At 33.4% G+C, this 57671-nt stretch carries 49 protein-coding genes, 2 tRNA genes, 3 pseudogenes, 1 riboswitch and 1 other annotated feature (1 of these 56 running past the window's edge); of the genes and pseudogenes, 50 read left to right on the forward strand and 4 right to left on the reverse strand.

All coding sequences use genetic code 11. The annotated features are described in order from the left end of the window. The 7 genes and pseudogenes from dnaA to MUA21_RS00035 all read left to right on the forward strand — a co-directional run. A complete protein-coding gene (dnaA, locus tag MUA21_RS00005; protein WP_046207172.1) occupies nucleotides 1–1368 on the forward strand; it encodes a chromosomal replication initiator protein DnaA in 1368 nt (455 codons plus the stop codon). A 240-nt stretch (nucleotides 1369–1608) separates the two neighbouring features. Then, complete coding sequence (gene dnaN, locus MUA21_RS00010; RefSeq protein WP_046207173.1) at nucleotides 1609–2739, forward strand: DNA polymerase III subunit beta; 1131 nt, start codon at nucleotides 1609–1611, stop codon at nucleotides 2737–2739. 612 nt (nucleotides 2740–3351) lie between these two features. After that, nucleotides 3352–3585, forward strand: a complete 234-nt coding sequence (gene yaaA / locus MUA21_RS00015; protein ID WP_174894798.1) for a S4 domain-containing protein YaaA — start codon at nucleotides 3352–3354, stop codon at nucleotides 3583–3585. Beyond that, nucleotides 3582–4697, forward strand: coding sequence for a DNA replication/repair protein RecF (gene recF / locus MUA21_RS00020; protein ID WP_258085630.1), 1116 nt, complete (start codon nucleotides 3582–3584; stop codon nucleotides 4695–4697). Before yaaA ends, recF begins: the two co-directional genes overlap by 4 nt. A 12-nt stretch (nucleotides 4698–4709) precedes the next feature. Further along, nucleotides 4710–6650, forward strand: a complete 1941-nt coding sequence (gene gyrB / locus MUA21_RS00025; RefSeq protein WP_258085629.1) for a DNA topoisomerase (ATP-hydrolyzing) subunit B — start codon at nucleotides 4710–4712, stop codon at nucleotides 6648–6650. A 35-nt stretch (nucleotides 6651–6685) separates the two neighbouring features. Next, on the forward strand, nucleotides 6686–9373 hold the full coding sequence (gyrA, locus tag MUA21_RS00030) for a DNA gyrase subunit A (RefSeq protein WP_262561511.1): 2688 nt from the start codon (nucleotides 6686–6688) through the stop codon (nucleotides 9371–9373). Between the two features lie 317 nt (nucleotides 9374–9690). After that, nucleotides 9691–9854: pseudogene (locus tag MUA21_RS00035) on the forward strand (IS5/IS1182 family transposase); the annotation flags it as partial. Nucleotides 9855–9973: 119 nt separating this feature from the next. On the opposite strand, the pseudogene MUA21_RS00040 reads toward MUA21_RS00035, so the two are convergent. Beyond that, nucleotides 9974–10786: pseudogene (locus MUA21_RS00040) on the reverse strand (NAD(P)H-hydrate dehydratase). A gap of 377 nt (nucleotides 10787–11163) precedes the next feature. Between MUA21_RS00040 and hutH the strand changes: the two are divergent. The 10 genes from hutH to MUA21_RS00090 all read left to right on the forward strand — a co-directional run bounded on the left by hutH (nucleotide 11164) and on the right by MUA21_RS00090 (nucleotide 23678). Then, a complete protein-coding gene (gene hutH / locus MUA21_RS00045) occupies nucleotides 11164–12666 on the forward strand; it encodes a histidine ammonia-lyase (RefSeq protein WP_262561513.1) in 1503 nt (500 codons plus the stop codon). 96 nt (nucleotides 12667–12762) lie between these two features. Then, nucleotides 12763–12953: a binding site (T-box leader), on the forward strand. Between the two features lie 65 nt (nucleotides 12954–13018). After that, entirely contained in the window at nucleotides 13019–14308 is a 1290-nt protein-coding gene (gene serS, locus MUA21_RS00050) for a serine--tRNA ligase (RefSeq protein ID WP_262561515.1), read from the forward strand. Nucleotides 14309–14758: 450 nt separating this feature from the next. Continuing rightward, entirely contained in the window at nucleotides 14759–15454 is a 696-nt protein-coding gene (locus MUA21_RS00055) for an AzlC family ABC transporter permease (protein WP_262561516.1), read from the forward strand. Then, nucleotides 15451–15780, forward strand: a complete 330-nt coding sequence (locus MUA21_RS00060) for an AzlD domain-containing protein (protein WP_105873889.1) — start codon at nucleotides 15451–15453, stop codon at nucleotides 15778–15780. Before MUA21_RS00055 ends, MUA21_RS00060 begins: the two co-directional genes overlap by 4 nt. A gap of 127 nt (nucleotides 15781–15907) precedes the next feature. Beyond that, nucleotides 15908–16008, forward strand: a riboswitch (SAM riboswitch). A gap of 61 nt (nucleotides 16009–16069) precedes the next feature. Continuing rightward, nucleotides 16070–17038: a homoserine O-acetyltransferase MetX gene (metX, locus tag MUA21_RS00065; protein ID WP_262561517.1), complete on the forward strand. Its 969-nt coding sequence runs from the start codon at nucleotides 16070–16072 to the stop codon at nucleotides 17036–17038. Nucleotides 17039–17317: 279 nt separating this feature from the next. Continuing rightward, on the forward strand, nucleotides 17318–18244 hold the full coding sequence (locus MUA21_RS00070) for a DUF2232 domain-containing protein (RefSeq protein WP_178137696.1): 927 nt from the start codon (nucleotides 17318–17320) through the stop codon (nucleotides 18242–18244). Between the two features lie 14 nt (nucleotides 18245–18258). Further along, nucleotides 18259–20226 (forward strand): DHH family phosphoesterase, encoded by a 1968-nt coding sequence (locus MUA21_RS00075; protein WP_262561518.1) that lies wholly within the window; start codon nucleotides 18259–18261, stop codon nucleotides 20224–20226. Next, the gene (rplI, locus tag MUA21_RS00080) at nucleotides 20223–20669 is read left to right on the forward strand and encodes a 50S ribosomal protein L9 (protein ID WP_046207185.1); all 447 of its coding nucleotides are present in this window, start codon (nucleotides 20223–20225) and stop codon (nucleotides 20667–20669) included. The genes MUA21_RS00075 and rplI overlap by 4 nt, the downstream gene beginning before the upstream one ends. 30 nt (nucleotides 20670–20699) lie before the next feature. Then, nucleotides 20700–22103: a replicative DNA helicase gene (gene dnaB / locus MUA21_RS00085; RefSeq protein WP_262561519.1), complete on the forward strand. Its 1404-nt coding sequence runs from the start codon at nucleotides 20700–20702 to the stop codon at nucleotides 22101–22103. Nucleotides 22104–22394: 291 nt separating this feature from the next. Next, complete coding sequence (locus MUA21_RS00090; RefSeq protein WP_262561520.1) at nucleotides 22395–23678, forward strand: adenylosuccinate synthase; 1284 nt, start codon at nucleotides 22395–22397, stop codon at nucleotides 23676–23678. Nucleotides 23679–23806: 128 nt separating this feature from the next. On the opposite strand, the gene MUA21_RS00095 is transcribed toward MUA21_RS00090, so the two are convergent. Next, a complete protein-coding gene (locus MUA21_RS00095) occupies nucleotides 23807–25009 on the reverse strand; it encodes a macrolide family glycosyltransferase (RefSeq protein WP_262561521.1) in 1203 nt (400 codons plus the stop codon). 301 nt (nucleotides 25010–25310) lie between these two features. On the opposite strand from MUA21_RS00095, the gene MUA21_RS00100 reads away from it, so the two are divergent. The 25 genes from MUA21_RS00100 to MUA21_RS00220 all read left to right on the forward strand — a co-directional run bounded on the left by MUA21_RS00100 (nucleotide 25311) and on the right by MUA21_RS00220 (nucleotide 47563). Further along, nucleotides 25311–25385: transfer RNA gene (locus MUA21_RS00100), tRNA-Glu, on the forward strand. 6 nt (nucleotides 25386–25391) lie between these two features. Further along, nucleotides 25392–25464, forward strand: a tRNA-Asp gene (locus tag MUA21_RS00105). 561 nt (nucleotides 25465–26025) lie between these two features. After that, nucleotides 26026–26727 carry a response regulator YycF gene (gene yycF, locus MUA21_RS00110; RefSeq protein WP_019468531.1) on the forward strand — a complete coding sequence of 234 codons (702 nt, stop codon included), beginning with the start codon at nucleotides 26026–26028 and terminating at the stop codon, nucleotides 26725–26727. A 13-nt stretch (nucleotides 26728–26740) separates the two neighbouring features. Then, complete coding sequence (gene walK / locus MUA21_RS00115; RefSeq protein ID WP_262561522.1) at nucleotides 26741–28573, forward strand: cell wall metabolism sensor histidine kinase WalK; 1833 nt, start codon at nucleotides 26741–26743, stop codon at nucleotides 28571–28573. After that, the gene (locus MUA21_RS00120; protein WP_105873893.1) at nucleotides 28563–29903 is read left to right on the forward strand and encodes a YycH family regulatory protein; all 1341 of its coding nucleotides are present in this window, start codon (nucleotides 28563–28565) and stop codon (nucleotides 29901–29903) included. The genes walK and MUA21_RS00120 overlap by 11 nt, the downstream gene beginning before the upstream one ends. Beyond that, complete coding sequence (locus tag MUA21_RS00125) at nucleotides 29904–30686, forward strand: two-component system regulatory protein YycI (protein WP_105873894.1); 783 nt, start codon at nucleotides 29904–29906, stop codon at nucleotides 30684–30686. It begins immediately after the preceding gene. 424 nt (nucleotides 30687–31110) lie between these two features. After that, nucleotides 31111–31911, forward strand: a complete 801-nt coding sequence (locus MUA21_RS00130) for an MBL fold metallo-hydrolase (RefSeq protein ID WP_128088366.1) — start codon at nucleotides 31111–31113, stop codon at nucleotides 31909–31911. 741 nt (nucleotides 31912–32652) lie between these two features. Continuing rightward, nucleotides 32653–33132 (forward strand): 23S rRNA (pseudouridine(1915)-N(3))-methyltransferase RlmH, encoded by a 480-nt coding sequence (gene rlmH / locus MUA21_RS00135; protein WP_046207193.1) that lies wholly within the window; start codon nucleotides 32653–32655, stop codon nucleotides 33130–33132. A 374-nt stretch (nucleotides 33133–33506) separates the two neighbouring features. Then, nucleotides 33507–34982, forward strand: a complete 1476-nt coding sequence (locus MUA21_RS00140; RefSeq protein WP_262561523.1) for a DUF6038 family protein — start codon at nucleotides 33507–33509, stop codon at nucleotides 34980–34982. Between the two features lie 227 nt (nucleotides 34983–35209). Then, nucleotides 35210–36310, forward strand: coding sequence for a DNA polymerase (locus tag MUA21_RS00145; RefSeq protein WP_262561524.1), 1101 nt, complete (start codon nucleotides 35210–35212; stop codon nucleotides 36308–36310). Further along, entirely contained in the window at nucleotides 36303–36671 is a 369-nt protein-coding gene (locus MUA21_RS00150; RefSeq protein ID WP_002494603.1) for a hypothetical protein, read from the forward strand. Before MUA21_RS00145 ends, MUA21_RS00150 begins: the two co-directional genes overlap by 8 nt. Beyond that, the gene (locus MUA21_RS00155) at nucleotides 36671–38314 is read left to right on the forward strand and encodes a DUF5906 domain-containing protein (protein WP_262561525.1); all 1644 of its coding nucleotides are present in this window, start codon (nucleotides 36671–36673) and stop codon (nucleotides 38312–38314) included. Before MUA21_RS00150 ends, MUA21_RS00155 begins: the two co-directional genes overlap by 1 nt. A gap of 225 nt (nucleotides 38315–38539) precedes the next feature. Continuing rightward, complete coding sequence (gene ccrC / locus MUA21_RS00160; protein ID WP_262561527.1) at nucleotides 38540–40216, forward strand: cassette chromosome recombinase CcrC; 1677 nt, start codon at nucleotides 38540–38542, stop codon at nucleotides 40214–40216. A 105-nt stretch (nucleotides 40217–40321) separates the two neighbouring features. Then, nucleotides 40322–40660 carry an SAUGI family uracil-DNA glycosylase inhibitor gene (locus tag MUA21_RS00165; protein ID WP_262561529.1) on the forward strand — a complete coding sequence of 113 codons (339 nt, stop codon included), beginning with the start codon at nucleotides 40322–40324 and terminating at the stop codon, nucleotides 40658–40660. Nucleotides 40661–40755: 95 nt separating this feature from the next. Further along, the gene (locus MUA21_RS00170) at nucleotides 40756–41067 is read left to right on the forward strand and encodes a DUF960 family protein (RefSeq protein WP_262561531.1); all 312 of its coding nucleotides are present in this window, start codon (nucleotides 40756–40758) and stop codon (nucleotides 41065–41067) included. 15 nt (nucleotides 41068–41082) lie between these two features. Next, a complete protein-coding gene (locus MUA21_RS00175) occupies nucleotides 41083–41589 on the forward strand; it encodes a DUF1643 domain-containing protein (RefSeq protein WP_262561532.1) in 507 nt (168 codons plus the stop codon). A gap of 27 nt (nucleotides 41590–41616) precedes the next feature. After that, nucleotides 41617–42063, forward strand: coding sequence for a JAB domain-containing protein (locus MUA21_RS00180; protein ID WP_262561533.1), 447 nt, complete (start codon nucleotides 41617–41619; stop codon nucleotides 42061–42063). Nucleotides 42064–42232: 169 nt separating this feature from the next. Continuing rightward, nucleotides 42233–43105 carry a WYL domain-containing transcriptional regulator gene (locus MUA21_RS00185; RefSeq protein ID WP_262561534.1) on the forward strand — a complete coding sequence of 291 codons (873 nt, stop codon included), beginning with the start codon at nucleotides 42233–42235 and terminating at the stop codon, nucleotides 43103–43105. Nucleotides 43106–43156: 51 nt separating this feature from the next. Next, complete coding sequence (locus MUA21_RS00190; protein ID WP_107386472.1) at nucleotides 43157–43447, forward strand: hypothetical protein; 291 nt, start codon at nucleotides 43157–43159, stop codon at nucleotides 43445–43447. A 15-nt stretch (nucleotides 43448–43462) separates the two neighbouring features. Continuing rightward, complete coding sequence (locus MUA21_RS00195) at nucleotides 43463–43954, forward strand: hypothetical protein (protein WP_107386471.1); 492 nt, start codon at nucleotides 43463–43465, stop codon at nucleotides 43952–43954. Nucleotides 43955–44093: 139 nt separating this feature from the next. Then, complete coding sequence (locus MUA21_RS00200) at nucleotides 44094–44693, forward strand: hypothetical protein (protein WP_107517905.1); 600 nt, start codon at nucleotides 44094–44096, stop codon at nucleotides 44691–44693. A gap of 19 nt (nucleotides 44694–44712) precedes the next feature. Then, the gene (locus tag MUA21_RS00205; protein ID WP_262561535.1) at nucleotides 44713–44856 is read left to right on the forward strand and encodes a hypothetical protein; all 144 of its coding nucleotides are present in this window, start codon (nucleotides 44713–44715) and stop codon (nucleotides 44854–44856) included. 615 nt (nucleotides 44857–45471) lie between these two features. Beyond that, entirely contained in the window at nucleotides 45472–45660 is a 189-nt protein-coding gene (locus MUA21_RS00210) for a hypothetical protein (RefSeq protein WP_262561536.1), read from the forward strand. A gap of 167 nt (nucleotides 45661–45827) precedes the next feature. Continuing rightward, nucleotides 45828–46877, forward strand: coding sequence for an ABC transporter permease (locus tag MUA21_RS00215; RefSeq protein ID WP_107386643.1), 1050 nt, complete (start codon nucleotides 45828–45830; stop codon nucleotides 46875–46877). 17 nt (nucleotides 46878–46894) lie between these two features. Next, nucleotides 46895–47563 (forward strand): ABC transporter ATP-binding protein, encoded by a 669-nt coding sequence (locus MUA21_RS00220; protein ID WP_262561538.1) that lies wholly within the window; start codon nucleotides 46895–46897, stop codon nucleotides 47561–47563. A 140-nt stretch (nucleotides 47564–47703) separates the two neighbouring features. Here the strand turns inward: MUA21_RS00220 and MUA21_RS00225 are convergent, their stop codons facing one another. Together MUA21_RS00225 and MUA21_RS00230 are read right to left on the reverse strand one after the other, a co-directional pair. Next, complete coding sequence (locus MUA21_RS00225) at nucleotides 47704–48384, reverse strand: flavin reductase family protein (protein WP_262561539.1); 681 nt, start codon at nucleotides 48382–48384, stop codon at nucleotides 47704–47706. A 120-nt stretch (nucleotides 48385–48504) separates the two neighbouring features. Further along, the gene (locus MUA21_RS00230; protein ID WP_262561540.1) at nucleotides 48505–49683 is read right to left on the reverse strand and encodes an MFS transporter; all 1179 of its coding nucleotides are present in this window, start codon (nucleotides 49681–49683) and stop codon (nucleotides 48505–48507) included. 173 nt (nucleotides 49684–49856) lie between these two features. Between MUA21_RS00230 and MUA21_RS00235 the strand changes: the two are divergent. The 8 genes and pseudogenes from MUA21_RS00235 to MUA21_RS00270 all read left to right on the forward strand — a co-directional run. Beyond that, nucleotides 49857–50047: pseudogene (locus MUA21_RS00235) on the forward strand (hypothetical protein). Between the two features lie 195 nt (nucleotides 50048–50242). Then, nucleotides 50243–51742 (forward strand): NAD-dependent epimerase/dehydratase family protein, encoded by a 1500-nt coding sequence (locus MUA21_RS00240; protein WP_262561542.1) that lies wholly within the window; start codon nucleotides 50243–50245, stop codon nucleotides 51740–51742. Between the two features lie 49 nt (nucleotides 51743–51791). Then, nucleotides 51792–52292 (forward strand): TspO/MBR family protein, encoded by a 501-nt coding sequence (locus MUA21_RS00245; RefSeq protein ID WP_071561841.1) that lies wholly within the window; start codon nucleotides 51792–51794, stop codon nucleotides 52290–52292. Nucleotides 52293–52296: 4 nt separating this feature from the next. Then, complete coding sequence (locus MUA21_RS00250; RefSeq protein ID WP_071561842.1) at nucleotides 52297–52770, forward strand: glycosyl-4,4'-diaponeurosporenoate acyltransferase CrtO family protein; 474 nt, start codon at nucleotides 52297–52299, stop codon at nucleotides 52768–52770. Continuing rightward, the gene (locus MUA21_RS00255) at nucleotides 52771–54261 is read left to right on the forward strand and encodes a phytoene desaturase family protein (protein ID WP_071561843.1); all 1491 of its coding nucleotides are present in this window, start codon (nucleotides 52771–52773) and stop codon (nucleotides 54259–54261) included. Between the two features lie 66 nt (nucleotides 54262–54327). Then, on the forward strand, nucleotides 54328–55371 hold the full coding sequence (locus MUA21_RS00260; RefSeq protein ID WP_142020077.1) for a glycosyltransferase family 2 protein: 1044 nt from the start codon (nucleotides 54328–54330) through the stop codon (nucleotides 55369–55371). 55 nt (nucleotides 55372–55426) lie between these two features. After that, nucleotides 55427–56308, forward strand: coding sequence for a phytoene/squalene synthase family protein (locus MUA21_RS00265; RefSeq protein ID WP_262561546.1), 882 nt, complete (start codon nucleotides 55427–55429; stop codon nucleotides 56306–56308). Further along, nucleotides 56305–57671 carry the 5' portion of a phytoene desaturase family protein gene (locus MUA21_RS00270; protein ID WP_262561547.1) on the forward strand. The gene runs 139 nt beyond the window's last position, so 1367 of the gene's 1506 nt are visible here — the first part of the coding sequence; it begins with the start codon at nucleotides 56305–56307; its stop codon lies beyond the right edge, outside the window. The genes MUA21_RS00265 and MUA21_RS00270 overlap by 4 nt, the downstream gene beginning before the upstream one ends.

Here is a 57671-nt window from a genome sequence, read left to right on the forward strand (position 1 = left end):
ATGTCAGAACAAGAAATTTGGGAAAACGTTTTAACTTTAGCTCAAGAAAAAGTCAGCTATCCTAGCTATCAAACTTTTTTGAAAGATACAAAACTTTATTCGTTGCAAAATGATGAAGCTATTGTAGTCATTGACGATCCCTTTGTAGCTAATTGGTTAAAGACACATTATGTTGAAATCGTACAATCTGCATTATATGAAGCTATTGGTCATGAAATTACGCCAGTATTTTACTCTGAAGATGAATTAGAAAGTTTAAAATCTGAAAAAAAGCAAGATGCTAATCAGAGTACTGATGAAAAAGAGATAGATCTTGATACAGTAGATGTAGCAAAAATGGGTGATGAACAATTCAATATCAATAATACATTTGAAACATTCGTCATCGGCCCCGGAAACAGATTCCCACATGCTGCAAGTTTAGCTGTAGCTGAAGCACCAGCCCAAGCATATAACCCATTATTTATATATGGTGGTGTGGGATTAGGTAAAACCCATCTAATGCATGCTATTGGCCATTATGTATTAGATAATAATCCAGATGCCAAAGTAATCTATACATCTAGTGAAAAATTTACTAATGAATTCATTAAATCTATCCGAGACAATAAAACTGAACGTTTTAGAGAAAAATATCGTAATATCGATGTGCTCTTAATAGATGATATACAATTTATTCAAAACAAAGAGCAAACTCAAGAAGAATTTTTCCATACATTTAATGATTTACATCAAGCGAATAAGCAAATTGTTATTTCTAGTGATAGACCACCTAAAGAAATTGCTAAATTAGAAGACAGATTACGTTCTCGCTTTGAATGGGGATTAATAGTAGACATTACTCCACCGGATTACGAAACAAGAATGGCAATTTTACAGAAAAAAATTGGTGAAGAAAATATAAATATTCCTACTGAAGCCCTGACGTATATCGCTAATCAAATACAATCTAATATACGTGAACTTGAAGGTGCACTTAATCGCGTATTAGCCTTTTCAAAATTACAAGGACAACCGATCACAACTGAATTAACAGCAGCTGCGCTAAAAGATATCATCCAAGCACCTAAATCTAAAAAAATTACTATACAAGATATCCAAAAAGTTGTTGGAGAATACTATAGTGTGAGAATAGAAGACTTTAGTGCCAAAAAACGTACAAAATCAATTGCATATCCACGTCAAATTGCAATGTATTTATCACGTGAATTAACCGACTTCTCACTACCTAAAATCGGGGAAGAGTTTGGTGGACGTGATCATACTACTGTTATTCATGCACATGAAAAAATTGTGAAGGATATCAATAATGATCCGACATTTAAACAAGAAGTCGAAAATCTTGAAAAAGAAATTAGAAACCAATAAAACAATCTGTACTATAACAGATTAATAAATCAATTTAGAGGTATAACAAAATAACTTATTTTTTAACTTTGTGGACAATGTGCAAAAGTAGTACACACTGTGCACAAGTTATCCACAGTCGTCAAACAATGACATGATTGTATTAATTTGAGTTATCCCCTAATCCACAAGCCCTACTACTATTACTACGGGTTTAAAACCTATATAATTATTATATAAACGACTGGAAGGAGTTTAAAAATGGAATTTACAATTAGAAGAGATTATTTTATAAATCAATTAAATGACACATTAAAAGCAATCTCCCCAAGAACTACATTACCGATACTAACGGGTATAAAAATTGAAGTTAAAAACAATGAAGTCATACTTACTGGTTCAGATTCAGAAATCTCAATAGAAATTACAATTCCTAAACAAGTAGATGGAGAAGATATTATTGAAGTTGCAGAAACTGGTTCAGTTGTACTCCCTGGTCGTTTCTTTGTAGATATTATTAAAAAACTACCAGGAAAAGAAGTTAAATTATCAACAAATGAACAATTCCAAACTTTAATAACTTCTGGCCATTCAGAATTTAATTTAAGTGGTTTAGATCCAGATCAATATCCTTTATTACCACAAGTTTCACGTGATGATGCGATTCAATTATCTGTAAAAGTCCTTAAAAACGTGATAGCACAAACAAATTTCGCAGTGTCCACCTCAGAAACACGCCCAGTACTCACTGGTGTTAACTGGCTTATACAGGATAATGAATTAATATGCACAGCGACTGACTCACACCGCTTAGCTGTGCGAAAAGTAGCTTTAGAAGATGAATCTGAAAATAAAAATGTCATTATTCCAGGTAAAGCTTTAGCAGAATTAAATAAAATTATGTCAGATAGTGAAGAAGATATCGATATTTTCTTTGCTTCAAACCAAGTGCTATTTAAAGTCGGAAATATAAACTTTATATCACGTCTCTTAGAAGGTCACTATCCAGATACTTCACGTTTATTCCCAGAAAACTATGAAATTAAAATAGGCATCGATAACGGAGATTTCTATCATGCTATTGATCGTGCCTCTCTATTAGCACGTGAAGGTGGAAACAATGTTATTAAATTAAGTACAGGTAATGAATTAGTTGAATTATCCTCTACATCACCAGAAATCGGTACTGTAAAAGAAGAAGTAAAAGCGGATAACGTTGATGGTGGCAATTTAAAAATTTCATTCAACTCTAAGTATATGATGGATGCACTAAAAGCAATCGATAACGATGAAGTGGAAGTTGAGTTCTTTGGTACGATGAAGCCATTTATTTTAAAACCAAAAGATGATGATTCAGTTACACAATTAATTTTACCAATCAGAACATATTAAACTTTTGTTTAAAGAGATAGAACCTGAGACAAATTGATGTCTCGGGTTTTTATAATATGGATATTTAAAGCATAGTGAGACAACTTAAGTAGAAAAGGTCAGAATTTTATCTTGTCTTAAACTCTGTCACATTTAAATCATTGTCTCACTCTTTTTTTAGAAGTAATTTTATAAAATGAAACGTGTATATTGATAAAGATATATTAATAATAAATATTCAAAGATACGTACAAGCTACTTAGAGCTTAAATATAAGCAACTTAAACTTTTTTAGACTTATGATACCTAAAATTAATAATTAAGCTGAGAAAGTCTTTAAAATTCAAAATCACAATATTAGCCATTCGCTTTATATAAAAATACTTTTATGAAGTATTGCGTAGTTAAAAACATTAATAAATAATTATTTAGTTAGAATATTTTTAAAAGAAATAGAATAATACGAATAAAAGTTTGTTATAATATATGAGTATTACATTGTTAAAAGTACCTTTGTAAATAATTTTCAAAAATAGTAAAAATCATACATAAGAAAACGCTTTCCATCTGCATTTTGCATGAAATTTTTCTCGAAAAAAGGTATAATATATAGATGAGTTTAAAAGGAATGGAGTGATTGATTTGGTTGAAGAAGTAATTGTTGATGGAGACATTACTTTAGGGCAATTTCTAAAGACAGAAGGTATTATTGAATCTGGTGGTCAAGCGAAATGGTTCCTGCAAGATTTTGAAGTAATGATCAATGGTGAGCGCGAAATACGTCGTGGTAAAAAATTAAACCATCAAGATAACATCGTTATACCAGAAGTCGGTTCATTTTTGATTATACATCAAGGTGAAGAATGAAACTAAAGACACTCCAGCTAGACAATTATCGTAACTATGAGTCAATTACCCTAAATTGTCACCCTGAAGTCAATATATTGATTGGTGAAAATGCGCAAGGGAAGACTAATTTATTAGAATCTATTTATACATTAGCATTAGCCAAAAGTCACAGAACATCAAATGATAAAGAACTCATACGTTTTGATCGAGACTATGCTAAAATAGAGAGTGAACTCAGTTATAGATATGGAGAAATGCCTTTAACGATGTTTATAACTAAAAAGGGTAAACAGGTTAAAATCAATCACTTAGAACAAAGTAGGCTAACACAGTATATAGGCCACTTAAACGTTGTCTTGTTTGCACCTGAAGATTTAAACATTGTCAAAGGGGCACCTCAAATAAGACGTAGATTTATAGATATGGAACTTGGACAAATTTCAGCTGTTTATTTAAACGATTTGTCTCAATATCAAAGAATTTTAAAACAAAAGAATAATTATTTGAAGCAATTGCAATATGGTCAAAAGACTGATAGCACTATGCTTGACGTCTTAAACCAACAATTTGCAGCATATGCACTCAAAGTTACATTAAGACGTGAACATTTTATTAAAGAACTAGAATCATTAGCCAAACCTATTCATTCTGGTATTACGGATGAGAATGAAACACTGTCATTAAAGTACCTTCCTAGTATCAAATTAGATGCTGAAGAAAAAAGTGAGACGGAACGCTTAGAGGAAGTCTTAACTTTACTAGATGATAACAAAGAGCGTGAAAAAGATAGAGGTGTCTGTTTGTTTGGCCCTCACAGAGATGATTTAGGTTTCAACGTAAATGGTATGGATGCTCAAACTTACGGTTCGCAAGGACAGCAAAGAACGACGGCGTTATCAATCAAACTTGCAGAAATTGAACTGATGAATATTGAAGTAGGCGAGTACCCCATTTTATTGCTAGATGATGTGTTAAGTGAATTAGATGATTCACGTCAGTCTCATTTATTGAGCACAATTCAACATAAAGTACAAACATTTGTGACGACAACATCGGTTGATGGCATTGATCATGAAATTATGAAAAACGCTAAACTTTATCGCATTAATAATGGCGAAATTATAAAGTAACGGAAAGTGAAGGTGGAAGCATTGTCAGATGTGAACAACACGGAAGATTATGGTGCTGGTCAGATTCAGGTATTAGAAGGTCTAGAAGCGGTTCGTAAAAGACCAGGTATGTATATAGGCTCAACTTCAGAAAGAGGGCTACATCACTTAGTTTGGGAAATTGTTGATAACAGTATTGACGAAGCACTTGCTGGTTATGCTGACCAAATCGAAGTTATTATTGAAGAAGGTAATTGGATAAAAGTAACAGATAACGGCCGTGGTATCCCTGTTGGTATACAAGAGAAAATGGGACGTCCTGCCGTTGAGGTTATTCTAACTGTACTACATGCCGGTGGTAAATTCGGTGGAGGCGGTTATAAAGTCTCTGGTGGTCTCCATGGTGTGGGGTCTTCTGTTGTAAATGCTTTATCGGAAGATTTGGAAGTATATGTATATAAAGATGAAAATATATATCACCAAGCATACAAAAAAGGTATCCCTCAGTTTGATTTGAAAATCATTGGTAAAACCAATGAGAGTACTGGTTCTACTGGTACTGCGATTCGTTTTAAAGCTGATCCTGAGATATTCACTGAAACAACAACATACAATTATGAAGTATTGCAACAACGTATCAGAGAACTAGCATTTTTAAATAAAGGTATTTCAATTACTTTAAGAGATGAAAGAAAAGAAGAGGTTCGTGAAGATACGTATCACTATGAAGGTGGTATAAAATCTTACGTTGAAATGTTAAATGAAAATAAAGAACCTATTCATGAAGAACCGATTTATGTGCATCAATCCAAAGATGATATTGAAGTTGAAATAGCGCTTCAATACAATAAAGGTTATGCTACGAATCTTTTAACATACGCAAATAATATACACACTTATGAAGGTGGGACTCATGAAGAAGGCTTTAAACGAGCGCTCTCACGTGTGTTAAATAGCTATGGTCTTAACAGTAAAATTATGAAGGAAGATAAAGAAAGACTTTCAGGTGAAGATACACGTGAAGGTTTAACAGCTATTGTTTCAATCAAACATGGTGATCCACAATTCGAAGGACAAACTAAAACGAAATTAGGTAATTCCGAAGTACGTCAAGTTGTTGATCGTATATTCTCTGAGTTATTTGAACGCTTTTTATATGAAAATCCACAAGTAGGTCGAACAATCGTAGAAAAAGGAATTATGGCTTCACAAGCACGTCTTGCAGCTAAAAAAGCGCGTGAAGTGACACGTCGTAAATCCGCATTAGAAGTTTCTAGTTTACCAGGAAAACTGGCTGATTGTTCTAGTAAAGACCCTTCTCGTAGTGAAATTTTCATCGTCGAAGGTGACTCTGCCGGGGGGTCTACAAAATCTGGACGTGACTCAGAAACGCAAGCCATCTTACCTTTACGTGGTAAGATATTGAACGTTGAAAAAGCACGTTTAGATAGAATTTTAAATAATAATGAAATACGTTCTATGATTACTGCTTTTGGTACTGGTATTGGTGGAGAATTTGATTTAAGTAAGGCACGCTATCACAAGATTATCCTTATGACAGATGCCGATGTTGATGGTGCACATATTAGAACATTATTATTAACATTCTTCTATCGTTTTATGAGACCGTTAATTGAAGCGGGCTATGTTTATATTGCACAGCCACCATTATTCAAGTTGACACAAGGTAAACAGAAATACTATGTGTTTAACGAACGTGAACTAGAAAAACTTAAAGCTCAATTAGATCCAAGTCCAAAATGGTCTATTGCACGTTACAAAGGTCTTGGTGAAATGAATGCTGACCAATTATGGGAAACTACTATGAATCCTGAAAACAGAGCTATGTTACAAGTATCATTGGAGGATGCGATTGAAGCTGACCAAGTTTTTGAAATGTTAATGGGCGATGTTGTTGAGAACCGTAGACAGTTTATTGAAGATAATGCAGTCTATGCAAACTTAGATTTCTAAGACAATGAACTGAATTTTTGAAGGAGGATATCTTGATGGCTGAATTACCTGAATCAAGAATAAATGAACGAAATATAACGAATGAGATGCGTGAATCGTTCCTAGATTATGCGATGAGCGTTATTGTTTCACGTGCGCTACCAGATGTTAGAGATGGTTTAAAACCAGTACATCGACGTATATTATACGGCTTACACGAACAAGGCATGACACCTGATAAATCATATAAGAAATCTGCGCGTATTGTTGGGGACGTTATGGGTAAATATCACCCTCACGGTGACTCCTCGATTTACGAAGCTATGGTTAGAATGGCGCAGGACTTCAGCTATCGATATCCTTTAATTGATGGCCAAGGTAACTTTGGTTCTATGGATGGTGATGGAGCAGCGGCGATGCGTTATACAGAAGCGCGTATGTCTAAAATCACACTCGAAATGTTGAGAGATATTAACAAAGATACGATTGATTTTGTTGATAACTATGACGGCAATGAAAGAGAGCCGGCAGTCTTACCATCAAGATTTCCAAATTTACTCGTAAATGGTGCATCAGGTATCGCAGTAGGTATGGCTACTAATATACCGCCACATAACTTGACTGAAGTGATTAATGGTGTATTAAGTTTAAGTCATAATCCAGACATTACGATTTCAGAATTAATGGAAGATGTCCAAGGGCCAGATTTCCCTACAGCAGGGATTATTCTTGGTAGAAGTGGCATACGCCGTGCATTTGAAACTGGACGCGGTTCAGTTCAAATGAGAGCAAGAGCTGAAATTGAAGAACGTGGCGGCGGTCGTCAACGTATTGTTGTTACTGAGGTTCCGTACCAAGTAAATAAAGCACGCATGATTGAAAAAATTGCCGAATTGGCACGTGATAAAAAAATTGACGGCATTACAGATTTACGTGACGAAACAAGTTTACGTACTGGTGTACGTGTTGTGATTGATATACGTAAAGATGCCAACGCTAGTGTTGTATTAAATAACTTATATAAACAAACACCATTACAAACATCATTTGGTGTTAATATGATTGCTTTAGTTGATGGTAGACCGAGATTAATTAACCTCAAAGAAGCATTAGTTGAATATCTTGAACATCAAAAGATAGTCGTAAGAAGAAGAACGGAATACAACTTGAAAAAGGCACAAGACCGTGCACATATTTTAGAAGGATTAAGAATCGCATTAGACCACATTGATGAAATTATTCGTGTGATTCGTGAATCTGAAACAGATAAAGTTGCAATGGCAAGCTTGCAAGAACAATTTAAACTTACTGAACGACAAGCGCAAGCCATCCTTGATATGCGATTAAGACGTTTAACAGGTTTAGAAAGAGATAAAATTGAATCTGAATATAATGAATTAATTGCATATATAGAAGAATTAAAAGCGATTCTTGCAGACGAAGAAAAACTATTACAACTTGTTCGTGATGAGTTAATTGATGTTCGTGAACGCTATGGAGACGAACGTAAAACAGAAATTCAAATGGGCGGTCTCGACCACATTGAAGACGAAGACCTAATACCAGAAGAACAAATCGTCATTACATTAAGTCACAATAACTATATTAAACGCCTACCCGTTTCAACATATAGAGCGCAACATCGTGGTGGTCGTGGTGTACAAGGTATGCAGACCTTAGAAGAAGATTTTGTAAGTCAACTTGTTACGTTGAGTACGCATTATCATGTCTTATTCTTCACGAATAAAGGTAGAGTGTATAAACTTAAAGGATATGAAGTGCCGGAACTCTCCCGTCAGTCTAAAGGTATACCAGTAGTCAATGCGATTGAACTAGATAATGATGAAACAATTAGTACAATGATCGCCGTCAAAGATTTAGAAAGCGAAGAAGATTACTTAGTATTTGCAACGTTAAATGGTATCGTTAAACGTTCAGCATTACGTAACTTCTCACATATTAACAAAAATGGTAAGATTGCGATTGGTTTCAAAGAAGATGACGAATTGATAGCTGTGCGTTTAACAGATGGTGAAGATGATATATTAATCGGTACAGCTCACGGTTCTTTAATCCGCTTTAATGAGTCGGCATTACGTCCTTTAGGTCGTACAGCTGCTGGTGTTAAAGGTATTACATTAAGAGAAGGCGACAAAGTCGTCGGATTAGATGTTACTAAAGCAGAAACAGATGATGAAATTCTAGTTGTGACTGAAAATGGTTACGGTAAGCGTACGCCAGTTAGCGAATATCGTTTATCTAACCGTGGTGGCAAAGGTATTAAGACTGCTACGATTACAGAACGTAACGGTCAAGTGGTATGTATCACATCCGTTGAAGGTAAAGAAGACTTGATGATTGTTACAAATGCCGGTGTAATTATCCGCATAGGCGTTGAAGATATTTCACAAAATGGACGTGCAGCTCAAGGTGTGAGATTGATTAAATTAAACGATGATCAATTTGTTTCTACTGTTGCTAAAGTAGATGAAGAAGAAAAAGAAGCTGAAGAAATTGAACTACAAGAAGCAGATAATGAACAAATTGAAGGCGTTACAAGTGACAATCAACAATCAGAATCTGTAGTATCAGATGAACTATCAGAAGGCATTGTGCATACCGAAGTTGAAGAAGATTCAGATGAAGATGGTCGTCAAGAAGTGAGAAAAGACTTTATGGACCGTATCAATGAAGATATTGATAATAGTGATAATGAAGAAACTGAAAACGAAGACGACGAATAATCTCAATTTTTAGCAGTAAACCAATAGTTGTATTCAAAATTGAAACATTTAAATACACAAGTGAGTTTAGGACATAAATCCCCATTCTCAAAATAAGAGGGCCAATCCTTAATATGGATTGACTCTCTTTATATTTAAAGTCTGACGATTGACTGTACATGCTTGCCTGGGGGATGGTGCGAGCCTATAGTCTCTCACTCATAAGATTCCTCCCGGGCGTCAGCCACATTACAAAATCGGTACAATTTATATTTTGTAATTCCAAAAAAGCCTTTACGTATAATTTAATCAGCACTATTAAATTAACGAGTGACCATATGTATAAAGATGACAACTTGATGCAACATATACTACCAATAGAAACTTAAGATCAGTATCCCACAAATGATATGTCACGGTATGTGAATGAAATCGTTGAAACAATCCCTGAAAATGTATTCGATGCATTTAAACATCACGTGGTGCAACATCATATCATCCCAGTTGAAAAAGGCAATTTCTATATGATTTCAATAGAAATTGCCTTTTCATTTGTCTAAGCATTTTATGTCTCAGATACATTTTATTTTGGTTTTAAAAATTTTTATCACCGATGTTGATTTAACTTTCCAATGCTTTCATAGCATATGGGATTTCACTAATTAAATGGGAAGGTGGGACTACATACATTTTGTTTGATAGTTCTTCACCGATATAACTATGTGTATAAGTGGCACTCGTAACCGCTTCTTTCGTGTCGTCGAATTGACCTACAAAACTTGTAATCATACCAGCAAGTGTATCCCCCATGCCACCTGTTGCCATCGCAGGCGTGCCGATTGGCAGTTTGTAATCCTCATCTTTGAAATAGATTTCAGTGCCATGCATTTTTAATACAATTGTTGCCCCAATTCTATCAGCAGCTTCGCGATTACGTTCATATGTTTGTTCTTCTATTGCGATCCCACTTAAGCGTTCCTACTCTTTTTGATGTGGTGTGAAAATAACATTGCAAGTTGGAATATCTGGTTTTAATTTACTAAATATAGTAATAGCATCTCCATCCACTATAAGCGTTTGATGTGGTTGAATGTTTTGTAATAAGAACGTGATAGCATTATTTCCTTTGAAATCACATCCTAATCCAGGACCAATTAAGATACAATCTGTATTTTCAATCATTTTAGTGAGCATTTTAGTATCGTTGATATCAATCACCATTGCTTCAGGACAACGTGAGTGTAGCGCTGCATGATTTGTTGGGTGTGTAGCTACTGTAATTAAGCCACTACCACTATAGACACAAGCGCGTGCAGCAAGCATGATTGCCCCACCTAGATTCGCATTTCCTCCAATTAAAAGAATTTTGCCATAATCACCTTTATGCGTTTCATCTTTACGTTTTGGAATGCTTACTGATGAAATTGTTTCCAACATTGAAACCCCCTTTAATTCTATTAGTTATTTCAACTTTTAATTTGTATATTTGATCATTATATTGTTGATTTGTAATTTTGTGCTTTCTGAGAAAAATTGTGTGTTTATAAGCATTATGAAAGCTTTTCTCTGTTGCTATTTTTAATTTATTTTTTAAATACAATAGAAAATATTATACCTGGTTTGCATTTTAGTCAATAGGTAAAAGCATTAAGAATTTGTTTATTTTTAGAAATAATAAATTTGCCATCTTTATCTTGGTAAAATACTAATTTAATACCATGTTACGGATATGGATGAACCTATTGTTCTTAAAAATATGGAAGCGTATACTCTAATTAATTGAAAATCATCAGAAGTAAGGAGATGGGGAAATGACATTACAGCTTAATGGTGAAAATTTAACAATAAATGCAATTAAAGATTTTTTATATCAAAGTGATGATGTAAAAGTAACAGAGGATGCTTATGAACGTGTAAAACAGAGCCGTGTAACAGTAGAAAAGATTATAGATGATAAAGAAACAATTTATGGTATAACGACTGGATTTGGTTTATTCAGTGATGTACGTATTGATGAGGGAGAATACAATCAATTACAAGTCAATTTAATTCGTTCACATGCATGTGGTATCGGAAAACCTTTTTCACAAGATGTCGCGTTAGTGATGATGGTTTTACGTCTAAATACATTGTTAAAAGGTCATTCTGGTGTGACAATCGATTTAGTAGATCAAATCATATATTTTATTAACAACAGAATTATTCCAGTTATTCCACAACAAGGGTCTCTTGGTGCATCGGGTGACTTAGCACCACTTTCACATTTAGCTTTGGCGTTGATTGGAGAAAGTAATGTCTATTATAAAGGTGAAGAAGAAGACAGTCGGTATGCCTTAAATTTATTAAATCGTGAACCTTTGAGATTACAGGCTAAAGAAGGTCTAGCTTTAATTAATGGTACGCAAGCTATGACTGCACAAGGTGTAATTAATTATATAGAAGCGGAAGATATTGGTTACCAAGCAGAGTGGATTGCTGCATTAACACATCAAGCTTTAAATGGCATTACGGATGCATATCATGAAAAAGTGCATCGCGCTCGAAATTTTCCAGAACAGATAGATGTTGCTTCACGCATGTTAGACTGGCTCGAAGGTTCTAAATTAACAACGACACAAGGAGAAATTCGCGTTCAAGATGCTTATACATTACGCTGTATTCCACAAATACATGGCGCAAGCTTCCAGGTGTTTAATTATGTAAAAGAAAAACTTGAATTTGAAATGAATGCGGCGAACGACAATCCATTAATATTTGATGAAGGTGATGAAACATTGGTTATTTCTGGAGGGAATTTCCATGGCCAACCGATTGCATTTGCGTTAGATTTCTTAAAGTTAGGGGTAAGTGAATTAGCTAATGTTTCGGAAAGACGTCTAGAGAGATTAGTAAATCCACAATTAAACAATGGTTTGCCAGCATTTTTAAGCCCTCAACCGGGTTTACAGAGTGGCGCGATGATTATGCAATATGCAGCTGCAAGTCTTGTTTCGGAAAATAAAACACTCGCACACCCTGCTAGTGTGGATTCTATTCCATCATCAGCTAATCAAGAAGACCATGTTTCTATGGGGACAATTGCTTCACGCCATGGCTACCAAATGATTGAAAATGCACGTCGTGTGTTAGCAATAGAAGCAATTATCGCACTTCAAGCAGTAGAATATAAAGATGTCGAAAAATTATCACCTAAAACTTATGAAAAATATCAAGCTTTACGAAAAGTTGTACCATCTATCACTGAAGATCGCCAATTTCATAAAGATATAGAAGCTGTTTCACAGTATTTATTAGATCAAGCTTATACTAATTAAGTTGAGTGAATTTTTAATGAACATTCAGCGATAGCATATTCTTGGCCTTGAAAAGTAATAGGTTATTTGCTATATTAAAATCAAGTAAATAAAGCTATTGTTCGTAGGATAAGTAGTGTTGCACTTCTGGTTTCAGAGAGCTTGTGGTTAGTGAGAACAAGTAATCAGGGTCAATGTGAATCTACCTACTATATGAGAACAATCGGGTTTAACCGTTATTTTGGTGAAAGTGCAGTCTCTTTTGACTGTTAAATAGGGTGGCAACGCGTAAAGACCACGTCCCTTGTACAGGGATGTGGTCTTTTTTGTGTTCTATTCTTAAAAAATAGAAATTGAAAGGATGGAAAGTGACATGTTAGACATTAAACTATTTCGTAATGACCCAGAGTTTTTAAAAGACAAAGTTGCAAAACGTGGTATGGATACAAAAGTAGTAGATGATGTATTATCACTTGATGACAAACGCCGTGAATTAATTCGTAAAGCTGAGGAAATGAAAGCTGAACGTAACAAAGTAAGCGGTGAAATTGCTGAAAAAAAACGCAATAAAGAAAATGCAGATGATGTAATCACAGAAATGAGAAAATTAGGTGATGACATCAAATTGTTAGACAATGATTTAAATGATGTGGATAAAGAATTAGAAGACTTATTATCTCGCATTCCAAATACAATTCATGATGATGTACCTGAAGGCGATTCTGATGAAGATAATGTCGAATTAAAGCGTTGGGGCACACAAAGGGAATTTGATTTTGATGAAAAAGCACATTGGGATCTAGTAGAGTCATTGCAAATGGCTAATTTTGAACGAGGCGCAAAAGTCGCAGGAGCAAGATTCGTGTTCTTAACTGGCGAAGGTGCACAGTTGGAAAGAGCATTAATGAATTATATGGTTACAAAACATACGACACAACATGGTTACACAGAAATGATGGTACCACAATTAGTAAATGCTGATTCAATGTATGGTACTGGCCAATTACCAAAATTTGAAGAAGATTTATTCAAAATTGAAAAAGAAGGATTATATACAATTCCAACAGCAGAAGTACCATTAACAAATTATTATCGCAATGAAATTATTGGTCCGGATGTCTTACCTGCTAAATTTACTGCGCAATCAGCGTGTTATCGTAGTGAAGCGGGCTCAGCTGGTAGAGATACAAGAGGATTAATCCGGTTACATCAATTCGATAAAGTAGAGATGGTACGTTTTGAAAAACCAGAAGATTCTTGGCAAGCGTTAGAGGAAATGACAGAACATGCAGAAGCAATTTTAGAAGAGTTAGGCTTACCGTATCGTAGAGTTATTTTATGTACAGGTGACATAGGCTTTGGCTCAAGCAAAACGTATGACTTAGAAGTATGGTTACCAAGCTATAATGAGTACAAAGAAATCAGCTCTTGTTCAAATATTACTGATTTCCAAGCACGTCGTTCTAATATTCGTTTTAAACGTGAGAAAACAGCAAAACCAGAATTAGTGCACACATTGAATGGAAGTGGTTTAGCAGTAGGTCGTACATTTGCTGCAATCGTAGAAAACTATCAAAATGAAGATGGTTCAGTCACTATTCCAGATGCGTTAGTACCATATATGGGTGGTAAAACAGTGATACACCCAGTTAAAGAAAAATAGAAATCGTTTAAATGAATTCATCAGCGATATTTGAGAAAGTTTAAATATTAAACTTTCAAAATAGTGGTTACAAGTTAATACTGAAGTGCAAGTAGAGGTTGAGATAAATGAATGTCTCAACCTCTCATTTTATATGAATAATGAATTATAAGGCTTTTGATTTATTAAATGGCTTAATATTTTTAAAGAAAAGAAAGGGTAGGGGAGGTGTTAAATATCCCAGTTTTCAGTTTTTTAAATTTGTAAAATGACTTATTTTATTCAAATGATAAGGGGTGAGTCTAAAATAATAACACAATATTCCGAAATCTAAAATGCTGGTTTAACGGGATTTTTAGACATCGGTAAGTCTTAGGTCATACATACATAAGTCTAAAGATGTTGGATATGTCTTTTGCTTTGTATTAAACTAGTTCTATTATTTTTATAAAATGTTTGGGAGGTGGCATGATGACAACACATCTAACTTTTAAGCAAGGTGTAAAAGAATGTGTACCGACTTTGTTAGGTTATGCTGGTGTTGGTCTTTCCTTTGGTATTGTTGCAGTGGCTTCGGGTTTCAATTTAATTGAAATTATTTTATTATGTTTACTTATTTATGCAGGCGCAGCACAATTCATTATTTGTGCATTAGTCATTGCTGGAACTCCAATTTCTGCAATTGCCTTAACGACATTTATTGTGAATTCTAGGATGTTTTTATTAAGTATGACCTTAGCACCAAGTTATAAAGGATATGGGTTTTGGAATCGTATAGCCATATCTTCTCTGATTACAGATGAAACATTTGGTGTCGCTATTACACCACATCTAAAAGGTGAAAAAATCAATGATCGTTGGCTACATGGATTAAATATCACTGCATATTTATTTTGGACATTTGCTAGTGTTGTTGGTGCTATTTTTGGTAAATACATAACGAATCCCGATGCATTTGGGTTAGATTTTGCTATTACTGCAATGTTTATATTCCTAGCTGTTTCACAATTCGATGCTATTAAGCAGTCACAAGTTAAAACATATTTAGTATTAATTGTTTGTGTAATTTTGTTAATGCTTATTTTAAGTTTCTTTATGCCTTCATACGTAGCAATCATCATAGCGTCGACAATTACTGCGGGATTAGGGGTGGTGATCGATAAATGACAACGACATTACATATGTTATTAATTATTGTTTTATGCGGTGTGGTAACGTGGTTGACACGTATTATACCGTTTATATTAATTACAAAAATCAAACTATCTGAGACAGTCGTAAAGTGGCTCTCTTTCATTCCCATTACATTATTTACTGCATTGATTGTAGACGGCGTACTAGAACAACATGAAGGCTCAATGCTTTATAGTGTTAATTTGCCGTTTTTAGTAACGATGCTTCCAACCATAATCATTGCTATCATTACAAGGAGTTTAACGATTACGATTGTCAGTGGAATTTTAATAATGGCAATTTTAAGATGGATATTTTAAAGATATTATTGAAGTGACTCCCATTATCCGTTAAAATAGTAATAATTAGAATATTTTGATAATTTTAATGAAATACTTGTTAAAATGGATATTTGATTTATGCACAGCTTTTTACAATTAAAATTAAATCTTATTTCGAGAAGCAGAGGGACTTGGCCCAATGAAGCTTCAGCAACCGACTTTAATAAGCACGGTGCTAATACCAACGATTCGCTCGAATAATAAGTATTGTAACTTCTTACTTATTATAAATAGGTGAGAAGTTTTTTTACTAAGTAGGAGGTAAATGATGACAAATTATACGGTTGATACATTAGAATTGGGACCATTTACAACTGAATCAGGTGAAACGATTTTAAATTTAAAATTACGTTATGAACATGTAGGATATGAAGGACAGCCACTTGTGCTTGTATGCCATGCACTGACTGGTAATCATTTGACCTATGGTACGGATGACAATCCTGGTTGGTGGAGAGAGATTATAGATGGGGGATACATGCCTATACATGATTATCAATTTTTAACATTTAACGTGATCGGTAGTCCGTATGGTTCCAGTTCGCCATTAACAGATGCTGATTTTCCTAAGCATTTAACATTGCGTGATATTGTCAATGCAATCGAATTAGGTATTCAAACATTAGGGTTTGATCGAATTAGTATTTTAATCGGTGGGTCTTTAGGAGGTATGCAAGCGCTGGAATTATTGTATAATCATAAATTTGAAGTAGATAAAGCAGTGATTTTAGCTGCGACTGATAAGACTTCCTCATATAGTCGTGCATTTAATGAAATTGCGAGACAGGCGATTCGATTAGATCATGGTGAAGGTATGAGCATAGCAAGGCAGCTTGGTTTCTTAACGTATCGCTCCTCCAAAAGTTATGATAGACGATTTACACCTGATCAAGTTGTAAACTACCAGAAACATCAGGGGAACAAGTTTAAAAAGCATTTTGACCCATTGAGTTATTTAAGCCTGCTAGACGTCTTAGATAGCCACGATATAGATAGAGATCGTACTGATGTAGATGAAGTGTTTGGACGTCTGGATACTAAGGTTATGACTATGGGCTTTACGGATGATTTGTTATATCCAGACGATTTAGTATATGCCACAGGTGCGCGATTTAAATATCACAAGCATTGCTTTGTGCCAGATAATGTAGGACATGATGGTTTCTTATTGAACTTTAATGATTGGGCACCTAATTTATATCATTTTTTAAAAGTTTCTAAGTTCAAAAGAAAATAACGATATGATTTATTTTAGTTCATTTTGTATGATAAGACGTCTAGGATAGTTATTTTATACTTTATGAAAGTTGAAATAACTGTTTTACTATGATGTCTTCTTTTTTTTATAGCGAGCAAAATATGAAATTTGAAGTTGGAATCAACGACGGAAATGCAATTTAAAAAGGCGTTCGTTTTCAGATATTGGCCCCGATATTGAACTTCTGACAAAAAGAATTGTCAATAATTGTATAAAAGTTTTAAAGAGGTTAAAATAATAAACATAGACAAAAATTGTATAGGAGTGGCGAATTTGTTTTCTAAAATACATACTAAAGCCACTATACTTAGTGTAATTACGTTAATTATAGTTGCTTTAGCTTTACATATATTACCGATACTTGGACTCGTGTTGAGTTTATTTGCAACAATTCCAGGTATTATTTTATGGCATAAATCTGTAGAATCTTTTGGCTTAACGGCAGTCATTACAGTTGTGCTAACTACGTTATTAGGTAATATATTCGTGTTAAGTATCATGATCCTCTTGTTCGTAGTAAGTTTTGTAGTGGGTCAATTATTAAAAGAACGAACATCAAAAGAACGTATACTATATATAACAACGACTTTTATTAGTATTATTGCATTAATTGCATTTATGGTGTTACAAGCATCAAAAAAAATATCGAGTGCTGCTTCATTAATCAAACCGATTAAAGAACAGATGTATCACATAATTTCCAGCGCTTCAGTCAACGCAGATTATAAACAAATGTTTGAAGAGGCTTTCCGCCAATCAGCAGTACAACTACCAAGTTATATAATCATTGGCGTATTTCTACTTATATTAATCAATTTAATTATCACTTTTCCAATCTTGCGTAAATTCAAAATCGCTACACCCATATTCAAACCATTATATGCTTGGCAAATGAAGCGTTCTGTCTTATGGATGTATATTATTGTATTAATTTGTGTTATGTTTTCAACGCAACCAAGTGCGTTTCAAACGATCGTCTTAAACTTTGAAATTGTGTTATCATTATGTATGTACATTCAGGGGTTAAGTGTGATTCACTTTTTCGGAAAAGCGAAATCAATGCCGCCAGCACTTACAGTGATATTAATGGTAATAGGGACAATTTTAATGCCATTAACACATATTGTGAGTCTCCTGGGATTTGTAGATTTATGTATCAATTTAAAACGTATCATTAAAAAATGATTTGAGGTGGAAAAATGAACCGTCAATCCACTAAAAAAGCGTTGATTTTACCATTTATTATTATGGTGCTCACAGCAATAGCGCTTGTCGTCGTTTGGTTTATTTTTAATCAATTGATTGCAGGTATAGCTACTGTTGTATTACTCATCATAATCGTAGGGACAGTACTAATGGTAAGACAAGCTTTACAAAAATTGGATAACTATGTAGATAATCTGAGTGGAAAAATCTCAGCAAGCAGTAATACTGCTATTAAAAGATTACCTATTGGGATGATTATCTTAGATGAAAACGAAAACATAGAGTGGATGAACCAATTTATGTCGGATCGTCTAGATCGAAATGTAATTTCTGATCCAGTCAATGAGGTATATCCTAATATATTAAAACAGTTAGAAAAAACACAAGAAGTGGAAATTCAAGAAAATGAATATCACTATCGCGTGAGATATTCAGAAAAAGAACATGTATTGTATTTCTTCGATATAACAGAAGAAATACATACACAAGAATTATATGAAGCATCTAAACCAATTATTGCAACACTATTTTTAGATAACTATGATGAGATCACGCAAAATATGAATGATACGCAACGTTCAGAGATTAACTCTATGGTCACGCGTGTAATCAGTAGATGGGCAACTGAATATAACATTTATTTCAAGCGTTATAGTTCAGACCAATTTGTTGCCTATTTAAACCAACGTATTTTAAATGAAATTGAAGCATCTAATTTTAGTATACTGAGTCAATTACGTGAAAAAAGTGTGGGTTACCGTGCGCAATTGACATTAAGTATTGGTGTAGGTGAAGGCTCAGAGAATTTAATCGATTTAGGTGAATTATCTCAATCTGGACTTGATTTAGCATTAGGTCGTGGTGGCGACCAAGTTGCGATTAAGCATATGAACGGAAATGTGCGTTTTTATGGTGGTAAGACTGACCCTATGGAGAAACGTACACGTGTTAGAGCACGTGTGATTTCTCATGCACTAAAAGATATATTAATGGAAGGCGACAAAGTCATCATTATGGGACATACGCGTCCTGACTTAGATGCTATTGGTGCAGCGATTGGTGTCTCACGATTCGCTATGATGAACAATTTGGATGCTTACATTGTGTTGAATGATTCAGATATAGATCCGACGTTACGTCGTGTGATGAATGCAGTCGATGAAAAGCCTGAACTAAAAGAGCGTTTTATTACATCTGACGAAGCATGGGACATCATGACGTCTAAGACAACTTTAGTAGTTGTAGATACACATAAACCAGAAATGGTTATTGACGAAAACATATTAAACAAAGCTAACCGTAAAGTTGTGATTGATCATCATAGACGTGGTGAAAGCTTTATCTCTAGTCCACTACTGGTTTATATGGAACCATATGCAAGTTCAACTGCAGAACTAGTGACTGAATTGCTAGAATATCAACCAACAGAACAACGATTAACACGTTTAGAGTCGACAATTATGTTTGCAGGTATTATTGTAGATACACGTAATTTCACATTGCGAACAGGTTCAAGAACATTTGATGCGGCAAGTTATTTACGTGCACATGGTGCAGATACAATATTAACGCAGCACTTCTTGAAAGATGACTTAGATACGTACATTAATCGTACTGAATTAATCCAAACAGTGAAACTACAAGACAACGGTGTCGCAATTGCACATGGTTCGAACGAAAAAATCTATCATCCTGTAACAGTTGCACAAGCAGCGGATGAACTGTTAAGTTTAGATGGTGTAGAAGCTTCGTATGTAGTTGCTAGAAGAGAAGATAATTTAGTCGGTATGTCTGCCCGCTCACTCGGTGCAGTTAATGTTCAGCTGACAATGGAAGCACTTGGTGGCGGTGGCCATTTAACAAATGCAGCTACACAATTAAAAGATGTCACTGTTGATGAAGCAATCGAACAATTACAACAAGCTATAACAGAACAAATGAGTAGGAGTGAAAATTCATGAAAGTAATATTCACACAAGACGTTAAAGGTAAAGGTAAAAAAGGCGAAGTTAAGGATGTACCAGTAGGCTATGCCAACAACTTCTTATTGAAGAAAAATTATGCAGTAGAAGCTACACCAGGTAATTTAAAACAGCTTGAAAAGAAAAATGAAGCTGCAGAAGCGGAACGCCAACAAGAAATTGAAGATGCTAAAAAATTAAAAGAAACATTAAGTCAAATTGAAGTTGAAGTATCTGCTAAAACAGGCGATGCGGGAAAATTATTTGGTTCAGTAAGTACAAAACAAATCGCTCAAGCATTACAACAACAACACGATATAAAAATTGACAAGCGTAAAATGGATTTACCAAACGGTATACATGCCTTGGGTTACACAAATGTACCAGTTAAATTAGATAAAGAAGTAGAAGGTACAATTCGTGTACACACAGTTGAACAATAAAAACGGATTGAGATATGAGGTGTAATCATAATGGATGGAATGTATGAACAAAATCAAATGCCCCACAGTAATGAGGCTGAACAATCTGTCTTAGGTGCCATTATCATAGATCCGGAATTGATAAACAGAACTCAGGAAGTCTTACTTCCTGAGTCCTTTTATAGAGGCGCGCATCAACACATCTTTAGAGCCATGATGAACCTCAACGAAGATAATAAAGATATTGACGTGGTTACAATTATGGATCAACTGTCACATGAAGGACGACTAAATGAAGCGGGTGGCCCACAATATCTAGCAGAATTATCTAGTAATGTACCGACAACTCGAAATATTCAATATTATACAGATATCGTATTTAAGCATGCAACAAAACGTAAGTTGATACAAACTGCTGATAGCATTGCTAACGATGGTTATAATGATGAATTAGAATTAGATACAATATTGAACGATGCAGAACGTCGAATATTAGAATTGTCATCTACACGTGAAAGTGATGGATTCAAAGATATTAGAGATGTGCTTGGAGAAGTGTATGAGAATGCAGAATTACTTGATCAAAATAGTGGTCAAACGCCTGGTATTCCAACTGGTTATCGAGATTTAGACCAGATGACTGCGGGCTTTAACCGTAACGATTTAATTATTCTGGCTGCTAGACCGTCAGTAGGTAAGACTGCCTTCGCACTTAATATTGCGCAAAAAGTTGCTACACATGAAGACCATTTCTCAGTAGGTATATTTTCACTGGAAATGGGTGCTGACCAATTGGCAACACGTATGATTTGTAGCTCTGGCAACGTAGATTCTAACCGTTTGAGAACGGGTATGATGACGGAAGAAGACTGGAATCGCTTTACCATAGCAGTAGGTAAATTATCTAGAACAAAGATATTTATTGATGATACACCAGGTATTAGAATTACAGATATTCGTTCAAAATGCCGTCGTTTAAAACAAGAACACGGTTTAGACATGGTAGTGATTGATTATCTGCAATTAATCTCAGGTAGTGGTTCGAGATTCTCAGATAACCGACAACAAGAAGTATCAGAGATTTCTCGTACATTAAAGGCGATTGCCAGAGAAATGGAATGTCCGGTTATAGCATTAAGTCAGTTATCACGTGGCGTAGAGCAACGTCAAGATAAACGGCCAATGATGAGTGATATTCGTGAATCAGGATCAATCGAACAAGATGCTGACATCGTCGCATTCTTATATCGTGATGATTACTATAATCGTGGCGAAGATGAAGACGAAGATGATGGAGATACGAACTTTGAACCACAAACAAATGATGATAATGGTGAGATTGAAATTATAATAGCGAAGCAACGTAATGGCCCAACAGGGACTGTTAAATTACATTTTATGAAGCAGTATAACAAATTTACAGATATTGATTATGCACATGCAGACATGGGTTAAGAAAAAAGAATAAAATTTATTTTTCCGTACGATTTTTAAAAGGATTTATTTATCGTACGGTTTTTGTTTCCATTTGGTTCTTTCTTTTTTAATGAAGTATGTGTTGTAATTAAATGGATATCGCATTGAAAACCTTGATGACACTATGTTTAAGATGTGTAATTACGTTTTTAAACATTTAATGAAATTCGGAAAAATGTAAAAAACCAATGTTCGATTTTTGTTTGCATTATTAGTGTGGTATTGGTAGAATACTTAATGGTTAATTGAGAAAAACTTGGAGGTGCTCATATGTCATCAATCGTAGTTGTTGGGACACAATGGGGAGACGAAGGTAAAGGTAAAATCACAGACTTTTTAGCAGAACAAGCAGATGTTATTGCACGTTTTTCAGGCGGTAACAACGCAGGCCACACAATTAAATTTGGTGGCGAAACATATAAATTGCACTTAGTACCATCTGGTATTTTCTATAAAGAAAAATTAGCAGTCATTGGTAACGGTGTCGTTGTCGATCCAGTAGCACTATTAAAAGAATTAGACGCTTTAAATGAAAGAGGTATTTCAACAGATAATTTACGTATTTCAAACCGTGCGCAAGTTATTTTACCTTATCATATTAAACAAGATGAGTATGAAGAAGAACGTCGTGGAGATAATAAAATCGGTACTACGAAAAAAGGTATCGGTCCAGCTTATGTAGATAAAGCACAACGTATCGGTATCCGTGTAGCAGATTTATTAGACAAAGAAACGTTTGAAAAATTATTAAAAGAAAATATTGAATACAAATCAGCATATTTTAAAGGTATGTTTGATAAAGCATGTCCTTCATTTGAAGAAATCTTTGAAACTTATTACGCAGCAGGCCAACGTTTAGCAGCGTTCGTTACGGACACTGCAAAAGTATTGGATGATGCATTTGTAGCTGAAGAAAAAGTATTATTTGAAGGTGCACAAGGCGTTATGTTAGATATCGACCACGGAACATATCCATTTGTTACGTCAAGTAACCCAGTTGCAGGTAACGTAACTGTTGGTGGTGGCGTTGGTCCAACGTACGTATCTAAAGTTATTGGCGTATGTAAAGCTTATACATCACGTGTCGGTGATGGCCCATTCCCAACAGAACTATTTGATGATGATGGACACCACATCCGTGAAGTTGGCCGTGAATACGGTACAACTACAGGCCGTCCACGTCGTGTAGGTTGGTTCGATTCAGTTGTATTACGTCACTCTCGTCGTGCGAGTGGTATTACCGATTTATCAATCAACTCTATCGATGTATTAACAGGTCTAAAAGAAGTGAAGATTTGTACAGCTTATGAATTAGACGGTAAAGAAATTACTGAATATCCAGCGAACTTAAATGACTTACAGCGTTGTAAACCGATTTTTGAAACGTTACCAGGTTGGACTGAAGATGTTACAAGTTGTCGCTCATTAGATGAGTTACCAGACAATGCACGTAGATACTTAGAACGTATTTCTGAGTTGTGTGACGTTCAAATTTCAATCTTCTCTGTAGGACCAGACCGTAATCAAACAAACTTATTAAAATCATTATGGTAAGCCGTTTACCTATAAAAATTGATTTATAAATTTTTATAGGTAAAATGTTGAAATGAAAGAAACACCTTGTTGATGTAGCCTAATATGGCCATCTTACAAGGTGTTTTTAATTTATATATTTGAATGTGTTACATATTGATCACGAAATTTAGAATGTGATCGACTGCTAACTGATAACCTGTTTTATTACTAGATTGTATAGATTTAACTTTTCTAATATTACGCTGATAGTTCGGTATATCATCTAACATGTCTAAGACAATTTGTTTTAACTCTTGTGACGTTATATTTTCTAGTTGTAACTGACGACCAACAAGTAGTTTTTCGATTTGGCGAGCCACAACGGGTTGATCTGCACTTTGCGGAAAAGCTAACATAGGTACTTCCATCAACATCGCTTCATTCGTACTATTCATACCCGCATGTGTTAAAAATAGTGACGTATGTTGCAATAATTCTGTTTGTGGCACAACATGTGCAACAGTAAAATTAGGTGGTATCGCATTGAAATCTTCAAGTCGATTATCATGACCGATTGATACAACAAATGAAGCATCGATATCTGCAAATGCTTCAAAGCAAAGATTGAAAAATTCAATATTTTGGTTAAATACCGTTCCAAGAGAAATATAAACGACTGGTCGTGTGGTATCAATGTGATCCATAAAGCCAGAATCTTTAGGTTCGAGTATGGAAGGACCAACAAATTTGTAATATTCAGGGTCAAAGGCGTCATAACCGACTTGGAATCCTTTCATTACATAAGCGATATTAATATTTCCCGGGTTATTCATAACTTCAAAACGAGAAGGAATGGTTACATCATATGTTGATTCAACATGGGCTTTTAAATGATTAAAGGTTTCATCAGCGTGTTGAATTTCTTGCTTGCTCACAGTAGAAGTTAAATGATTAATAAATGTTTCAAAAGATGTCTTTGTATGTGCAAATGAAGATACAGATGAAATCGATGGTAAATTTAATTTTTGCGCTAATATATAACCGCAACTAAACATAGAATCATGAATCATATAATCAAAATGCTCATTATCAGTTTCTCTTAAAATTTGTGGCACAATGATATCTACAGTTTTTAATAAACCATTGATCACATTAAATAAATGATGATTTTCATGATCAGTGAAAGCTGTCATAATCGCTTCTGTAGGTAACGTTCTAATTTCAGCACCAGTATCTTTCAATTTATCTTTATATATATCGCTCGCGTAGTAAACAACTTCTTCGCCACGATTGACTAGTTCTTTAACAACTGCAATTGTTGGGTTTACATGTCCAGCAGAACCTGGATTTACAAATAATATTTTTGCCAATATTGTGCCTCCTTATTTATACTAATTATAATTTTAGCAAAATAAATTTAAAACAAAAAAGATTTTGTATTTATTATTTGGATTTTGAAATAAAAATGAAAAAGTAGATAATTATAGAGCAAATCACAGAGTATTGATGCTCAAAAAATAAGTTATGAAGCAGATAAAATACTGATTTGTCAGCGTTGAGCATTATTTTCTTACTTTATACATTAATGATAGAAAATTATACTAAATAAATTTAAAAAATAGCTTGTCAACCATAATGAGAGTTGATATAATTTATCTTGTGCTTAAGAGAGGCTCCTTGGTCAAGCGGTTAAGACACCGCCCTTTCACGGCGGTAACACGGGTTCGAGTCCCGTAGGAGTCACCATTTTTAGGTCTCGTAGTGTAGCGGTTAACACGCCTGCCTGTCACGCAGGAGATCGCGGGTTCGATTCCCGTCGAGACCGTATTGCCCATCCAATAGGATGGGCATTTTTTTGTGCAATTTTCTAAGCTACATATTTCAAACTCAATTCAATTGAAGGTAGTAGTTATGGATGCATGAATTTTAAAGTGAGCGCCTTCGTTTGCATAACGAACTGATGCTAGGTGAATGGCCAATTTAAAATGTAGACTTTAAAATAATTCATGTTAGTGCAAATTAGCTCAGTTCATAAAAGTATCATTGTAAACGTGATGCATTCCCAGTATAAGCGACATCATGTTCAAATTATGATTAAGGTATCTCAAAATACCTTAGTCAAAATAACATGACCTTTGCTGAGATATGTATCACTTTTTTATACACTATGGGCAATATAGTCGCACAGTGATATCATGTTGTGTAGGCTTAATATATCTATTATTAACCTATTAATAGTAAAAAATGTTATAATTTTACAATATACCAATTTATTTTTTTGTTTAGAAAAGTAGAATTAGCACGCTATAAATGGTAAATTATATTATAGAGAAATGTGTAGAAAAATATGTAAACGTACTACAATTTAGAAATGAGGTTTATAAATATGGCTAGAAAAGTTGTGGTAGTAGATGACGAAAAACCAATTGCTGATATTTTAGAGTTCAACTTGAAAAAAGAAGGTTATGAAGTATTCTGTGCATATGATGGCAATGACGCAGTAGATTTAATATATGATGAAGAACCAGACATTGTCTTATTAGACATTATGTTACCTGGTCGCGATGGCATGGAAGTGTGCCGTGAAGTACGCAAAAAATATGAAATGCCAATTATTATGCTAACAGCAAAAGACTCAGAAATCGATAAAGTATTGGGTCTTGAACTTGGCGCCGATGACTACGTGACGAAACCATTTAGCACGCGTGAATTAATTGCGCGTGTCAAAGCAAACTTACGTCGCCATTATTCACAACCAGCACAAGAAGTGAACGATGCATCTAATGAAATTACAATTAAAGATATTGTTATCTATCCAGATGCATATTCTATTAAAAAACGTGGTACAGACATTGAATTAACACACCGTGAATTCGAACTGTTCCACTATTTATCTAAACACATGGGTCAAGTTATGACACGTGAACATTTATTACAAACTGTTTGGGGCTATGACTATTTTGGTGATGTACGTACAGTAGACGTAACGATTCGTCGCTTACGTGAAAAAATTGAAGACGATCCATCACACCCAGAATATATAGTGACACGCCGTGGTGTTGGATACTTCCTCCAACAACATGATTAGGGGACAATATTAAATGAAGTGGCTTAAACATTTTCAATCTCTACACACGAAACTTGTTATTGTCTATGTATTGTTAATCGTAATCGGTATGCAGATTATCGGTTTATACTTTACCAATAGTCTAGAAAAAGAATTAACACAAACATTTAAAAATAATATCTCGCAATACGCGAAACAAATAGAAATTAATATAGAAAAAGTCTATGACGAAGACAACTCGGTCAATGCACAAAAAGAAGTACAAAATTTATTGAATGAGTATGCTAATAGACAAGAAATAGAAGAAATTCGTTTTATTGATAAAGATCAAATTATCATGGCTACCTCAAAGCAGTCTACGCGTAGTCTAATAAATCAAAAAGCTAATGACAGCTCGATACAAAAAGCGCTATCTCTAGGAGAAATTAATAGCCATACGGTATTGAAAGACTATGGTAATGGAAAACAACGTGTGTGGGTCTACAATTTACCTGTGAAGACATCAGATGATGGGACAATTGGTGATGTTTATATAGAAGCAGATATCAATGATGTCTACAACCAATTGAGCAACATCAACCAAATCTTTATTGTTGGGACAGGCATCTCGCTATTAATTACTGTGATATTAGGTTTCTTTATTGCGCGCACAATCACAAAGCCAATTACTGATATGCGTAACCAAACTGTTGAGATGTCTAAAGGTAACTATACGCAACGTGTTAAAATTTACGGTAATGATGAAATTGGTGAACTTGCACTAGCCTTTAATAATTTATCCAAGCGTGTACAAGAAGCACAAGCAAATACGGAAAGTGAAAAACGACGCTTAGACTCTGTTATTACACATATGAGTGATGGTATTATCGCAACTGATCGTCGTGGCCGTGTGCGTATTGTCAACGATATGGCATTAACGATGCTAGGCATGATGAAAGAAGAAATTATCGGTCATTACATGTTAAATATGCTTAAATTAGAAGAAGACTTTTCATTAGATGAAATTCAAGAAAATAATGATAGTTTCTTATTAGATATCAATGAAAGTGAAGGCATTATTGCTCGTGTAAACTTCAGTACAATCGTACAAGAGACTGGCTTCGTTACAGGCTATATTGCTGTACTTCACGACGTAACAGAACAACAACAAGTGGAACAAGAACGTCGCGAATTCGTAGCGAATGTTTCACATGAATTACGTACGCCGTTAACATCCATGAATAGTTATATCGAGGCATTAGAAAGCGGTGCATGGAAAGATGATGCGTTAGCGCCACAATTCTTATCAGTGACACGTGAAGAAACAGAACGTATGATTCGACTCGTAAACGATTTACTACAATTATCAAAAATGGATAACGAATCAGATCAGATTACCAAAGAAATTGTCGACTTTAATATGTTTATCAATAAAATTATTAACCGCCATGAAATGTCAGCGAAGGATGCAACTTTTGTTCGTGAGATTCCAAAACAAACAATCTTTACAGAAATTGATCCAGATAAAATGACACAAGTGTTTGACAATGTCATTACCAACGCAATGAAGTATTCACGTGGTGATAAACGTGTTGAGTTTCACGTGAAACAGAACTCACTGTATAATCGTATGACCATCCGCGTCAAAGATAACGGCATTGGTATTCCTATCAATAAAGTAGATAAAATCTTTGACCGTTTCTATCGTGTAGATAAAGCACGGACACGAAAAATGGGTGGTACAGGCTTAGGTTTAGCCATTTCTAAAGAAATCGTCGAAGCGCATAATGGTCGCATTTGGGCAAATAGTGTAGAAGGACAAGGTACGTCAATCTTTATTACGCTTCCATGTGAAGTACTAGAAGATGGTGATTGGGATGCAGAGTAAAGAGCTAATTAAGTCTATTATCCTATTTCTTTTAGTACTCATGAGTGCGATTTTAACTTATATGACATGGAACTTTTCACCCGATTTGGCTAATGTAGATAAACAAGATAATAGTAAAAAAGAAGCGAAATCAAATACAATCGGTAAACCTTTGAAACAAGGCATGCCACAAGTGATTACACCATATCAAGTCATTTACTCAAAAGGTGAAAGCACAGAAGGTATGGAAGCAACACGCAGCATTGTCGAAGAAACAATTAAACCCTTAAAAAATCATCGTGTATTACACGCGGAACAAATGCACAGCAATCATAATTTAATTATTCCAGACTTGAGCGATGAATTTTTAGTATTGGACTTCACTTATGATATGCCACTTGCTACATATTTAGGCCAAGTATTAAATATCAATGCCAAAGTACCCAACAACTTTAAATTTGATCGCCTGTTAATAGATAACAATCAAGATGGCAAAATTAAACTTTATGCGATAAGTAAAGATAGACACAATGTTGTACGTATGACGACAACGGTGAAGGCAGATAAATTCACGGAAGCATTGGAAAAGCAGCATAAACATATGCAACCTTACACAGAAATTATTACCAATAAAGATACGATAGATAAAGCGACACATATCTTTGCACCGAAATCACCAAAAGGACAAAAATCCTACCATACAATCTATAATCACATTAGTGTGGATACCATGAATTCAATACTATTTAACGATTCTGTTGTAGTGCGTAGCTCAAGAAGTGGCTCAGTCACTTACAACAATAATACAGGTGTAGCCAATTACAACGATGAAACCGAAAAATATCGCTACACAAATCTATTAGAAGATGAAAACCGTTCAACAAACATGCAAGAAAGCATTCCAAGTACCTATGCATACATCAATAATCACGGTGGTTTTACAGATGATTTCAGATTGTTCCATACGGACGACAAACGTGGCGATCTGACTTATCAAATGTTCTTGAATGGACGACCAACGTTTAACGACGACGATTTAAATACATTGAAAGTCTCTTGGGGCAATAAAGGTATTTACGGCTATGCGCGTACGTTATTAAAAGCGAATGTGACGATTGATAGTGGCGAAAAAGAAGTCAACCTGCCAGGTGCTGAAACTGTGCGTTCGGAACTCGCCAATAATCCTGAAATAGATTTCGAAAAGGTTACCAACATGACGATTGGTTACCGTATGGAAGATAAACAGGACAACGGAGATATAGAAATCCAGCGCAACAGTGAATTTAAGCCATGTTGGTATGTAGAGTACGATGACAAGTGGCGTGCATACAAAGATGGGGGGCTAGAATAAATGAACTGGAAACACACGAAAACGTTATTTATTTTTGTATTTATTCTAGTAAATATTAGCCTTATCATCATTTATATTGATAAAGTCAATAAATCTCATATTAACGATAGCGCTGAAGAAAATGCAGTGAATTTTAAACAAGAAAAAATAGAAATTCCTGAAAATTTGCCAAGCGTTAAAAATATAGAAATGCAATTACTCACTGCAAGATCTAATGATTTTTCATCTTATGCAAAAGCACGTTCAAGTATTTCAAGCGAAGCAGACGGGCAAAAAATCAGAGGTGAAATCAATGACCCGATTGATGTGAGTAATGACCAATACACAGATTTAAAATCATATGTTAAAGATAAAATCTTTAAAGGCCAAAATTATGAAATGAGTAAAATTGACGATAAACACGTCACCTTTGAACAGACTTACAACGATTTTCCAATAATGAACAACAGTAAAGCACAACTTAAATTTAATATCAATGATGATGGTAAAGCATCGAGTTACAGACAAACCGCTATGAAATCGATAGAGCCATCAGAAGGTGCAAACAACGATAAGAAACAAGTAAATACTGCAAGAAGTTCGATAGAAGCGCTGTATTATAATCGTTATCTTAAACGAAACGATGAAGTGACCAACGTCCGACTCGGCTATTATACCGTCGTTAAAGAGCCTAACGTGCAAGTACTAGAAGCCAATTGGGAAATCAAAGTAAAGCATAAAGACGAATCCAAAACATATTATGTCGAAGCTATTTCAGACAGTCCAAAGATAGTTGAAGAATAGTGCAAACATAGTTTTTATGAATTCACGCAAACACACCGTTTAGTGAGTATTGAAAGATTTATCATAAAAATAGGAGAGCGGATATACGAAATCAAAAGTATATCCGCTCTTTTATTTTGTACTTTGAGACACAGTATTTTAAAAAACAAGGCACCACATTAAACATTAAATTCAATTTAAGCTACAAAGTATGTTAAAATAGATTATTGTTAAATCAAAGTTATAAACCCACTGCGTTGATTTAAGATGAACGCATGTAAACATAAATATGTACCACATAGGATAGTTCAAAAGTACATAATTTAAAAAGCAGTTTCAGCAGATATAAAAACTTTAATAATTAGACAGAGGGCATGTTGAGGTCACATAAACCGTAGACTGCCTATACAAATTATAAGCAACGAGTGTTTATCGATTAGAAAGGGTGAATCGCTTGATACGAATGAGTGTATTAGCGAGTGGTAGTACAGGTAACGCCACTTATGTAGAAAGTGATAAAGGTAGTATCCTCGTCGATGCAGGCCTGACAGGTAAGAAAATGGAAGAACTGTTTGGTCAAATCGACAAACAAATTAAAAATTTAAACGGCATTTTAGTAACACATGAACATTCCGACCATATCAAAGGCCTCGGTGTCTTAGCGCGTAAATATGGATTGCCAATATACGCAAACGAAAAAACATGGTCAGCAATCGAAAAGAAAGATAGTAAAATCCCAATGGATCAGAAATTCATTTTTAATCCATACGAGACTAAGTCTATAGCAGGCTTCGACATTGAGTCATTCAACGTGTCTCACGATGCCATAGACCCACAGTTTTATATCTTCCATAATAATTATAAAAAATTCACGATACTTACAGATACAGGCTACGTTTCAGATCGCATGAAAGGTATGATTCAAGGCAGTGATGCTTTCGTATTCGAAAGTAATCACGACGTTGACATGCTTCGTATGTGTGGCTATCCATGGAAGACAAAACAACGTATCCTCAGTGATATGGGACACGTATCTAATGAAGATGCAGGGCTTGCCATGACAGACGTCATTACAGGCAACACGAAACGCATCTACCTATCCCACTTATCACAAGACAACAACATGAAAGACCTTGCACGCATGAGCGTTGGCCAAGTCCTAAACGAACACGACATCGATACAGAGAAAGAAGTGCTCCTCTGCGACACAGACAAAGCTCAAGCCACACCAATATACACACTGTAGTAAGAAGCCCTTGCCCTTCATTGAAGAAGCGGTTAGGGCTTTTTTGTGCATTAATCCAAGACTACTGTAAGCTATTGTTGAAATGGCATGTTTGAATAGATAGATGATTTTAATGGGTGAGCTGAAGATGATTCAAAGCGTAGTTGGCATATGAAATGAAATTGAGTACTTCTTAATACGATGGCTAAACGTAAATCTAGTTAAAGCATCAGTTTTCATATTAGTGAGTTATCAGAGACTTATGCATGAGCCATAGCTTAGTCTCACTTTAACGCTAGTCATGTTGTGGTGATGGCACGACGAAATTATTTTAACTAAATTAGAGGTTTGTTTAACAAGCGATTTTTATAAAATGATTAGTCCATTAAAGTAGTTACATATATGCATTTACCTTATAATTTATAAACAGTGGATAACTTGCATAATAGCTTGAAAGAACATGATATTTTGTAAAATAAGCGTAAATTTTGTGAATAAGTATGTAAGACAATCGGCAACTTATCCACTTATTTATCCATAGTTATCCAGAGATGTGCACAATTAACATAGAAATACCCACATTATACACAGAGTTATCCACAAATAAACAGGTTATCCACCCTTACTTGTGAAAAAAACGTAAATTATTTTAAATTATCGTATACATTCCTGTTATAATAAGAGGGAATTGTGTGAATAAGTGTATAACTTGTGGATAAGTCTAATAACTATTGATTTTTAAGCTTTTACAGGAGGCAAATTATGAAAATTACTATACTTGCAGTTGGCAAATTAAAAGAAAAATACTGGAAACAAGCAATAGCTGAATACGAAAAACGTTTAGGTGCATATTCCAAAATTGAAATTATCGAAGTACCAGATGAAAAAGCACCCGAAAATATGAGTGACAAAGAAGTTGAACAAGTGAAAGAAAAAGAAGGCCAACGCTTACTAGCAAAAGTAAAACCACAATCCACAGTCATTACCTTAGAAATAAAAGGCAATATGCTGACTTCTGAAGGACTTGCTAAAGAATTAGAAAGCCGTATGACACGTGGCCAAAGCGACTTCACATTTATTATCGGTGGTTCCAATGGATTGCATCAAGACGTCTTAAACAGAAGTGACTACGCCCTGTCATTCAGTAAAATGACATTTCCACACCAAATGATGCGCGTCGTCTTAATCGAGCAAGTTTACCGTGCGTTTAAAATTATGCGCGGTGAAGCGTATCACAAATAAAACTAAAAAATAAGTTGTATGTAACTCACTTTGAAATTGATTGAATATATAGTATCTTTAATAAAATGCAGCTATTGTGGCGTAGAATTTGCGAATCAAAAAACGATAGAATTATAAAATTACATCATTACTATAAACCTAGATTTTCCAAAAATATACAACGTATTATACTAGGAACCGAAAAAAATAATGTTGGCATTAATAATTGAAACTATATCATCGTGAATCACTAAATTTGTATTATTATAAAGTATAAAGTCAATATTAATAATGATTAGGTTTTGACCCTTAAAGTTTGAAAATGATTTGAAGGATGAAAAACTAATGTCGCAGATTGGTAATTTATTAAATTTTAAAAGAGGAGGCTAGTATTTATGTCATCAGATGATATTGTAAAAACACTATACTCAAAAGAAGATATACGTACAGAACTAGGATTCACTTCATATAAATTTAATAAAAATATGAATATGATTATAAAATTATTTAAAATTGATATGGGAAAATTTCATGACTATAAAGGTCAAGATAGGAACAATCAATATACATTTAACGGCGTTGCAAAAGAGTTAATAAAAGTACTATTAAAAAGTGTTGATTATTACCCAGTAGATATCACATCCAAAGGGTTTAAACAAAATGGAAAAATTAAAAAAGAAAAGATTGATAATATTGATACTTCTAGTTACATGAAGTATATTCATCAATTAATGAAATCAATTAATGAAATTCAATACAAGAGACTAGTTTCACACATACATATGAAAGATGTGTATCAAAATACTAAAGCATGGCTAAGTGTAGGTGAATCCATTAATAAAAAAGAACAAGAGCTATACCAATATATGTCAACGTTACCATTACATAAAAGAATTGAACTACAAAATGAGGTATTAAAATCTATAGATGAAACGATTTTTCAATTTATGGCAAAAGAACAAAGAATGAACCAAATTGAGGAAAAAAATGAATTTGAAACTTATACAAAAGCGATAAAAGAAGATAGGAATCCAAAAAATGATTATGAATTGAATCATCTTTTATATAAGAAGAGTCAATTGCCTGTAGCTAGCTTAATTAAAGATGAATGGGACTATGATGAAACAGAACATATTAAACTTGATTGGTTGATTGCAGATATGTTGAAACGTTCACAAAGAGCTGATGGTAAATTTAAGGAAAATCTAGATAAGAAAAACAAATTTAGAAAAAATATCCATAAAGAATCCATTAAGAATATATCCAAGCTTATTGATCATGAATTGATAAAGACCAACTGTAAATGGGATATATTATCTTTTTATAAAAGGTATCAGTTTTGGAGTAATGTCAAACTGAATCGAGATATCCCAAAATATAATGTTTTATATTACAAAAATAATACTTTAACTATTGAAAATCAAAGCAACATTATTAAGAAAATCAAAACGATCGAGGCGAATTTAGAAGATGCTAATAAACAGCCGAACTATTTAAACTACTTTTTACAAGCCAAATTTGATTTAGAGAACCTAGAAAGTGAATTGATGAAATACAGCATAAACCCAACCTATATAAATAAGATTAATGATGATTTTATAAGGTATGCTATCGAAGATGTACATAATGCAATTATTAAAATTGACAGATATATAAGCACTGATGCAGTGCAGTTGAATTATTCAAATGCCCAAATGGTCGTAAGAAATGAAATAATGGAGCAAGGCAGTTATTTCGTAACACAAACTTTGAATGTATTGTCAAAGGTAGAAGGATCTGATTTTCACTTTGGTAATTTTATAGTAGACCCTCTAGTGGAAAATTTTAGAAGAGCGATTAGACAACCCAAATTTTTATCGAAAACAAAATAGATTCAGTTATATGTGAATTAAGAGAAATGGAAGCAATAAAATTATTTTTTAACCCAACAACCGTTGTTATAACAGTGGTTGTTGGGTTTTTTATTTTTGCTTTTTTTTCAGATACTCAGATATTTTTTTAACTAGATTTGCTAAATTAAACATTGTCGAGGCCAAGACAAATAAAAATTTCAGTTGATGTGAGCGCGCCACTTTCAACCATAAAGGAGAAGATTCAAATGGAGACAAGACATAAAATAATGTTGCAGGCTCTAAGCAATAAAGCACAACAATGGTTAATGGACAAATCATCTAACCAAACTGATGTTCAACAATTGCAGCAACAATTCAGCCAGCAGTTAGATCAAAAATATAATGCACTTTTAGCTGACGAACAAGCTAAGTTAGACCAATATGTGGAAGTACATCAAGGATTGGAAGCATTAAAGGAAGAAATTGAATCAGAATCCATTAAATTTAATATCGAAAAATTACCAGATATCAAAGCAACAATGCTTGAAAGAGCCAAGAATGATGAACATTCTGATAAAATCGAAAAGCTATTTGATAGGTTAGAACAGGCATTAAATGGTACGAATCGATTATATACGCAATTATCGTTGATTGGTACACGAACACATCGAATCACAACTAAAAATTTTAATATTCAAGGTTTACCTAAAGTCGTTCAACATACGATTTTACCTTCACAATTTAAAAAGGTATATACAATCGATTTCAAGTCATTTGAACCATCGGTCGTAGCACATATTACACAAGATCCAAAATTGATAAATTACTTGAATCAAAAAGAAGGCTTGTATGACGCATTACTAAGCAAATTAGATTTACCAGATGAGTTAAGAGTATTTGTTAAACTTGCATTTATTGGTTCGTTTCTATTTGGCGGCAACTTCAAAAAACCTAAATTCAAGCTGAATCAATATGTAAGTGAAGTGCAATGGTTGGATGCAGTCAGCCAATTCACAAAAGTGTGGAATCTGAAGAAACAAGTCGAAGAGAATAAATCCATGACTATGCCTTATGGTATTGAGCATGATATGAGCGCATTTCAAGGTAGCAGTATCATGGCAATCTACGTACAAACTGTAGCGAGTTATGTTTTCAAGCACATTTTGTTGGAAGTGTACAAAGCACAGTGCGAACAAAAAACGTTCAAGATTATAGTACCGATACACGATGCGATTATGATTGAATGTGAAGATGAAGAAATTGCACAAAATGTGGGTCAGTTAATGAAAGATACGGCTAACCAGTTGTTCAATGGTGAATTTGCACATGTGACAGTGGAAGAAATAGGAGGCGTAGACCATGAATAATGATAGAGGACAAAGCCTACACATTCCAAGTATTACACCACTTAAAGAAAATAATATATATGTAGCTACGTTACATTCTGTGAGCCAAACAGATTTCTCAGGTGAAGTAAAACACCAATTCACGTATGAAATTGAAGTGAACAATCAGATTGTATACGCGAATCGTAATATTTCAACACATGCGACAGCTAAGCAGGTGTCAATTAATGATTGGCTAAAGAATCATAGCAACTATAGCGTGGGTCACAAAATATATGAACCTTACATTGACCGAAAGCATTTAATCTTTATTGGTCAATATAACGGTAATTATTATGTACACGATGTAGCACCATTAAATGAAACTGGAGGCATATTATAATGAACAGTATATTCGAAATGTTAACTAAAATAATAAGTGTGGCTAAGGAGGCAATCGACCGTAAAGGTCTGATTGCTATCCTAACTATTCCTGTTAATAATGACGATGAAATAGAAGAAACGGCTCAAGGTGAAACCGTGTATAACGAACTTATCGATCAGTTACGACTTAATATCCCAAAAGATACGGATTATCGACATAACATCTATAGTTATTTTGGTATTAAGAAGAATCCTAATGACACCGTACTCATGGAAATGATGATAAAGGTTTTTCATATCAAACGCTTTAATTCAGAACTGTTTATTTTCAAAGCTAACGAGTGGCAAAAGATAAATGGAGATGAATTACAAGACTTGATATCTAAAATGATACAAGTATTGCTTGTAGATTATAAGCCTTCACTAAGCACTCTAAAAAATGTCGTAGATGGATTGCAAAAATCAACAGATGTAGAAGAACTTGTTGAGAATGAGCACTATATTGGTTGTGGTGAAAATATGTTCGATCTTAATACGTTTCAAGTCGTTAAAAATTCAATCGATATCTTTCCAAAAACACGATTGAATTTATCATTAAGTACAAATGATGTAATTACTGATAAGATACCGCCATATTTTAATCAATATATGCTACAACTTGCGAATTATGACGATGATTTACAATACTTTCTTTTCCAACATACAGCAGTGTTACTTACAGCTGATACTAAATACCGTAGGGGTCTCATATTATACGGTGGAGCTAAGAATGGTAAATCTGTATATATTGAACTAGTTAAATCATTTTTCTATAGTAAAGATATTGTGTCTAAGGCACTTAATGAGCTTGAAGGTCGCTTTGACAAAGAAAGTTTAATTGACAAAAGTCTAATGGCAAGTCATGAAATTGGACAATCTAGGATTCAAGAAAAGATTGTAAATGACTTCAAAAAGTTATTATCTGTAGAATCAATGCATGTTGATCGTAAAGGAAAAACTCAAGTGGAGGTCACTTTGGATTTGAAACTTGTTTTTGGTACAAATGCGGTACTTAATTTTCCTGCTGAACATGCGAAAGCTTTGGAGCGTCGAATTAATGTTATTCCATGTGAATATTATGTTGAAAAAGCGGATACTTCATTAATTGATAAGCTCCAGAGTGAGAAGAAAGAAATCTTTCTTTACTTGATGTATGTGTATCAACAGATTGTAAAAGCAGATATCGAGTACCTTGAAAATAGTCGTGTCACTGAAATTACTCACGATTGGTTAAATTTTGGATATGAATTTGTTTCTAGCAGGTCCGCAAGTATTGCAAATCAGAAAGCGTGTATTAATTTACTCAGAAAACTTATAGAAATCAAACCAGGATCACGAATCAAAGTATCCGAGTTAAATAAAGTTATTAATGAAGAAATAAAGGTGAGTTCTCAGGTTATTAAACAGTTAATTCAAGCAAACTTTGATACTCAAACCAAACTATACAATGGCTACGATTATTGGATTGATTTAGGTTGGAAAGAAGCCGATAAAAAAGAGATTCATGATATTTCTGAAAAAGATAATATTATTTCATTAGATAAAAATGAAAATATAACAGACGATGAGGCATTAGATGAAGAGAATTTAGACTTTGAATGGGAGGACTTTGACGATGAATAATGAACAAATTGAAGCATTTGTAGAAGTGCTTGTGCCTATCATAGAAGAACGTATCAATAAAGGTAAGTAATCTAATTACGTACTACAGGCAGTTGCCTGTAGTACTCATATGATTAAGTGGTAAAAGTGATAAAAAATGAAACGAAATTATAAATATATATTATCCATATGATGTTACAAGACCGATGGTCTGTAGCAATAATCTAATAAAAGGAGCGGTATGATATGAAGGGTAAAATTGCACTTTATTCACGCGTTAGTACGTCAGAGCAGTCGGAGCATGGGTACTCAATCCATGAACAAGAACAAGTACTTATCAAAGAGGTTGTGAAAAACTATCCAGGTTATGACTATGAAACTTATATCGATTCTGGTATATCAGGTAAAAATATTGAAGGTCGACCAGCAATGAAACGTCTATTACAAGATGTTAAGGATAATAAAATCGAAATGGTGTTAAGTTGGAAATTGAATCGTATCTCACGCTCAATGAGAGACGTGTTTAATATTATTCATGAATTCAAAGAGCATGGCGTAGGTTATAAATCGATTTCTGAGAATATTGATACATCCAATGCATCTGGTGAAGTTTTAGTTACAATGTTTGGGTTAATAGGATCTATAGAACGCCAGACTTTGATTTCGAATGTGAAATTTTCTATGAATTCTAAAGCACGCAGTGGAGAGGCTATCACAGGCAGGTTGCTGGGATATAAGTTATCACTTAACCCACTTACACAAAAAAATGATTTGGTTATCGATGAAAATGAAGCTAATATTGTACGGGAAATCTTTGATTTATATTTGAATCACAATAAAGGACTTAAAGCAATCACGACAATTCTAAATCAAAAAGGATATCGCACTATTAATCAAAAACCATTTTCAGTGTTCGGCGTGAAATATATTTTGAATAATCCAGTCTATAAAGGTTTTGTTAGATTTAATAACCATCAAAACTGGGCAGTTCAGCGAAGAGGTGGTAAAAGTGATGAAAATGATGTGATATTGGTCAAAGGGAAACATGAAGCCATTATAAGTGAAGACGTATTTGATCAAGTTCATGAGAAATTGGCTTCTAAAAGTTTTAAACCAGGCAGACCAATAGGTGGAGATTTTTACCTTCGTGGCCTTATCAAATGCCCAGAATGCGGTAATAATATGGTATGTCGACGTACCTACTACAAAACAAAGAAATCAAAAGAACGGACAATCAAACGTTATTACATTTGTTCATTGTTCAATCGTTCCGGCAGTTCGGCATGTCATAGTAACGCTATTAATGCAGAAGTTGTAGAAAGAGTTATTAACGTTCATCTTAATCGTATTCTTTCTCAACCTAACGTAATTAAAGATATTGCCACTAATGTTATAGCTGAACTTAAGGGAAAGCATAATACTAAAAGTAACATTATGATTGATATTGATAGTTTAGAAAAACAAAAGTCTAAAATCAAAACGCAACAAGAACGCCTTTTGGAATTGTTCTTAGATGACCAAATGGATAGCGAAATGTTAAAAGCAAAACAAAGTCAGATGAATGAACAACTAGAGATGCTAGATAAGCAAATTAAAGAAGCGCAACAAGCTACTGAATCACAAGCTGAAGTACCAAATTTTGATAAACTTAAAAGCCGTTTAACCATGATGATTAGCCGATTTAGTGTCTACTTAAGAGAAGCTACACCAGAAGCAAAAAATCAACTTATGAAGATGTTGATTGACTCTATTGAAATTACTACAGATAAAAAAGTGAAGCTCGTACGGTATAAAATTGACGAAAGTCTTATCCCTCAATCTTTGAAAAAAGATTGGGGGTCTTTTTTTATGCCCAAAATTCACTTTATTATTTATGGTACACAGAAATATTCTATCGACAAAATCACCACTTTTGCCACTTAATCATGAGTGATGAAAGTGATAGAAATGAACTGAATATCAAATATATATTATCAAAATGATGTAACAAATGTATGCATCAATCAAATAGACTAGGAGGTCATAATTATGACACTGGAACAACAACTCAAGCACTATATAACCAACTTATTCAAACTACCAAAGGATGAAAAGTGGGAATGTGAATCTATCGAGGAAATCGCTGATGATATTCTACCTGACCAATACGTAAGACTTGGGCCACTTAGTAAAAAAATGCTTCAGACTAATACCTACTACTCTGACACACTTCACAAAAGCAATATATATCCGTTCATTCTCTATTATCAGAAACAACTCATAGCTATCGGCTATATCGACGAAAACAATGACATGGATTTCTTATATCTACACAACACAGTTATACCACTGTTAGATCAACGATACTTACTAACCGGAGGACAATAATATGTATAAATACATTAAAATCACACAATTAGTCGTCACTATTCTAAGCGAAATCATTATATGGATGAAAGAATCAGAACGAAAGGAGGTCTCTTATGAATAGATATATCACTCGTGGTATTGCCCAAAACTTACCTACCACATTACAACATCAATTATGGCAACTTGTAGCGCAACGTGAAAACGAACAGTCCAAGAAACTAGAAGCAATAGATTACTTTCATGTTTTCCAGTTCAACATGTACAATAATCAATTATTTGTCAAACACCAACAAGAACGCCCTGAGTATGTCAAAACACATAAAGCTAATTATTCAAAAGCTATCAATATAAATAAGGTCTATATTATCCGAGAAGATGATGTAGACCTTTCTTATTACGTCATGTTACTACCTGAAGAATATTAATAGGAGGCATCAATCATGCAGAATATACAATGTATATTAGAAACTGAAGCAATATTTAGTGATGATAATAAACATCGTTATTTACTCAAAAAAACGTGGGACAAAGATAAAAAGATAATTTCAGTTATAACTTGTTATCCAAATTTAGAAGGAACCCAAAAATTAGATTTAACGACTCAATTAATTCTAAATAAAGTATCTGAAATGAAAGACTTCGGATCAATTAATTTTGTGAACCTATATTCAAACATGATAACAACCACAAATATAAAGCATATAGAAAATAGTCATGATAAGCACACTGACATTCAAATCATGAAAGCTGTTAAAGAAGCAGATGAAGTTATATTAGCTTGGGGTGCATACGCTAAAAAATCAGTTGTTGAGTCTAGAGTCAATGAAATATTGGAAATGTTAAAACCACATAAAAAGAAAGTGAAACGACTCATTAATCCAGCCACCAATGAAATCATGCATCCCCTTAATCCGAAAGCAAGACAGAAATGGACTTTGAAAGCGTAACCTATATATGGAGGATGGAGGTAAATTATGAAAGAAATCAATATCGTTTCACTACAAATGATAAAAACAAATACATTAAGTTATCTAAAAGCTCGTATTTCAAACCCTGAGGATGCGGCAGAAATCATGCGTTCATTCATTGGAAACAGTGACCGAGAGCATCTCATTCTTATATGTATGAACAGTAAAAATGAACCTACACATATTCAAACACTATCGATTGGATCTATTAACCAAACAGTGATTCACCCTAGAGAAATATTCAAAACAGCACTGCTCAGTAACGCCAACAGTATTATTTTAGGCCATAATCATCCAAGTGGAGATCTGACACCCTCTCCTGAAGATATCAATGTAACCGAACGGTTAATGCTCATCAGTGAAATGATGGGCATTTTACTTTATGACCATATTATTTTCTCAGATAGTCATACCTATTCCATTAGACAACATGATTTCAAGGTAGAGGTATAGCCGTATTTTGTCACTACCGTTACTTTGTCACTTTCCAACATTTATAAAATCCCTTTATATCAATGTTTTTATCTGAAAAATATTTTTCACAACTTTTAATAAATATACGGAGTATTGACTTATTGTGACAAACCTATTTTGTAATATATAACTTAAAGGAGGTGACATATTGGATCGTGCATTTCGAATATTAACAATATACAATCGGTTACTACAAAATAAATCCGTCAACAAGCAATCACTTACATTAGAACTTGAGACAAGTCCTCGAACGATACAAAGAGATATCGATGATATCAGAAACTTCTTATATGAAAGTAAATCATGGATAAGTGCACCTAAAGAAATTACGTACGATTATAAATCAGAAAGTTATAAGTTCGAACAAAATAAAAGTGAAAATATGTATTTTATGTATGATATTTTGACTGCTTTATACCTGACTACACCAAAATTAAGCCATTACTTTTATCAATATCTTAAATTATTAATCATTAAACACCACTCAGATCATCGAACTACATTATTAAAATATCTTGACCGCTTTGAAATTGATAAAAATCAAACAGGTATTTTGACGTCATCATTAGCTGTTCAAGCAATGAACGAAAATAAATATCTTCAATACAACCAAAAACTATTATTACCTTTATCGATGTACTATCAAATGTATACTTTTTACTTAGTATATCGAATGGATGATGAAATTTATATCGATGATATTAATCAAATGAATCTGAGTTTGTCTGAAAAATCTATGGACCTACAAGAAAAATCAAAGGTACTAACCTATATTACTTTTGAAATTGCTAAAGATGTTTGGTTAAAAATGCATCGATATTATCAAATTCATGTAATAGAAAAATTTGATGCACATTATCTTATCGTCACTTTTAAGATGACAAGACTCGAAGCGATTCAACTCTGTTTTATGTATCGATCCAATATACGTATTATTTCACCCCCTGATTTGAGAGAACAAGTGATGGATGAATTACTTTTATTGCAGTCAACATATTTAAAACAACAGGTTCAAGAATAAACATAATTTACAATATTTTATAAATTATTAAATACGAAAGGAATGGGAATCATGGGCAACATAATAAAAACGATAGGTAAAGGTATTGGGAAAGGTGTCGGTGCAGCAGCATATTATTCAGTTGCGACTGTTGGCGCTGCCATAGGTGCGATTTGGGAAACAACAGGCGATAGAGGTTTGATGAGAGACGCTTTAAGTGATAGCTCTAACCAAGACTTAATGGAAATATATGAGATACAGAAGAAAGATGATGGGGATTATGATACTTATATTGCGGCTAAATCCTTATTACAAGAGAGAGGATTCACTTATAATCACGAAACGAACAAATGGGAAAAATAACAGGGAGTGAAATAAATGGAATTTGCATATTATGAAGCGAAATCTTTAAATGATTTTGAAAATGAACTAAAAACACTTGCTTTAAATAAAAAATATACATTTAGTAAAGAAACCGAAGTCCTTAAAGAAGAAGAAATTCTTGAAAAATCGAATAGCCATGAGCGCGAACTATTAAAAGTATTTAAAGATAATGCACAAATAATAACATATCATTTTAAGAGTCATAAAAGTAATTATTTAATTATTATTGGAGAGACAAAGACACCTAATGTTATTGGAATAACAGTTATATTTAACAAAAAACCTTTTAAACAATTGGGGAAAATTGCATTAGGATCAGTAATTGCTTTGACTTCTGGTGGAAGTATACTAGCCATCGGAGCCGTATTTGGAATACTTACCTCAGTTGCAAGACGTACACTTGTAATCAAAGGGCCATTAGGAAAAGAAATTTCACAAATTATAGAAAGTAAATTGGGTCAGCCGATAGAAATTAAAGAACAATAAGAAAGTAATATTTTTCAAAGACATATTGACCTAAAAAGTATGTCTTTTTTAATTATTCTAATAATAATTATATAAAAGCGTAGAAAAATAGATTAATATAATAATATAAAGCGATTTTAGAAAGAATGGGGATATTAAGTTGAAAAAATTTTTAGCAAGTTTAGGAGTTATTTTATTAGTTGCAATATTGGGAGTTGCAGTTGTATTTGCATATGGAAGTTACAAAGATTTAGAACTTAAAAAAGAACAAACTAAAGTAACTGAAAACAAACAAAAAGATAGTAAAAACAAAACTTCCAAAAAAGAACAACAAAATCAAACTACAAACCAAACAGAAATTCAAGAACCAACAAACACAAATAATAATTCTAATGAAGAACTCAATACTAATGAAGTGCGAACAACAGAAGATGGTGAAGAAATTAAAAAAACTAAGAATGGCATAGACTATACTGGTGAATTTGATTCTCCTGAAGAAGAGGAAGAGTTTGAAAAAGGTGTTATGGCCCAATCTGGTGGTGGAGCTACAAATGGAGAAAATACAGAAGAAAGCTCACCTAAATATACAGCTGAAGATGCTAAAAACATGTCTGATGATGATTTTTTAGATGCATATAAAGAAGGCATGTCAAGCGAAGATGCTGATGCAGTAGATGAATTATCTAAAAATCCAGCATATAAAGAATATTTAAGAGGTCAGGTTGAAGCACGCGCCAATGGTCAAGGAGGCAATTATTAAACTTAAAGATGAATATATTATGAGAAAATTACTAAGTATAATCACGGTAATTGCTATTTTAGGTATTTTAGGTATTTTAGGTATTTTAGCAACGGTGGCAGCCTTCGAATACAACAAGTATCAAGAAGTAGAATTAGAAAAAAGAATTGCAGAAATAGGATGATAATAATAATGAATTAGATACAAAAGAAAACAACGAAATAGATGATGCAAATCGTGAAAATGAAGCTAGTAATGATGATATTAACACACAAGAACAAAAGGTACAGGAAGAATGTATTAAGCACTATAGCTTTAGCATTTAGTTTCGTTAAAAAGAAAATATATTTTCTGCGGCATCTAATTAATTATGCTGTTGTATTCACTTAACCTATAATAATAATAATTTAATTAGCAAGTTAATTTAAAAAATGTGTAATATAGTAGATAGAAATACACTTTGTTGTCGACAATTATACATGTTAATAGTGAAATATAAGTGGAAAATTAATACTTCAGGAAGGAACTATCGACTTAAATTATAATACGATAGTTATTACTTAATAGAAAGTAGGAAAGCAAATGATAGAAATAATTATTCAACTTATTCTCTGAACTGGATTTACAGGGTTATCAGTTACAAACATTATTAGTAGTAAAAATGCAAAGGTTAAATTTAAAAATCTAAATATACTAATATAGTTTATGCATTTAACAGGTGTCATACAAATAATAGGTAGTTTTAGTTTGTTAATCGGCATAGTTTACACAAACTTTGCAATCTTTGGCGGGTTTTTGGATGGCGATGTTTATGGCAGGAGGATTTACAGTTAGAATGAAATCGATAGAAAGTCTTAATGATTTTAGATTACCACTTTTAATAGGTGTCTTATCGCTATTCGTATTAATTTTATCTAGGCAGTTAATGAACTATTTAAATATCCTTGAACCACCTCTAATTTATATTTATTTCTTAATTAAGGAATAGGGGGTACTTGTGTTAATTAGTCAAATTGCGTTGGATCTAATTTAAATCTTGAATCATATACTATGAAATATTATATTAAATTGTTAAAATCTATGTTAAGGCATTTACTGCACATAAATAGAAAATCAATTAATCATATTATTGTACTAAATAAAAGGAGGGCATCCATGTTTTTAGCATGGAATGAAATTAAACGTAATAAATTGAAGTTTAGTTTAATCGTTGGCGTTCTGATAATGATAAGTTATTTACTGTTCTTATTATCTGGTTTAGCCAGTGGATTAATGAATATGAACAGAGAGGGTATTGATAAATGGGGCGCTGATGCAATTGTGTTAAATAAAGATGCAAATCAAACGGTTGAACAATCAGTTTTTAACTTAGATAAAGTAGAAAACACATATAAGCAACAAGCAAGTTTAAAGCAGACGGGTGTTATTGTTTCTAACGGAGATACCGAAGAGAATGCATTGCTATTTGGTGTTAAAGATAATTCTTTTTTAGTACCCAATATGATTGAAGGAAAGAAATTTAATTCTGATAATGAAGTTATTGCTGATGAAACGCTTAAAGAAAATGGTTTCAAAGTTGGTGATAAACTGTCATTATCACAGTCTGATGAAGAATTGAAAATAGTAGGATTTAGTGAGAGTGCAAAATATAATGCTTCGCCTGTGATTTTCTCAAGTAATAGTACAATAGAAAAAATTAATCCATCCTTAAAAGAAGGCATGACGAACGCTGTAGTTGTTAAAGATAAAGAATGGAATAAAAAGAATTTAGATAGCAATTTAGAAGCTATTGAAATTGAAAATTTTGTTGAGAATTTACCTGGCTATAAAGCACAAAACTTAACCCTCAATTTTATGATTTCATTTCTATTTGTTATTTCAGCAACAGTTATAGGTATATTTTTATACGTGATTACACTGCAAAAGACAAATTTATTTGGTGTATTAAAAGCTCAAGGCTTTACAAATGGTTATTTAGCAAAGGTAGTAATATCACAAACGTTTATTATTGCTTTGATAGGAACAATTGTTGGATTAATACTGACATTAATAACAGGATTATTTTTACCAAGTGCAGTGCCTATTAAATTTAGTATAGCAACTCTAACGATATACGGTATTGTACTGATTGTTGTTTCACTATTAGGTAGTCTGTTCTCTATATTAACGATAAGAAAAGTGGATCCACTTAAAGCGATAGGGTAAATAAGGAGTGTAATTAAATGTTAGAATTTACAAATGTTACTAAATATTTCCAAGACGGAAATCAAAAAATAGAAGCCGTAAAACCTACCTCACTAAAATTTAATCAAAAAGAACTCATTGCTATTATTGGTCCTTCTGGTTCTGGAAAAAGCACGTTTTTAACTATGGCGGGGGCGCTCCAAACGCCCAGTTCGGGTGATATTATAATTAATGAGAGCGAAGTGTCCGGTATGTCTCAGAAAGTACTAGCACACACAAGAATGCAAGAAATTGGATTCATACTGCAAGCCACTAATCTCGTGTCTTTTTTAACTGTAAAACAACAATTTAAATTACTAAAGAAACAAAAGAAAAATGTGCTAAGTGAAGATGAGTATAATCAACTTATGTCACAGCTTAATCTGGAAACAATTGAAAATAAGCTTCCAAGTGAGATATCTGGAGGACAAAAGCAGCGTGTGGCAATTGCCAAAGCTTTATATACGCAACCTTCAATCATTTTAGCAGATGAACCGACGGCCTCTTTAGACACCCAGAATGCTATGGAAGTTATGAAGATTTTAAAGGAACAGACTTTAAGAAAAAACAAAACCTGTATAGTAGTTACACATGATGAAAGACTTACGTCATATTGTGATAAGGTTTATCATATGGAAGACGGAGTATTAGAGCAAGCTCAAGTCTAATGTTTTAACGCTAATAATTAATTCAAGGTACTACTAATTAATAAATATTAGATTCGAAATTAATATAAATATAGCCTACTTAACTTATAAAATTAAGTAGGCATTTTTATTAGTAAATAATGGGGTTTATAAAGAAATAATTATGATTTGTTATCAAAATTTCTTCCTTCTAAACCAGCTAACTCTTCTTTTGATGCAGATGGTGCTTTCATTTCAAAAATTTGATTGACAACTGTATAGTCATAATAACCTAAGCGCGCAATAGGTCTAATAGATTGTATATCAAGTTTCCCATTATCTAGAATAACTTCGTCATCAATATGAACTTGTGCTACACGGCCTATTACCATATCTACAGTTGATACTGGATCGCCAGTAGGGATACGCACTGTTTGGACATATTCACACTCAAAATGTACAGGAGATGCTTTGACTCTGTGACCAGGCGCTTCAATGCATTTCTCTTTTTCTACACCTGCAAATTCAAATTCATCTTCTTCTGGTGGCAATGCCTTAGCAGATAAGTTTACTGCTTCTCTTAAATCATAAGTTGCCATGTTCCAAACAAACCATCCTGTTTCTTCTGCATTTTTAACTGTATCTTTACGCTCGTGTTCTCCTAAAACAGATTGATTAGCTGCAAACATTACCATAGGCGGATCCCATGTTAAATTTTGGTATTGGCTATAAGGTGCTAAATTATCTTTACCATCCTTTGATATTGTTGAAATCCATCCAATTGGTCTAGGAACAGTACTGCTTTTAAAAGGATCGTGTAGTAAACCATGGCTACGTGTACCTTGTTTTGGTGAATAATTCATAACATGATCACTCCTCAAAAATTTTGAAACTACTGCAAGAATAATTGTAATTAATGTAAACGTCTAATACTAAATTTGAATTGATTTATTAGTTCAAACTATAGAACAATGAAAAGTGCATCAATAAGTTGTTTGTTCATCGCTTGGCAAGAATAATGAAGCAAGGAATGCTAAGAATGCAATAGAAGATAGGATTACAAACATACTTATAAAATTCTGTAGAGATGTAAGGTGAATTGATAATATGGGCGCTATTGCTGTACCTAAAAACAGAATAAATGTGTTAACAGACAAGAAGAAACCTCTATTTCCGTAAACTATCATATTTACTTTTGCGATCACTAAGGGAACTGCAAAGGAAATTCCAGCGACAAAGCAAATACTTAAAAATGTTATTAGCAGAATATTATGTGTAAAAGGCATTAATATTAATGTCACGCCACAAACGCCTAAAGCAATATTTAACACAAATTTGACACCAAACCTACTACTAATACGTCCCGACACTAATGAACTTAACATACCAAAAACACCAAATAGTTTGACTAGAAATGATGTGTGATTATCTCCGTTAATAAAATCTGACAGTATGAATTCATTCATTACTGCATACATAGAGATGAATATTGTAAGCAGTGTTAGAGAGATAAAGTAGCAAATGAATACTTTGCGATTTTTAGCAAAGTCTTTGAAATTGCTAAAGTATTTAAGGATTTGAACATCTGAATTTTTTACAGGGCTTTCTGGGACATTTCTAAAGATGATAATAGCTAAGCAGATGTATAGTGAAGAAAGTATAAAGAAAATAATGTGCCAATCGAATTGGCTGATTAATATTTCTGAAAAATTTTGACCTAAAATACCAGATAGCATAAAACTTGTACTAATAAAACTTACTGCTGTTAACCTCTTTTTAAGTGGATAAGTTTCGGTAGTGTAAGTAATAGCTATGGGAGAAAATGCAGCTGCAAATATCCCTTGGAGGCCTCGTAAAATCAATAACGTATTAAAAGAAGTTACAAATCCAATCAAAAAGCAAACTATAATTAGACCAATCAGTGAAAGTAAAATGACACGTATTCTTCCAAATTTTTCTGAAATAGTACCATAAAATAAACAGCTAATGGAATAAGTGACTGAAAAAACCACACCATTCATTGCTGCAACTGACTGAGATATACCAAAATCATTTGCTAAATGCTCTGTTATAGGTATTGCGGTATATAGATTAAACATAATTAAGATACCAGAAATAAACAAAACAAATGTTATTATATTATAATTTTTTGACGCTTCCATACGTATTACTCCTTGAAAATGAATTGTTTCCATTATTACATTTATTTAGGTTTTGGAAAACCTTTTTTGAAAAAATGTTCATTTCTGTTTTGAATTTTTTATGAAGTGGAAATAGGTAAGTGAGTGTAGAAATTGATGACAATCGAATGGGAGCTTTTTCAGGAGGTAAATTAATGAAAATAAACTTAAATTGGGAAAATACTTTTCAAGAATATCAAGATATATTGAATTCTGGTTTAAATCCAGAATGGTTATATAGCGCTAAAGCAAATATGATACTAATTCCAGCTTATACAGGAAAAGGGAAAGAGTTTTTTTTACTAGTGACATCATTAAAGCAAGTAAGACTATCCCCTTTTTTTAGACAATTTTGATGATTCGTAGAGTTATTTCATAATTCTTGCTAATAAAGATTGAAAAGCTTTAAGAAGGGTACAATATTAAGTAAGAGACTTGGAGCTCTTGTCAATTAAGATGATGAGCAAGTGAGCTCGTTAAGTTAAAGATGAGCTGAGGTAAAGTTTACCTGCCCATCTTTTTCTATTTGGAGGCTAAATATATGAAAAAAATATTATTAACAGGCGCTTCGGGATATATCGGTAGTCACTTAATGAATAAATTAAAAGATAACTATGAAATTATAGCTATTTCTAGAAATATAGAAAATAAATCAAATGAACACAATGTTACTTGGAAGGTAGCTGACTTGTTTGATTTAAATGAAATCACTGAGGTAATGGAGGATATTGATATCGCTATATATCTTGTCCATTCTATGATGCCTTCAGCTAAGTTGACGCAGGCGAGCTTTGAAGATATGGATGCATTATTAGCTGATAATTTTGCTAAAGCCGCAAGTTATAACAAAGTTCAGCATATTGTATTTATGAGTGGTTTGATACCTAATACAAATGAATTATCACCACATTTAAGAAGCCGTTTAGAGTGCGAACAGATTTTAGGATCATATGGTGTACCAGTAAGTACTTTAAGAGCTGGTTTGATTATAGGCTCTAAAGGAAGTTCTTACCCTATATTAAAAAAATTAGTAGAAAGATTACCTGGCCTGTTACTACCAAAATGGGCTTATAATACAACATTGCCAGTTGCAATAGACGACGTGATTGATGGTTTATATAAAATTGTAGAGCGTAATCCAAATGAGAACGAATCGATAGATATTGGTGGACCTAGTCATATGACTTATAAAGATCTATTCAAGCAAACTGCAGAGGTACTAGATAAACGATTACCTACGATAGATTTGCCTATTATTCCCATTTGGCTAAGTAAATATTGGGTGAAACTTATTTCAGGTGTCCCAAAAGAAATGGTCTATCCGTTAATGGATAGCTTAATTCATGATATGATTAGAAATGATGAAAATATTGTGAAAGACATTTCTATAGGCAAGATTGATTATAAGGAAAGTGTGCGTAATGCCTTGGAAGAAGAAACTAAGACACAAAAGAAAGGGAAGTCATCACGTAAGGACGATATTAAAGATGTTAGAGCAATATCAAGGGTAGTCTTACCTAAAGATGTAAATATGATTCAATTGGCAGAATCATATGCAAATTTTTTAAATAGAATTACATTAAATGTCGTTAATAGTGATTTTAACGAAGATAACTTTACGATTAGTGTGCCGTGTTTAAATAAGGACTTACTATTATTAAGTAAAGATTTTAAAGCTTCTAATAATGAGAGAATTTTATATCGAATTGTTGGTGGAGATTTCGCTTTAGATTCAGATGGTGGTAATGCGAGATTAGAGTTTAGAAGATTACCTAATAGTGACGCATGTATCATAGCGTTACAAGAATATGAACCGACGTTACCTTGGTGGGTATATAAGTATACCCAAGCAAAAGTTCATAAAAGTGTAATGAATCTTTTTAAATTCAAGATTAATAGCCAAAAAACTAATAAAGGAGAATACTTTAATATAAAGAAGTTTATTTTGCCAATTGTTATTACAGGTGCAATTGTTTTGAAAGTATATGGATTGAAAAAGTATTTAGCTAGAAAAAATAACATGTCCAATGCCGAATTGTAACGGCTAAAATAAAGGCTAGTTACTTTTACAAAAAAAGAGGGGATTAACTATGAAAGCAAACGAGATAATTAAAACAATTATAAAAGTTATAACACCAATTACAGGCGGTAAATTTATAGGGAAATTTGCAGTGAAAAATGCGAGAAAAGATTATAAAAATAATGTTAAACCACCTTTTTCACCACCCGGCTACGTCTTTCCAATTGTGTGGCCAATACTTTATACAACGATGGGCGTAGCTTATGCATTAGTGACTAATAAATCTACTAGTAAGGCTTTCAAAGGTGCTTATTACACGCAATTAAGCCTGAATTATCTATGGTCGATATTATACTTTAAATATAAATTACGCTTTAGTGCGTTGATAGAGAGTGTTGTATTACTGGGCGCAGTAGTTACAACAACTGTAAAATTTTTCAATGTAAAAAAAGTTGCTGGCATTTTACTAGTTCCATATATGCTTTGGAGCGCTTTTGCTACTTATTTAACAGCTGGTAATTGGTATTTAAATAAAGATAACCCAAGCTATACAGAGAAATCTGAGAATTAAATTGATGAAAAAGATTATATATATTGCGCTATATTGGTTTATAGTTCAAATGATTATTGCTCAACTTGGTACTCGTATTAGTTATAAGTTCTTAGAAAAAGATAATAAGTATTTTCGAAGTTGGAATTTTGAACAAGAGGGTCAATTATGGCAACAATTAGTTAAAGTGCAATATTGGAAAGATCATTTGCCAGACGGTCAAAATCTTAACCCTAATATCAGTAGTAAAGCGACTTTCGATTTATCTAAAAATATGAATGATATACAGCGATTTATATTAGAAACTAGACGTGCAGAGGTGGTTCATCTGCTATCCATATTTCCTGTTATTGCGTTTTTTAAAGCGTCAAAAAGTGTTAAAATAATTAATTTTATATATGTCATTATAACTAATGTGCCTTGTATGATTGTTCAGCGCTATAATCGCCCTAAGTTAATACGTATTTATAATAAATTACAAAAAAGAAAAGGTGATTAAATGGGAAATAAGAAAGTGGTTGTCATAGGAGGAGGCTTGGGAGGGATTGCTAGCGCAATTTGTATGGCTCAAGCAGGCTATCAAGTGGATTTATATGAACAAAATAAGCATATCGGTGGAAAGGTAAATAGGTTAGACATAGATGACTATGGATTTGATCTCGGTCCATCAATTTTAACCATGCCTAAAGTATTTCAACGCTTATTTCAACGATGTGATGAAAGGCTAGAAGATTATGTTAGCATTCGTAAGTTAAGTTTACAGATTAGAAACGTTTATCCAGATGGCCAAATTTTAGATTTATATGAATCCATGGAAGATATGTTAACAAATAATGAATCGTTAACAAATAAAGATATAGAGCAACTTTCTTCGTTTTTTAGTTACGCACAAAAGATACATCAAGTTGCTGAAAAAAGCTACTTTGATAAGGGATTAGATACGATGTTTGCAATTATTCGTTATCATGGTCCGTTTTCAGCTTTAAAGCAATTCGATTATTTTCATACAATGCAACAAGCCATTAATAAAAGGGTAGATAACCCATATTTAAGAGAAATGCTAGGTTATTTCATAAAATATGTCGGCTCCTCATCTTATGATGCTCCGGCTGTATTGAGTTTATTACCTCAAATGCAACATGAGGAAGGTTTGTGGTACGTAGATGGTGGCATTCATAAGTTAGCGGAAGCGATGGAACAATTAGCGAGAAAATTAGGTGTGGGCATACATTTTAACACCCCTGTAAAACGTATCAATTATAATAGTCAAAATAAGGTGACAGGGATAACAATAGAAAGTAATAAGGAAATATATGCAGATTACATTATATCTAATATGGAAGTAATCCCTGTTTATAAGTATTTATTGAATTTTGATGCAAACCAAATAAACAAATTGGAACGTAAATTTGAGCCAGCTAGTTCAGGTTATGTCATGCATCTTGGTGTGGACAAAAGTTATCCAGAGCTTCAACATCATAACTTTTTCTTTTCAAGTAATTCTAAAGTTAATTATGATCAAGTTTTTCACCAGTATGTTTTGCCTGAAGATCCGACTATTTATGTAGTGAATACAAATAAAACAGATAAGACACAGGCGCCAGAGGGACACGAGAATATAAAAATATTGCCACACATACCGTACATTCAGAGTAAGTCATTTAGTGAAGCAGAATATCTGCAATTCCAAGAACGTATATTGGATAAATTAGAGTCCATGGGCTTGAAAGATTTGAGAAAGCACATTGTATATGAAGACGTATGGATACCACATGATATAGAAAATACATACAATTCTAATAAAGGAGCTATATATGGCGTAGTATCCAATAAGAAGAAAAATAAAGGTTTTAAATTTCCTAAAAAAAGTCAGTACTTCAAAAATTTGTACTTTGTAGGTGGTTCTGTAAATCCTGGCGCTGGTATGCCTATGGTTACTTTGAGTGGTATGCAAGTAGCAGAAGCTATTATTAATGGAGAAAGTAGTTGAGGCTGAATGATACTTTATATAATAGCAATAGTATTGACGATACTATCACTAATAAGTGGAATGTGTATGTATGCGCGTCGAGCGATTATAAATAACTCCGGAAAAGGAAGAAGTCAGACAGCCGTCAGTGTTATTGTACCTGCTAGAAATGAAGCGGAGAACTTACCTAAATTACTTAACAGTATAAGTAAAGAGCAAGAAATAGAAGTAATTGTTATGGATGATGGTTCAACTGATGAGACACAAGTTGTCGCTAGATATTATGGTGCGAGCGTATATACTGTTGAAAATGATACTACATGGCAAGGTAAGTCACATGCTTGTTGGCAAGGTAGCAAATATGCAACGCATGATTTATTAATGTTTGTTGATGCTGATGTTCAGTTTGCTTGTGATGATAGTATTCAAAATATAGCCAATCAATATGATTTACAAGGTGGTAAAGGTTTGTTGTCAATACAACCTTATCACAAGATAAAAAAGCTATATGAAAATATATCGGCGATTTTTAATTTAATGACAATCGTAGGTATGAATCAATTTTCAATCACGAAATCAGCAAATAATGAGCAAGGCGCGTTTGGACCAGTCCTTGTGACAAATAAGCAAGATTATAAATTGACACAAGGACATTTGAAAGCTAAAAATCAAATCATTGAAGGCTTTGCAATAAGTAAAGCATATAATCAGCAAGGTTTGCCAGTTAGTTTGCATGAAGGCCAAGGCGTAGTGAATTTTAGAATGTATTCTCAAGGATATAAAGCGCTCTTAGAGGGTTGGAGTAAACACTTTGCACTTGGCTCTCAAGTAACTAAAAAGTCTACGCTTACGTTTGTATTTTTATGGCTATTTGGTTCACTTACAACAGTTTTAGCGATAATTTTTTCAATTAATTTAGGCTCGTTATATATATTATTAGCTATTACTCTATATTTTATATATGCGATACAATTTCATATATTTATTCGAAGAACAGGAAATTTTAATATCGTTGCGAGTTTATGTCATCCACTGCTCTTCATATGCTTTGTCGTGATATTTTTTAAATCATGGTTAGATATCAATGTATTCAAACGTATATATTGGAAAGGCCGTAGAATAGATTTATAGCTTAGTTTTTTATACAAATGTCAAGAAGTTCTAGGCTTACTGAGGAGGTCAATAAATGAATCAATTAGAGAGATATTATAACCATTGTCACAATATAATGAAAGAACATTCAAAAACGTTCTCATATGCCTTTGATTTTTTGGATTTAAAAAGGAAAAAAGCAATTTGGGCTATTTATGCAGTTTGCAGAATTATAGATGACAGTATTGATAAATACAAAGACCTTGAGCAATTAAACGGCATAGCTAGAGATTTAGATGTGATTTATAGCGATTGTGATTATATTCAAGCGTATCAAAGTGATGCAGCTATTATGAATGCTTTAAGTAATACATTGAATACATATTCAATACCTAAAAAACCTTTTGAATCTTTAATTCAATATGTGAAGGAAGATTTAGTTTTAAAAGAAATGAAAACTGATTCAGATTTATATGAGTATTGCTATGGTGTGGCAGGTACTGTCGGTGAATTGTTAACTCCTATATTAACTTCATCAAATGAAAATAATTTCGAGCAAGCTGAAGAAGCTGCGATTGCTTTAGGCAAGGCAATGCAAATAACTAATATTTTAAGAGATGTCGGCGAAGATTTTCAAAATGGAAGAATTTATCTAAGTGTAGAAAAATTAGCTCAATATCGAGTTAATCTACATTCTATATATTATGAAGGAGTTACGCCAAATTATATAGAACTGTGGGAAAGTTACGCTACAGAGGCAGTTAGGTTATATGATATTGCATTAAACGGTATTAATTATTTTGACGAAGAGGTTCGTTACATTATCGAATTAGCTGCGATAGCTTATCATGAAATACTTGTGGAAGTAAGGAAGGCAAACTATACGTTGCATAAGAAAGTATATGTAAGCAAATTGAAAAAAATGAAAATTTATCGTGAACTTAGTGCGAAATATAATAGGAGTGAAACATTATGAAGATTGCAGTTATAGGCGGCGGTGTTTCAGGTTTAGCTGCAGCTTCAAGATTAGCAGCAAACGGTCACCAAGTAGATTTATATGAAAAGAACCAACAAATAGGTGGCAGGATGAATCAGATCAAGCAAGATGGATTTACATTTGATATGGGACCAACCATCGTAATGATGCCTGAGATTTATCGAGACGTTTTTAATTACGCTCAAAAAAATATGAATGATTACTTGGAAATTAAACAATTATCACATATATATGATGTTTATTTTAGTGAAACAGATCAAATTCGCGTTCCTACAGATCTTGCTCAATTAAGAGATATGCTTGAAAGTATTGAACCTAACTCTACACATGGTTTTATGTCCTTTTTAACAGATATATACGAAAGATACGAAATAGCACGAAAATATTTTCTAGAACGTACGTTTAGGAAACCTACAGATTTTTATAATCCTTTTACTATATATCAAGGTATGAAACTCAAAACATTTGATAAAGCAGATAATTTAATTGAAAAATATGTTGATAATGAAAAAATCCAAAAGATTTTAGCGTTTCAAACATTATATATAGGTATCGACCCTAAACGAAGCCCGTCATTGTATTCAATTATACCCATGATAGAGTTAATGTTTGGTGTTCACTTTATAAAAGGTGGTATGTATAGCTTTGTCAGAGCGCTTCAAACGCTAAATGAAGAATTAGGTACTCGAATTTATACCAACGCAAACGTTGAAGAAATTATCATTGATGGTAGGTATAAGTGTGCGGAGGGACTAAAAGTAAACGGACATATAGAAAAGTATGACAAGATAATTTGTACTGCTGATTTCCCATATGCTACTTCATCTTTAATTAAAAATGAACATCATCCTAAGAAGTATACGACACAGAAAATTGATAATATGGACTATTCTTGCTCAGCCTTTTTAATGTACATAGGGGTTGATAAAGATTTATCTGAAGATATCTTGTTACATAATGTTATATTTTCAAAGGATTTTGATAATAATATCAATGAAATATTTTCCGGGGCAATATCCCAAGATCCATCAATATATGTATACGCTCCTAGTGTGGAAGATCAGTCGTTAGCGCCAGAAGGTCAAACAGGTATTTATGTGCTGATGCCCGTTTCAGAATTGAAAACAGGTGATACGGATTGGTCTGATGAGTCAACAATCACACAAGTGAAAGATATTATTTACAATAAGCTTTCTACGATTAAAGCGTTAAAAGATTTGAAAAAGCAAGTTGTGACAGAAATTATTTATACGCCTAAGGATTTTGAAGGAGATTATAATGCTAAATTTGGAGCAGCCTTTGGTTTAATGCCTACTTTAGCGCAAAGTAACTATTACAGACC

The organism is Staphylococcus ureilyticus, assembly GCF_025558845.1.
In the GTDB taxonomy this organism is placed as follows: domain Bacteria; phylum Bacillota; class Bacilli; order Staphylococcales; family Staphylococcaceae; genus Staphylococcus; species Staphylococcus ureilyticus.

Excerpts from the sequence above, each read along its gene's own strand:
- recF (WP_258085630.1), top strand. The coding sequence starts at position 3,582 with ATGAAACTAAAGACACTCCAGCTAGACAATTATCGTAACTATGAGTCA.
- MUA21_RS00220 (WP_262561538.1), top strand. The coding sequence starts at position 46,895 with ATGTTAGAATTTACAAATGTTACTAAATATTTCCAAGACGGAAATCAA.
- serS (WP_262561515.1), top strand. The coding sequence starts at position 13,019 with ATGTTAGACATTAAACTATTTCGTAATGACCCAGAGTTTTTAAAAGAC.
- MUA21_RS00210 (WP_262561536.1), top strand. The coding sequence starts at position 45,472 with ATGGCGATGTTTATGGCAGGAGGATTTACAGTTAGAATGAAATCGATA.
- MUA21_RS00190 (WP_107386472.1), top strand. The coding sequence starts at position 43,157 with ATGGGCAACATAATAAAAACGATAGGTAAAGGTATTGGGAAAGGTGTC.
- MUA21_RS00145 (WP_262561524.1), top strand. The coding sequence starts at position 35,210 with ATGGAGACAAGACATAAAATAATGTTGCAGGCTCTAAGCAATAAAGCA.
- MUA21_RS00125 (WP_105873894.1), top strand. The coding sequence starts at position 29,904 with ATGAACTGGAAACACACGAAAACGTTATTTATTTTTGTATTTATTCTA.
- MUA21_RS00205 (WP_262561535.1), top strand. The coding sequence starts at position 44,713 with ATGAGAAAATTACTAAGTATAATCACGGTAATTGCTATTTTAGGTATT.
- MUA21_RS00250 (WP_071561842.1), top strand. The coding sequence starts at position 52,297 with ATGAAAAAGATTATATATATTGCGCTATATTGGTTTATAGTTCAAATG.
- MUA21_RS00075 (WP_262561518.1), top strand. The coding sequence starts at position 18,259 with ATGAACCGTCAATCCACTAAAAAAGCGTTGATTTTACCATTTATTATT.
- MUA21_RS00215 (WP_107386643.1), top strand. The coding sequence starts at position 45,828 with ATGTTTTTAGCATGGAATGAAATTAAACGTAATAAATTGAAGTTTAGT.
- hutH (WP_262561513.1), top strand. The coding sequence starts at position 11,164 with ATGACATTACAGCTTAATGGTGAAAATTTAACAATAAATGCAATTAAA.
- MUA21_RS00230 (WP_262561540.1), bottom strand. The coding sequence starts at position 49,683 with ATGGAAGCGTCAAAAAATTATAATATAATAACATTTGTTTTGTTTATT.
- MUA21_RS00155 (WP_262561525.1), top strand. The coding sequence starts at position 36,671 with ATGAACAGTATATTCGAAATGTTAACTAAAATAATAAGTGTGGCTAAG.
- MUA21_RS00265 (WP_262561546.1), top strand. The coding sequence starts at position 55,427 with ATGAATCAATTAGAGAGATATTATAACCATTGTCACAATATAATGAAA.
- MUA21_RS00090 (WP_262561520.1), top strand. The coding sequence starts at position 22,395 with ATGTCATCAATCGTAGTTGTTGGGACACAATGGGGAGACGAAGGTAAA.
- MUA21_RS00240 (WP_262561542.1), top strand. The coding sequence starts at position 50,243 with ATGAAAAAAATATTATTAACAGGCGCTTCGGGATATATCGGTAGTCAC.
- MUA21_RS00195 (WP_107386471.1), top strand. The coding sequence starts at position 43,463 with ATGGAATTTGCATATTATGAAGCGAAATCTTTAAATGATTTTGAAAAT.
- ccrC (WP_262561527.1), top strand. The coding sequence starts at position 38,540 with ATGAAGGGTAAAATTGCACTTTATTCACGCGTTAGTACGTCAGAGCAG.
- MUA21_RS00255 (WP_071561843.1), top strand. The coding sequence starts at position 52,771 with ATGGGAAATAAGAAAGTGGTTGTCATAGGAGGAGGCTTGGGAGGGATT.
- MUA21_RS00150 (WP_002494603.1), top strand. The coding sequence starts at position 36,303 with ATGAATAATGATAGAGGACAAAGCCTACACATTCCAAGTATTACACCA.
- MUA21_RS00260 (WP_142020077.1), top strand. The coding sequence starts at position 54,328 with ATGTATGCGCGTCGAGCGATTATAAATAACTCCGGAAAAGGAAGAAGT.
- rplI (WP_046207185.1), top strand. The coding sequence starts at position 20,223 with ATGAAAGTAATATTCACACAAGACGTTAAAGGTAAAGGTAAAAAAGGC.
- walK (WP_262561522.1), top strand. The coding sequence starts at position 26,741 with ATGAAGTGGCTTAAACATTTTCAATCTCTACACACGAAACTTGTTATT.
- dnaB (WP_262561519.1), top strand. The coding sequence starts at position 20,700 with ATGGATGGAATGTATGAACAAAATCAAATGCCCCACAGTAATGAGGCT.
- dnaN (WP_046207173.1), top strand. The coding sequence starts at position 1,609 with ATGGAATTTACAATTAGAAGAGATTATTTTATAAATCAATTAAATGAC.
- MUA21_RS00060 (WP_105873889.1), top strand. The coding sequence starts at position 15,451 with ATGACAACGACATTACATATGTTATTAATTATTGTTTTATGCGGTGTG.
- MUA21_RS00225 (WP_262561539.1), bottom strand. The coding sequence starts at position 48,384 with ATGAATTATTCACCAAAACAAGGTACACGTAGCCATGGTTTACTACAC.
- MUA21_RS00180 (WP_262561533.1), top strand. The coding sequence starts at position 41,617 with ATGAAAGAAATCAATATCGTTTCACTACAAATGATAAAAACAAATACA.
- MUA21_RS00120 (WP_105873893.1), top strand. The coding sequence starts at position 28,563 with ATGCAGAGTAAAGAGCTAATTAAGTCTATTATCCTATTTCTTTTAGTA.
- MUA21_RS00170 (WP_262561531.1), top strand. The coding sequence starts at position 40,756 with ATGAATAGATATATCACTCGTGGTATTGCCCAAAACTTACCTACCACA.
- dnaA (WP_046207172.1), top strand. The coding sequence starts at position 1 with ATGTCAGAACAAGAAATTTGGGAAAACGTTTTAACTTTAGCTCAAGAA.
- MUA21_RS00055 (WP_262561516.1), top strand. The coding sequence starts at position 14,759 with ATGACAACACATCTAACTTTTAAGCAAGGTGTAAAAGAATGTGTACCG.
- MUA21_RS00140 (WP_262561523.1), top strand. The coding sequence starts at position 33,507 with ATGTCATCAGATGATATTGTAAAAACACTATACTCAAAAGAAGATATA.
- MUA21_RS00175 (WP_262561532.1), top strand. The coding sequence starts at position 41,083 with ATGCAGAATATACAATGTATATTAGAAACTGAAGCAATATTTAGTGAT.
- rlmH (WP_046207193.1), top strand. The coding sequence starts at position 32,653 with ATGAAAATTACTATACTTGCAGTTGGCAAATTAAAAGAAAAATACTGG.
- gyrA (WP_262561511.1), top strand. The coding sequence starts at position 6,686 with ATGGCTGAATTACCTGAATCAAGAATAAATGAACGAAATATAACGAAT.
- metX (WP_262561517.1), top strand. The coding sequence starts at position 16,070 with ATGACAAATTATACGGTTGATACATTAGAATTGGGACCATTTACAACT.
- MUA21_RS00165 (WP_262561529.1), top strand. The coding sequence starts at position 40,322 with ATGACACTGGAACAACAACTCAAGCACTATATAACCAACTTATTCAAA.
- MUA21_RS00245 (WP_071561841.1), top strand. The coding sequence starts at position 51,792 with ATGAAAGCAAACGAGATAATTAAAACAATTATAAAAGTTATAACACCA.
- yycF (WP_019468531.1), top strand. The coding sequence starts at position 26,026 with ATGGCTAGAAAAGTTGTGGTAGTAGATGACGAAAAACCAATTGCTGAT.